The 55428-nt window shown below is 65.9% G+C and carries 56 protein-coding genes (2 of these 56 cut by a window edge); 37 read left to right on the top strand and 19 right to left on the bottom strand.

Translation table 11 applies throughout. The features are described from left to right. A protein-coding gene (locus tag PSm6_RS30185; protein WP_265169173.1) for an NnrS family protein crosses the window boundary here: on the top strand, positions 1-827 show its 3' portion. 364 nt of this gene lie to the left of the window's left edge; the window shows 827 of its 1191 coding nt (coding positions 365-1191); the start codon falls outside the window, past its left edge; it ends in the stop codon at positions 825-827. Between the two features lie 3 nt (positions 828-830). On the opposite strand, the gene PSm6_RS30180 is transcribed toward PSm6_RS30185, so the two are convergent. The 3 genes from PSm6_RS30180 to PSm6_RS30170 form a co-directional block, all read right to left on the bottom strand. Further along, positions 831-1088, bottom strand: a complete 258-nt coding sequence (locus tag PSm6_RS30180) for a DUF5329 family protein (protein WP_021216812.1) — start codon at positions 1086-1088, stop codon at positions 831-833. Further along, entirely contained in the window at positions 1048-1974 is a 927-nt protein-coding gene (locus PSm6_RS30175; RefSeq protein WP_021216813.1) for a hypothetical protein, read from the bottom strand. The genes PSm6_RS30180 and PSm6_RS30175 overlap by 41 nt, the downstream gene beginning before the upstream one ends. A gap of 66 nt (positions 1975-2040) precedes the next feature. After that, a complete protein-coding gene (locus PSm6_RS30170; protein ID WP_021216814.1) occupies positions 2041-3120 on the bottom strand; it encodes a patatin-like phospholipase domain-containing protein in 1080 nt (359 codons plus the stop codon). A gap of 224 nt (positions 3121-3344) precedes the next feature. Between PSm6_RS30170 and PSm6_RS30165 the strand changes: the two genes are divergently transcribed. From PSm6_RS30165 to PSm6_RS30150, 4 genes are read left to right on the top strand one after another with little or no spacing between them, the layout of a single operon-like run. Further along, positions 3345-3653 carry a PepSY domain-containing protein gene (locus PSm6_RS30165; protein ID WP_021216815.1) on the top strand — a complete coding sequence of 103 codons (309 nt, stop codon included), beginning with the start codon at positions 3345-3347 and terminating at the stop codon, positions 3651-3653. Continuing rightward, entirely contained in the window at positions 3653-3967 is a 315-nt protein-coding gene (locus PSm6_RS30160; RefSeq protein ID WP_021216816.1) for a PepSY domain-containing protein, read from the top strand. Before PSm6_RS30165 ends, PSm6_RS30160 begins: the two co-directional genes overlap by 1 nt. Next, positions 3967-4635: a response regulator transcription factor gene (locus PSm6_RS30155; protein WP_021216817.1), complete on the top strand. Its 669-nt coding sequence runs from the start codon at positions 3967-3969 to the stop codon at positions 4633-4635. The genes PSm6_RS30160 and PSm6_RS30155 overlap by 1 nt, the downstream gene beginning before the upstream one ends. Further along, the gene (locus tag PSm6_RS30150; RefSeq protein WP_184492280.1) at positions 4632-5957 is read left to right on the top strand and encodes a sensor histidine kinase; all 1326 of its coding nucleotides are present in this window, start codon (positions 4632-4634) and stop codon (positions 5955-5957) included. The genes PSm6_RS30155 and PSm6_RS30150 overlap by 4 nt, the downstream gene beginning before the upstream one ends. On the opposite strand, the gene PSm6_RS30145 is transcribed toward PSm6_RS30150, so the two are convergent. The 5 genes from PSm6_RS30145 to PSm6_RS30125 all read right to left on the bottom strand — a co-directional run bounded on the left by PSm6_RS30145 (position 5954) and on the right by PSm6_RS30125 (position 9973). After that, positions 5954-6478 (bottom strand): AAA family ATPase, encoded by a 525-nt coding sequence (locus PSm6_RS30145; protein ID WP_265170591.1) that lies wholly within the window; start codon positions 6476-6478, stop codon positions 5954-5956. The two genes, PSm6_RS30150 and PSm6_RS30145, sit on opposite strands and share 4 nt — an antisense overlap. Then, positions 6475-7038, bottom strand: coding sequence for a nicotinamide riboside transporter PnuC (gene pnuC / locus PSm6_RS30140; RefSeq protein ID WP_265169172.1), 564 nt, complete (start codon positions 7036-7038; stop codon positions 6475-6477). The genes PSm6_RS30145 and pnuC overlap by 4 nt, the downstream gene beginning before the upstream one ends. 39 nt (positions 7039-7077) lie before the next feature. Further along, positions 7078-7617 carry a hypothetical protein gene (locus PSm6_RS30135; RefSeq protein WP_265169171.1) on the bottom strand — a complete coding sequence of 180 codons (540 nt, stop codon included), beginning with the start codon at positions 7615-7617 and terminating at the stop codon, positions 7078-7080. 101 nt (positions 7618-7718) lie between these two features. After that, on the bottom strand, positions 7719-8324 hold the full coding sequence (locus PSm6_RS30130) for a hypothetical protein (RefSeq protein ID WP_169708313.1): 606 nt from the start codon (positions 8322-8324) through the stop codon (positions 7719-7721). Between the two features lie 17 nt (positions 8325-8341). Next, positions 8342-9973 (bottom strand): methyl-accepting chemotaxis protein, encoded by a 1632-nt coding sequence (locus tag PSm6_RS30125; protein ID WP_265169170.1) that lies wholly within the window; start codon positions 9971-9973, stop codon positions 8342-8344. A gap of 249 nt (positions 9974-10222) precedes the next feature. On the opposite strand from PSm6_RS30125, the gene PSm6_RS30120 reads away from it, so the two are divergent. Both PSm6_RS30120 and PSm6_RS30115 read left to right on the top strand, forming a co-directional pair. Further along, positions 10223-11053, top strand: coding sequence for an undecaprenyl-diphosphate phosphatase (locus tag PSm6_RS30120; RefSeq protein WP_265169169.1), 831 nt, complete (start codon positions 10223-10225; stop codon positions 11051-11053). Between the two features lie 92 nt (positions 11054-11145). Further along, positions 11146-12120 (top strand): alpha/beta fold hydrolase, encoded by a 975-nt coding sequence (locus PSm6_RS30115; protein WP_265169168.1) that lies wholly within the window; start codon positions 11146-11148, stop codon positions 12118-12120. A gap of 148 nt (positions 12121-12268) precedes the next feature. On the opposite strand, the gene acnA is transcribed toward PSm6_RS30115, so the two are convergent. Then, a complete protein-coding gene (gene acnA / locus PSm6_RS30110; protein ID WP_265169167.1) occupies positions 12269-15010 on the bottom strand; it encodes an aconitate hydratase AcnA in 2742 nt (913 codons plus the stop codon). Positions 15011-15225: 215 nt separating this feature from the next. Between acnA and rlmM the strand changes: the two genes are divergently transcribed. Together rlmM and tusA are read left to right on the top strand one after the other, a co-directional pair. After that, the gene (rlmM, locus tag PSm6_RS30105; protein WP_265169166.1) at positions 15226-16281 is read left to right on the top strand and encodes a 23S rRNA (cytidine(2498)-2'-O)-methyltransferase RlmM; all 1056 of its coding nucleotides are present in this window, start codon (positions 15226-15228) and stop codon (positions 16279-16281) included. An 89-nt stretch (positions 16282-16370) separates the two neighbouring features. Then, positions 16371-16610, top strand: a complete 240-nt coding sequence (gene tusA, locus PSm6_RS30100) for a sulfurtransferase TusA (protein WP_021216828.1) — start codon at positions 16371-16373, stop codon at positions 16608-16610. 54 nt (positions 16611-16664) lie between these two features. Here tusA and PSm6_RS30095 read toward each other — a convergent pair whose 3' ends face one another. After that, on the bottom strand, positions 16665-18038 hold the full coding sequence (locus PSm6_RS30095) for an MATE family efflux transporter (RefSeq protein WP_051241716.1): 1374 nt from the start codon (positions 18036-18038) through the stop codon (positions 16665-16667). A gap of 305 nt (positions 18039-18343) precedes the next feature. On the opposite strand from PSm6_RS30095, the gene pdxB reads away from it, so the two are divergent. Beyond that, positions 18344-19486, top strand: a complete 1143-nt coding sequence (gene pdxB, locus PSm6_RS30090; RefSeq protein WP_031286823.1) for a 4-phosphoerythronate dehydrogenase PdxB — start codon at positions 18344-18346, stop codon at positions 19484-19486. Between the two features lie 75 nt (positions 19487-19561). Here pdxB and PSm6_RS30085 read toward each other — a convergent pair whose 3' ends face one another. Next, positions 19562-19738, bottom strand: coding sequence for a PA1571 family protein (locus PSm6_RS30085; RefSeq protein WP_021216831.1), 177 nt, complete (start codon positions 19736-19738; stop codon positions 19562-19564). Positions 19739-19932: 194 nt separating this feature from the next. Here PSm6_RS30085 and PSm6_RS30080 point away from each other — a divergent pair, with 194 nt between their 5' ends. The 6 genes from PSm6_RS30080 to PSm6_RS30055 all read left to right on the top strand — a co-directional run bounded on the left by PSm6_RS30080 (position 19933) and on the right by PSm6_RS30055 (position 25850). Then, positions 19933-21072 carry an ATP-NAD kinase family protein gene (locus PSm6_RS30080; RefSeq protein ID WP_031286824.1) on the top strand — a complete coding sequence of 380 codons (1140 nt, stop codon included), beginning with the start codon at positions 19933-19935 and terminating at the stop codon, positions 21070-21072. A gap of 291 nt (positions 21073-21363) precedes the next feature. Further along, positions 21364-21762: a GFA family protein gene (locus tag PSm6_RS30075; RefSeq protein WP_021216833.1), complete on the top strand. Its 399-nt coding sequence runs from the start codon at positions 21364-21366 to the stop codon at positions 21760-21762. Between the two features lie 2 nt (positions 21763-21764). Continuing rightward, a complete protein-coding gene (locus PSm6_RS30070) occupies positions 21765-22343 on the top strand; it encodes a DUF1287 domain-containing protein (protein ID WP_021216834.1) in 579 nt (192 codons plus the stop codon). Between the two features lie 90 nt (positions 22344-22433). After that, positions 22434-22874, top strand: a complete 441-nt coding sequence (locus PSm6_RS30065; RefSeq protein WP_021216835.1) for a thiol-disulfide oxidoreductase DCC family protein — start codon at positions 22434-22436, stop codon at positions 22872-22874. 71 nt (positions 22875-22945) lie between these two features. Then, positions 22946-24718 carry an ABC transporter transmembrane domain-containing protein gene (locus tag PSm6_RS30060; RefSeq protein WP_265169165.1) on the top strand — a complete coding sequence of 591 codons (1773 nt, stop codon included), beginning with the start codon at positions 22946-22948 and terminating at the stop codon, positions 24716-24718. A gap of 22 nt (positions 24719-24740) precedes the next feature. Beyond that, positions 24741-25850: a saccharopine dehydrogenase NADP-binding domain-containing protein gene (locus PSm6_RS30055; RefSeq protein ID WP_265169164.1), complete on the top strand. Its 1110-nt coding sequence runs from the start codon at positions 24741-24743 to the stop codon at positions 25848-25850. A 117-nt stretch (positions 25851-25967) separates the two neighbouring features. Here the strand turns inward: PSm6_RS30055 and ppnP are convergent, their stop codons facing one another. Both ppnP and PSm6_RS30045 read right to left on the bottom strand, forming a co-directional pair. After that, the gene (gene ppnP / locus PSm6_RS30050) at positions 25968-26249 is read right to left on the bottom strand and encodes a pyrimidine/purine nucleoside phosphorylase (protein WP_021216838.1); all 282 of its coding nucleotides are present in this window, start codon (positions 26247-26249) and stop codon (positions 25968-25970) included. Between the two features lie 88 nt (positions 26250-26337). Then, positions 26338-26886 carry a 3'-5' exonuclease gene (locus PSm6_RS30045; protein WP_021216839.1) on the bottom strand — a complete coding sequence of 183 codons (549 nt, stop codon included), beginning with the start codon at positions 26884-26886 and terminating at the stop codon, positions 26338-26340. Here PSm6_RS30045 and PSm6_RS30040 point away from each other — a divergent pair. Further along, positions 26810-27880 (top strand): NAD(P)-dependent oxidoreductase, encoded by a 1071-nt coding sequence (locus tag PSm6_RS30040; RefSeq protein WP_371876998.1) that lies wholly within the window; start codon positions 26810-26812, stop codon positions 27878-27880. The genes PSm6_RS30045 and PSm6_RS30040 overlap by 77 nt on opposite strands. Before the next feature lie 49 nt (positions 27881-27929). Here the strand turns inward: PSm6_RS30040 and PSm6_RS30035 are convergent, their stop codons facing one another. Continuing rightward, the gene (locus PSm6_RS30035) at positions 27930-28271 is read right to left on the bottom strand and encodes a DMT family protein (protein WP_021216841.1); all 342 of its coding nucleotides are present in this window, start codon (positions 28269-28271) and stop codon (positions 27930-27932) included. Between the two features lie 101 nt (positions 28272-28372). Between PSm6_RS30035 and PSm6_RS30030 the strand changes: the two genes are divergently transcribed. The 3 genes from PSm6_RS30030 to PSm6_RS30020 all read left to right on the top strand — a co-directional run bounded on the left by PSm6_RS30030 (position 28373) and on the right by PSm6_RS30020 (position 31658). After that, positions 28373-30586, top strand: coding sequence for an alpha-glucosidase (locus tag PSm6_RS30030; protein WP_265169162.1), 2214 nt, complete (start codon positions 28373-28375; stop codon positions 30584-30586). A gap of 135 nt (positions 30587-30721) precedes the next feature. Then, positions 30722-30997 carry a YkgJ family cysteine cluster protein gene (locus tag PSm6_RS30025; RefSeq protein WP_031286828.1) on the top strand — a complete coding sequence of 92 codons (276 nt, stop codon included), beginning with the start codon at positions 30722-30724 and terminating at the stop codon, positions 30995-30997. Between the two features lie 46 nt (positions 30998-31043). Further along, entirely contained in the window at positions 31044-31658 is a 615-nt protein-coding gene (locus PSm6_RS30020) for an START domain-containing protein (protein ID WP_021216844.1), read from the top strand. A gap of 232 nt (positions 31659-31890) precedes the next feature. Here PSm6_RS30020 and gltA read toward each other — a convergent pair whose 3' ends face one another. Continuing rightward, a complete protein-coding gene (gltA, locus tag PSm6_RS30015; RefSeq protein WP_021216845.1) occupies positions 31891-33180 on the bottom strand; it encodes a citrate synthase in 1290 nt (429 codons plus the stop codon). Between the two features lie 362 nt (positions 33181-33542). Between gltA and sdhC the strand changes: the two genes are divergently transcribed. The 12 genes from sdhC to PSm6_RS29955 all read left to right on the top strand — a co-directional run bounded on the left by sdhC (position 33543) and on the right by PSm6_RS29955 (position 47851). Then, on the top strand, positions 33543-33917 hold the full coding sequence (gene sdhC / locus PSm6_RS30010) for a succinate dehydrogenase, cytochrome b556 subunit (RefSeq protein WP_265170590.1): 375 nt from the start codon (positions 33543-33545) through the stop codon (positions 33915-33917). Further along, positions 33911-34279: a succinate dehydrogenase, hydrophobic membrane anchor protein gene (sdhD, locus tag PSm6_RS30005; RefSeq protein WP_021216847.1), complete on the top strand. Its 369-nt coding sequence runs from the start codon at positions 33911-33913 to the stop codon at positions 34277-34279. The genes sdhC and sdhD overlap by 7 nt, the downstream gene beginning before the upstream one ends. Positions 34280-34282: 3 nt before the next feature. Continuing rightward, entirely contained in the window at positions 34283-36055 is a 1773-nt protein-coding gene (gene sdhA / locus PSm6_RS30000) for a succinate dehydrogenase flavoprotein subunit (protein WP_031286831.1), read from the top strand. Between the two features lie 26 nt (positions 36056-36081). Beyond that, on the top strand, positions 36082-36789 hold the full coding sequence (locus PSm6_RS29995) for a succinate dehydrogenase iron-sulfur subunit (RefSeq protein ID WP_031286833.1): 708 nt from the start codon (positions 36082-36084) through the stop codon (positions 36787-36789). Between the two features lie 250 nt (positions 36790-37039). Continuing rightward, positions 37040-39871 (top strand): 2-oxoglutarate dehydrogenase E1 component, encoded by a 2832-nt coding sequence (locus tag PSm6_RS29990; RefSeq protein ID WP_031286835.1) that lies wholly within the window; start codon positions 37040-37042, stop codon positions 39869-39871. A 44-nt stretch (positions 39872-39915) separates the two neighbouring features. Next, positions 39916-41145 (top strand): 2-oxoglutarate dehydrogenase complex dihydrolipoyllysine-residue succinyltransferase, encoded by a 1230-nt coding sequence (gene odhB / locus PSm6_RS29985; protein ID WP_265169161.1) that lies wholly within the window; start codon positions 39916-39918, stop codon positions 41143-41145. 89 nt (positions 41146-41234) lie between these two features. Beyond that, the gene (gene lpdA / locus PSm6_RS29980) at positions 41235-42671 is read left to right on the top strand and encodes a dihydrolipoyl dehydrogenase (RefSeq protein WP_021216852.1); all 1437 of its coding nucleotides are present in this window, start codon (positions 41235-41237) and stop codon (positions 42669-42671) included. A 201-nt stretch (positions 42672-42872) separates the two neighbouring features. After that, positions 42873-44039: an ADP-forming succinate--CoA ligase subunit beta gene (sucC, locus tag PSm6_RS29975; protein ID WP_021216853.1), complete on the top strand. Its 1167-nt coding sequence runs from the start codon at positions 42873-42875 to the stop codon at positions 44037-44039. Further along, positions 44039-44926 (top strand): succinate--CoA ligase subunit alpha, encoded by an 888-nt coding sequence (gene sucD / locus PSm6_RS29970; protein WP_021216854.1) that lies wholly within the window; start codon positions 44039-44041, stop codon positions 44924-44926. The genes sucC and sucD overlap by 1 nt, the downstream gene beginning before the upstream one ends. 278 nt (positions 44927-45204) lie before the next feature. Beyond that, complete coding sequence (gene brnQ, locus PSm6_RS29965; RefSeq protein ID WP_031286838.1) at positions 45205-46518, top strand: branched-chain amino acid transport system II carrier protein; 1314 nt, start codon at positions 45205-45207, stop codon at positions 46516-46518. A 194-nt stretch (positions 46519-46712) separates the two neighbouring features. Further along, positions 46713-47465, top strand: a complete 753-nt coding sequence (locus PSm6_RS29960) for a DUF599 domain-containing protein (RefSeq protein WP_021216856.1) — start codon at positions 46713-46715, stop codon at positions 47463-47465. After that, positions 47462-47851, top strand: a complete 390-nt coding sequence (locus PSm6_RS29955) for an MAPEG family protein (RefSeq protein ID WP_021216857.1) — start codon at positions 47462-47464, stop codon at positions 47849-47851. Before PSm6_RS29960 ends, PSm6_RS29955 begins: the two co-directional genes overlap by 4 nt. Before the next feature lie 91 nt (positions 47852-47942). Here the strand turns inward: PSm6_RS29955 and PSm6_RS29950 are convergent, their stop codons facing one another. Both PSm6_RS29950 and PSm6_RS29945 read right to left on the bottom strand, forming a co-directional pair. Continuing rightward, entirely contained in the window at positions 47943-48233 is a 291-nt protein-coding gene (locus tag PSm6_RS29950; protein WP_021216858.1) for a hypothetical protein, read from the bottom strand. A gap of 133 nt (positions 48234-48366) precedes the next feature. Next, positions 48367-48597, bottom strand: a complete 231-nt coding sequence (locus tag PSm6_RS29945; RefSeq protein WP_184490808.1) for a hypothetical protein — start codon at positions 48595-48597, stop codon at positions 48367-48369. 136 nt (positions 48598-48733) lie between these two features. Here PSm6_RS29945 and PSm6_RS29940 point away from each other — a divergent pair, with 136 nt between their 5' ends. The 4 genes from PSm6_RS29940 to htpG all read left to right on the top strand — a co-directional run bounded on the left by PSm6_RS29940 (position 48734) and on the right by htpG (position 52957). Further along, positions 48734-49189 carry a PaaI family thioesterase gene (locus PSm6_RS29940; RefSeq protein WP_021216860.1) on the top strand — a complete coding sequence of 152 codons (456 nt, stop codon included), beginning with the start codon at positions 48734-48736 and terminating at the stop codon, positions 49187-49189. Beyond that, positions 49186-49629, top strand: a complete 444-nt coding sequence (locus PSm6_RS29935) for a PaaI family thioesterase (protein ID WP_021216861.1) — start codon at positions 49186-49188, stop codon at positions 49627-49629. The genes PSm6_RS29940 and PSm6_RS29935 overlap by 4 nt, the downstream gene beginning before the upstream one ends. A 47-nt stretch (positions 49630-49676) precedes the next feature. After that, positions 49677-50924, top strand: a complete 1248-nt coding sequence (locus tag PSm6_RS29930; RefSeq protein ID WP_265169160.1) for an MFS transporter — start codon at positions 49677-49679, stop codon at positions 50922-50924. 134 nt (positions 50925-51058) lie between these two features. Then, positions 51059-52957, top strand: coding sequence for a molecular chaperone HtpG (htpG, locus tag PSm6_RS29925; protein WP_265169159.1), 1899 nt, complete (start codon positions 51059-51061; stop codon positions 52955-52957). Positions 52958-53284: 327 nt separating this feature from the next. On the opposite strand, the gene PSm6_RS29920 is transcribed toward htpG, so the two are convergent. Together PSm6_RS29920 and PSm6_RS29915 are read right to left on the bottom strand one after the other, a co-directional pair. Continuing rightward, on the bottom strand, positions 53285-53872 hold the full coding sequence (locus PSm6_RS29920; protein WP_021216864.1) for a hypothetical protein: 588 nt from the start codon (positions 53870-53872) through the stop codon (positions 53285-53287). Then, entirely contained in the window at positions 53869-54471 is a 603-nt protein-coding gene (locus PSm6_RS29915) for a hypothetical protein (RefSeq protein WP_021216865.1), read from the bottom strand. The genes PSm6_RS29920 and PSm6_RS29915 overlap by 4 nt, the downstream gene beginning before the upstream one ends. Positions 54472-54735: 264 nt before the next feature. On the opposite strand from PSm6_RS29915, the gene PSm6_RS29910 reads away from it, so the two are divergent. Next, a protein-coding gene (locus tag PSm6_RS29910; RefSeq protein WP_265169158.1) for a dienelactone hydrolase family protein crosses the window boundary here: on the top strand, positions 54736-55428 show its 5' portion. 33 nt of this gene lie beyond the right edge of the window; only the first 693 of its 726 coding nucleotides appear in the window; the start codon lies at positions 54736-54738; its stop codon lies off the right edge, out of view.

Below are 55428 nucleotides of genomic sequence, written 5' to 3'. Positions count from 1 at the left end.
CCGCTTTCTTGCCTCTGCTGGCCTTCGTTATCGGCCGCAGCCTGTGGCAGGTGCGCCAGCGCAACAACTACCCGGTGGTGGCCGTATTGCTCCTGCTCGGCAGCGCCGATGCCCTGGTATTGACCGGCCTGGCGCTGGGCGACGACGGCCTGCAGCGCCAGGGCGTGCTCGCGGCGATGTGGCTGATTGCGGCGCTGATGGGCCTGATCGGCGGGCGGGTGATTCCCTTCTTTACCCAGCGTGGCCTGAGCCTCACCCAGCAGGTGAAAGCGCTGCCATGGCTGGATCGCGCCACCCTCGGGTGCGCCCTGTTGGTGGCGGTGCTGACCGCCTCGGGCCTGGCGCTGAAGGCCAGCCCCTGGGTGGCGCTGCCGTTCGCCTGCCTGGCACTGGGCAATGCCGTGCGCCTGGGGCGCTGGTATGACGCGGGCATCTGGCGCGTACCGCTGCTCTGGTCGCTGCACCTGGCCTTCGCCTGGCTGGTGGTCGCACCGTTCGGGCAGGCGCTGTGGCACCTGGGACTGCTGGGCAACCCGAGCCTGCCGCTGCACGCGCTGGCGGTGGGGGCGATGGGAGGGCTGATTCTGGCGATGCTGGCTCGCGTCAGCCTCGGCCATACCGGTCGGCCGCTGTCCCCGCCGAAGGCGATGGGCGTCGCCTTCGCTTTGGTCAACTGCGGTGCGGTGGCGCGGGTCTTCCTGCCGGGGCTGCTGCCGAACCTGGCATTGCCCCTGGCCGGTATCTGCTGGCTGGCCGCCTTCGCGCTGTTCCTGGCGCACTATGCGCCGATGTTCTGCCGCGCGCGGGTGGACGGCCAGCCGGGTTGAGGCTCAGGGCCGGGCTGCGCGCAGGCGCGCCAGTTCGGCCTTCAGCCATTCGGCGGAGAGCTGCTCCTGGCCGTTGCAGCGCACCTTGTACGGCTTGCCGCTCATGCTGCTCTCGGTGGCGGCGCGGGCGATGAAGTCCTCACTGGAATCCACCAGGCCCTTGTTTTCCAGGTAGTCGAGCTTCTTCTGCAGATGATCGCGGGCTTCGGTCGCCGGGTACTCACTGCCGTTGCGGATGAACAGGCAGCCACTCGACGCCACGAACGTCAGCAGCCCCGCTATTTCCTGCTGGCTCCGGGCGTCCGGCGCCGCCTGGCTGGGGCTCATCGCAAGCAGCAAGCAACTGGCGCAGATGGCCTGCCAGGTAACGGTGAAAACGCGCATCTTCCCAATACTCCATATGGCTCAGGGGGGTGTGCCGCTTGTACCAGGGGCCGACCGGCATGGCGCGGTCCTCCTGCACGACGGCAGCGTAGTTCTGCAGGGGCCGCAGCGGGTAGCCGAGCGCATCTGCCGGGGCATAGACATTCAGCCAGCGCGCCTGTTCGCGCACCCGTTCCTCCAGGCAATGGCCAGGGAAGCGTATGGGTTGCACAGGATCGTAGGCGAAGGTGAACAGGGGGATATTGCAGCCGAAGGTGACCAGCCCGGCCAATGTCTCCAGCGCGATGAACGGGTCGCGCGGGCAGCTTGGCGTGTCATTGAGCTTCTGCTGGTCCCAGACGAAGTTGGAGAAGATGTGCCCGCCCAGCGAATGGGCCAGCACCACCAGCGGTGTGGTTGGGCCGACCCGGGCGCGCAGGGCATTGAGGCCGGCGCGCAGGCACTGGTGCACTTCCTCATAGGTGGTGTCGTAGGCCTGGCTGACCTGGCGGTAACCGCTGGCGTCACCGAGGAACAGCGTCACCGCTTCGCGTAGCCAGCGCCAGGTCACGGGCTCGCGCTCCAGGCGGTCGAGATAGGCCTGCTCACGCTTGTCCAGCACGCTGGCCCAATAGCAGCTCTGGAAGGCGATCTGCTCTGCGTCGCTGCCCAGGCGCTTGCGCAGGCCGCGGATCAGCCCCTGGGCGAAGCTGTGCTGGCCGTCGTCGTCACGCAGGTCCTGCTGGTTGCCAATGCCATGGATGATGGCGACGGCGAGCTTCATCGGTTCTCTCCCTGAATCGTCGCGCGGCAGCCTACCCCGAGGCAGGCCGCGCGGCAATCGGGCCGATCAGAGCGGTTGCAGGCGCTCGGCGAGACGGCCGCTGTCCGCCAGTTCGAGGAACTCGTCGCCCAGGCGCTGGCTCTCGCTCATCGCCTTGCGCCAGTAGCGCTCGCGGCCGGCGTCATCGCCCAGGTAGCGGGTGAAGTCCTTACGGTCCGGCAGCTTGCCGTGGGGCAGGGTGGCCAGGTACGCCCGCGAGGGCGCCAGCAGCAGCACGTCCTGCAGGCGCACCGCGTCGCCACGGCGCCAGGGCAGGCCCTTGTCGAACCAGCCGGGGATCACCTTGTCGGTGAAGTGCGGGTAGAGCACCACGCCGTCACCGCTGTAGGGCAGGTCGAGGTGGTAGTCGAGCAGGCCGCCGTCGCGGTAGGTGCCGGGGCCGGCGCCGGGGATGTCGCGCACACCTTCCATCACCATGGGGATGGAGCCGGACGCGAGCAGGGCGTGGCGCAGGTTGCCGGCGTCCAGGGCCAGGCAGCGCGAGGGGAAGTCTTCCAATGCGGCCAGGGGCGGGGCCAGGCGACCGTCATGCAGGATCACCCGCTCGAAATACCGGGCCAGGCGCGGGCGCCCCAGCAGGTTGGAGCCGATCACCGAACCCAGCCCCAGGCCCAGCGCGCCACGGCGATCATGGGCGAGCAGGCCGTGGCTCTTCACCACGACTACGTTGAGGCGGTAATGCGGGTTGCTCAGCACCTGTTCGTCCTGGCCGTCCAGCAACTGGTCGAGCATTTGCGCGCACAGGCGGCTGACCTCGGCCATGGTCACGCCCTTGGGGAAGCGCTGCGCGGTGTACAGCTCGCCCAGGCGGCTGATGCCCTTGGCGGCGTCAGGCAGGCAGGCGCTGGCGAAGCGCCAGGAGCCGATGGAGGCGCCGATCAGCGAGCGCTCCTGGGGCGCGCGCGGCAGCCAGTCGCCGAACAGCGCCAGGTCCAGGCCCTGGATGCCGAGGGCCTTGGGGCCGCCGGCGGCGCCGGGAAGAATCTTCACGTCGGCCGGCTGCAGGCCGCGCTCGCGGATGCGTGCCAGGGCACGGCTGCCGGCGCGCAGGGTGAGGGCGGGCGACTTGATGTGAATGGCGCTCATGGGGGCCTCCGAAAAAAGCGAGGCAGCGATTATAGTGGCCCGCGCCGCCAGTCCAAGCGCCTTCATCGCGTGAATGATGCGCCCATGCCCGTGCGCAGGGAATGATTGGCGGAAACCGGGATATCGACTGCACTGAGCGAAGCGGCCGTAAATTCAGCTTGAGTTAATTGGCCTTCGCTAAGGTGTACCCATCGAAGACAGATATCCCCCCAAGGAGATGCACCATGAAAAAACTTACTGCCCTGTTCGCCGTCGCCACCCTCGCTGCCACTGCCGGTATCGCCCAGGCCCGTGACCTGGGACCGGACGAAGCCCTGAAGCTGCGCGACGCCGGCACCATCCAGTCGTTCGAGAAGCTCAACGCCGCCGCCATCGCCAAGCACCCCGGCTCCACCGTCAACGAGACCGAGCTGGAAGAGGAATACGGCCGCTACATCTACCAGGTGGAACTGCGTGATCCCCAGGGCGTGCAGTGGGACCTGGAGCTGGACGCCACCAATGGCCAGATCCTCAAGGATCACCAGGACGACTGATGCGACTGATCATGCGCTACAGCGGCATCGTCGCCCTGGTCCTGGCGGTCTTCGCCCTCGAAGCGGTCGCCCGTGACCTGGACCAGGACGAAGCCCTGAAGCTCCGCGAGGAAGGCGTGATCATGCCCCTCGAGCAACTGCTGCACCGAGCCCTGGGGTTGTACCCCGGGGCTCGCTTGTTGGAAGCGGAGCTGGAAGAGGAAGACGATGTCTATGTCTACGAAGTCGAGCTGCTGACCACCGACGGCGTGGTGCGGGAACTGGAACTGGATGCCCGCGACGGTCGCATCCTGAAGGACGAGGAAGATGACTGATGCGCCTGCTGCTGGTTGAGGATCACGTACCCCTGGCGGACGAACTGCTGGCCGGGCTCGGCCGCCAGGGCTACGCGGTGGATTGGCTGGCCGACGGCCGCGACGCCGCCCACCAGGGCGCCAGCGAGCCCTATGACCTGATCGTGCTGGACCTCGGGCTGCCCGGGCGCCCCGGCCTCGACGTGCTGCGCGAGTGGCGTGCCGGCGGCCTGGCCACGCCGGTGCTGATCCTCACCGCGCGGGACTCCTGGGCCGAGCGTATCGAAGGCCTCAAGGCCGGTGCCGACGACTACCTGACCAAGCCCTTCCACCCGGAGGAACTGGCCCTGCGCATCCAGTCGCTGTTGCGCCGCGCCCGCGGCCTGGCCAACCAGCCGCACCTGGAAGCGGCCGGCCTGCAGCTGGACGAGGGGCGCCAATGCGTCACCCGGGGCGGCGAAGAGGTGGACCTGACCGCCGCCGAGTTCCGCCTGCTGCGCTACTTCATGCTCCACCCCGGCCAGTTGCTGTCCAAGAGCCACCTGGCTGAGCACCTCTACGACGGCGAGACCGAGCGTGATTCCAACGTCATCGAGGTCCACGTCAACCACCTGCGGCGCAAGCTCGGCCGCACCGTGATCGAAACCCGCCGAGGCCAGGGGTACCGCTTTACTGGTGCCACCGAGTGAGGTCCATCCAGCGCCAGCTCAGCATCGGTCTGGTGACCCTGCTGCTGGTGGTCGGGCTGCTGCTGGCCCAGGTCAGCCTGTGGCTGTTCGACGACGGCCTGCGCCGCCACCTGGAAGGCAACCTGCGCAGCGAGGCGGAAAGCCTGCTGGCCGCCCTGGTGCGCGGGCCCAACGGCATCCAGCTGGACGAACAGAAGCTCAACCCGGTGCACCAGCAGCCCTATTCGGGGCGCTACTTCCTGATCCGCATCGATGACAAACCCTGGCGCTCGCGCTCCCTCTGGGATGCTGAGCTCGCCATGCCCGAGCGGCCCGGCCTCACCGCCGAGCTGCTGCCCGGCCCCAACGACCAGCAGTTGCTGACCTATCGTGGTGACTACCGCCGCTTCGGCCGCCAGGTGAGCATCGCCGTGGCTCAGGACTACACGCCCATCCTCGACAGCTTCCGTCGCGTGCAGTGGACGGGCGTCGCCCTGGGCGCTGCCGCCTTGCTGCTGGTGCTCGCCCTGCAGCGCTATACCGTGCGCCGCGCCCTGCGCCCGCTGGAGCGGGTGCGCCGGCAGATCGCCCAGCTGCAACAGGGCCAGCGCAGCGAGCTGGATGCCCGCGTGCCCCTGGAGCTGGAGCCGCTGGTGGGCCAGGTCAACCACCTGCTGGCCCACACCGAAGACACCCTGCGCCGCTCGCGCAACGCCCTGGGCAACCTGGGCCACGCGTTGAAGACACCCCTGGCGGTGCTGGTCAGCCTGGAGTCCCGCGACGAGCTGCGCGCGCACCCGGAGCTGCGCGCCACCCTGGCCGAGCAGCTGGAGCAGATCCAGCAACGCCTGGCCCGTGAGCTAGGCCGCGCGCGCCTGGCCGGGGAAGCGCTGCCGGGTGCGCATTTCGATTGCGATGCGGAGTTGCCGGGGCTGTTCAACACCCTGTCGATGATCCATGACAGCCAGCTCGACCTGGACTGGGACGCCGCCGCCGGGCTGCGCCTGCCCTGGGACCGCGAAGACCTGCTGGAGCTGCTGGGCAACCTGCTGGACAACGCCTGCAAATGGGCTGAGACCCAGGTGCTGCTGTCCATCTCCGTGCAGGCCGGCGGCTACCGCCTGAGCGTGGACGACGACGGTCCCGGCATCGCCGAGGAGCAGCGCGAATCGGTGCTGGACAGGGGCTCGCGGCTGGACGAGCAGGTCGCCGGCCACGGGTTGGGGCTGGGTATCGTGCGGGACATCGTCGACGCCTGGGGCGGCAGCATCCGTTTGCTGGAAAGCCCCCTCGGTGGGCTGCGTGTGCTGGTGGAACTGCCGGCGCCGGCTGCTCGCGCCTAGCCCGCCAGCAATCGCTCCACCGCCGCCAGGGCCAGGCGCTGGCGCTCCTGCCAGTCACCGCCCAACACCTCGAAGCGCTGCCCGTTGGCCACCAGCCAGTCCTGGCTGGCGCTGAAGAAGGCCTGGCGTTCGCTCAGCTCCGGCTGGCAGCGCTGGCCATCGCCCAGCCACTCCACCCCTTCAGGGCGCAGCAGCAGGTGCAGGTCGTAGTGCCGTGCCAGCAACTCAGTCTCCAGCCAGGCGGGGCAGTCGCCGAACAGGGTGCGGCTCCAGAGCATGTTGCTCAGCAGGTGGGTGTCGAGGATCAGCAGGGCAGGACGCCGGGCGCGGGCCGCGTCCTCGCGCTGCAACTGGCCCCGGGCAATGGTGGGGATGTCGGCGTAGCAGGTGTCGCGGCGCTGCTCATCGATGAAATCACGCACGTACTCACTGACCACCTCGCCGCCGAAGCGTGCTTGTAACTCACTCGCCAGCCAGCTCTTGCCGCTGGATTCCGGCCCTGCCAGCACCACCACCTTCATGCCGGGCTCGCCTGCGGCTGTCGCCATTGGCGCCAGCCGTGCACGGCCAGCAGGGTGAACAGCACATAGAGCGCGGCGGTCAGGTACAGCGCCTTGCTGATGAACAGGCCGACGAAGATCACGTCCACCACTATCCACAGCGCCCAGCACTCCAGGCGCTTCTGTGCCATCCAGACCTGGGCCACCAGGCTGAAGGCGGTGAGGGCGGCGTCCAGCCAGGGCGCGGCGGCGTCGGTGTGGGTGGCCATCAGGTAGCCCAGGCTCAAGGCGCCGGCGGTGCCAAGGGCCAGGCCCAGCAGCAGGCCGTTGCGTGCCAGGCGCGTCACCTCGCGGCCCTCGTGGCGATCTCCGCCTCGGGTCCACTGCCACCAGCCATACAGCTGCAGCACGGCGTAGATCATCTGCAACAGCATGTCGGAGTAGAGCTTCACCTCGAAGAAGATCCAGGCATAGATCAGCACCATGACCAGGCCGATGGGCCAGCACCAGCGGTTCTGCCGGGTGGTGAGCCAGACGGCCAGCACGCCGATCGCGGCGGCGAAGAGTTCAAGTGGCGACACGGGCGGCCCTCGTGAAATAAGCCGCCGATTGTAGCGGCTTCAGCCGGCGGCGGGCGCCCTGGTTGCGAGGCGTTGCTGGTCCTGGCGCTCGCGCTCGGTGCCCAGGTAGGGCTCGCGGGTGCCCAGCAGGTGGTCGAACCAGGGCCGGGTCACGCACCAGTTGGCATGGGGGTTGGGGCCCATGTGGTGGTCGTAGTGCCAGGGCAGGTGGCTGCGGGCCCAGTCCGGGTCCTCGTGGGAGCGACGGTGCACGCGGTAGTAGTTCGCCGCGCAGTACCAGAGCGTCGCAGTGAACCAGGGCGCCACCAGCCATAGCGGGCTCGCGGCCAGGCTTGCCAGCAGCAGCGCCCAGGCTTCCTTGCCCTGGGCGTGCAGGCCCAGCGGGAAGCGTTCGTAGCAGGGGTCGCGGAACCCATGGCGGCGGGCGTTGCCATGGTGTTCGTGGAAATGGAAGCTCCAGAAGCGCCCGCGCACCCGGCCCAGGCCGTGGAGCACATGCTTATGGAAGAACCATTCGATGAAGTTGGCCAGCAGCAGGCCGGCGATGACGCTTAGCGGGGCTTCGAGGTACCAGGGCATGGCGGTGGGTTTCCGTGGCGGGTCGTGGGTCGACTCTAGCCAGGAGGGGGGCGCCCGGTCTTGCCCCTGCTGCCCGGTTTACCGGGCGCCCGGGGCAAGCCTCAGCACACCAGGCTGTCGGCCTGGCGGTAGAGCATCAGCAGCTTGCGAGTGATGCTCTGCTGGATGTCGTCGCGCTCGAAGGTGGAGAGGTGCGGCAGCTTGTGCACCTGCAGGCGGTGCAGGTGGATGTAGGGCATCTGCTGGTCGAACTCGCGCAGGTCGCCCTTCATCAGGATCGGCAGGAACACGTCGCCGCGCTTGCGCTGGTTGCTGATGATCTGCGCCAGCGCCGGCTTGAAAGGCATGGTCTTGGGCTTCGGCCCGCCTTCCTCGATGCGTGTGCTGAGCAGCAGGCCCGGCTTGCCGAGCACCACGCCGGGCAGCACGCAGAGGCCGGTCTTGAGCACCGCGCTGGCCTCGATCCCATGCAGGGTGTCGTGGAACGCATAGGGGTTGGGCAGCACCACCATCTTGCGCCCGAGGTCGGCGGGGAAGTGCAGGCCGTAGTTGGTGTACAGCTGGCGCGTGGACTCGGAGTACACGCACAGGCGGTTCTCGAACAGGCGGATGAACCGCTCGGCCAGCTCGCGACGGGCGATGCTGTCCAGGTCCCAGATCAGGTCTTGGTTCTGCTGTTGGCCGAGGTCGACCTCTTGGTGTTCCATGTTGCCCATGCCGGTCCTCAAACGCGGAATTGTCTCAACAAGCGGTTCAATTGTTCGGCCAACTGGCTGAGCTGCTGGCTGGCGGCGCTAGTCTGCTCTGAAGCCATCGCGTTGTCATGGGCCAGGCTGGCTGCCTGAGTCACATTCTGGTTGATGTCTTCCACCACGTGGGATTGTTGCAGGGTGGCGCTGGCGATGGAGGCATTGAGCCCGGTGAGGTTGCGCAGCGACTGGGCGATCTGCCCCAGGCTCTCGCCGGCCTGGCTGGCCTGCTCCACCGTCAGTTGCGAGGCGCGGCTGCTTTCGTTGATCACCTTCACCGCCGCCTCGGAGTTGCCCTGCAGGCGCTCGATCATGCCGTGGATCTCGGCAGTGGATTTCTGCGTGCGCTGGGCCAGCAGGCGTACTTCGTCGGCGACCACGGCGAAGCCGCGGCCCTGTTCGCCGGCGCGGGCGGCTTCGATGGCGGCGTTCAGCGCCAGCAGGTTGGTCTGTTCGGCGATGGAGCGGATCACCTCCAGCACGGAGCCGATCTGTGAGCTTTCCTCGGCCAGCGAGCGGATCACCTCCACCGCCTGGGCGATGGTGTCGGAAAGCTGGCCGATCTGCCGCAGGCTGCTGTCGATGTTGCTCTGGCCGAGGCGCGCCTGGTCTTCGGCGGTGCGCACTTCACTGGCGGCGTGCTCGGCGTTCTTCGCCACGTCCTGCACGCCATAGGTGACCTCGTTGATGGCCGTGGCCACCAGCTCCATCTGCTGGGATTGCTGTTCGCTCTGCCGTTGGCCGTTGCTGGCGATGCTGCCGAGGGAACCGGCGGCCTGGTCCAGTGCGCCGGCGGCGTCCAGCGATTGGCGGATGACCCCGCGCAGCTTGCTGGTGAAGGCGTTGAAGTGGCCGGACAGCGCGGTGATCTCGTCGCGCCCCTGGTTGTCCAGGGCGCTGGTGAGGTCGCCCTCACCGCTGGCGATGGCGGCCATGGCGGTGACCACTTCCTCGAGCGGGCGGGTGATGCTGCGGGCGATCACCACCACCAGCACCGCCATGATCAGGGCGATCACCAGGCCGATGGCCGAGGCGTGCAGGGCCTGGGACCAGAACTCGTCCTGCATGTCGTCGATATAGATGCCTGAGCCGATCACCCAGCCCCAGGGCTCGAACAATTGCACGTAGGACACCTTGGGCACCGGATCAATGGCGCCCGGCTTGGGCCAGCGGTAGTCGACGAAGCCGGCACCCTTGCTGCGGGCCACGGCCACCATGTCGTTGAACAGCGGCTTGCCGTCCGGGTCCTTGTAGCCGGAGAGGTCTTGCCCCTCCAGCTTCGGGTTGGTCGGGTGCATGACCATGCGCGGGGTCAGGTCGTTGATCCAGAAGTAGTCGTTCTTGTCGTAGCGCAGGGCGCGGATGGCCTGCATGGCCTGCTTCTGCGCCTCCTCGCGGGGCAGGGTGCCGGCGGCTTCCTGGGCCTGGAAGTGCTGCAACACGCCCGCGGCGGTCTGCACCACGTGCTGGGTCTTGAGTTCCTTGCCGTGCAGCAGGTCGGTGTGGATCTGCTGGAGCATCACCACCTCGAGGATCACCAGCATCGACACCGAGACGATGAGGATCAGCCACAGGCGGCGGCTGATGGGCAGACTGCGAAGGTTCATGGTCCGGTGCTCCTGGCTTGTTATTGTTCGGCAGCGGATTGCGCGTTCCGGAGCGGTCTTTGCCGCGCGCGAATCCATAGCATGTCTGATAGCATTTCGGCCCTTGGCCGGCAAACCTGATAACGGATCGTCGGCCGGGAACCCGCGTCCTCGTGGCTGGTCTCAGCCGCGCGCGGTACCCGCCTGGGGCCATATCACTTACACATTCGCAAGAGCAGGCCGCCGCTTGGCGCGCCTTGGGGAGTTCCGATGGATTTTTGGACGGCCTTTCAGGCCCTGATACTGGGCGTTGTCGAAGGCATCACGGAGTTCCTGCCGATCTCCAGCACCGGCCACCAGATCATAGTCGCTGACCTGATCGGCTTCGGTGGCGAGCGCTTCCAGGCCTTCAACATCATCATCCAGCTCGGCGCCATCCTCGCCGTGGTCTGGGAATACCGGCGCAAGATCTTCGACGTGGTGGTCGGCCTGCCTCGTGAGCGCAGTGCTCAGCGTTTCACCGGCAACCTGCTGGTGGCGTTCTTCCCGGCCGTGGTGCTGGGCGTGGCCTTCGCCGACCTGATCCACCACTACCTGTTCAACCCCATAACCGTGGCCACCGCCCTGGTGATCGGCGGGGTGATCATGCTGTGGGCCGAGCGTCGCGAGCATGCGATCCAGGCCGAGACGGTGGATGACATGAACTGGAAGCAGGCACTCAAGGTGGGCCTGGCCCAGTGCCTGGCGCTGGTGCCCGGCACCTCGCGCTCCGGCGCCACCATCATCGGCGGGCTGCTGTTCGGCTTGTCGCGCAAGGCAGCCACCGAGTTCTCCTTCTTCCTCGCCATGCCCACCATGGTCGGCGCGGCGGTCTACTCGGGCTACAAGTACCGCCACCTGTTCCAGCCGGCGGACCTGCCGGTATTCGCCCTGGGCTTCGTGGTTTCGTTCATCTTCGCGATGATCGCCGTGCGCGCCCTGCTCAAGTTCATCGGCAACCACAGCTACGCGGCCTTCGCCTGGTACCGAATCGGCTTCGGCTTGCTGATCCTCGGCACCTGGCAGTTCGGCCTGATCGACTGGGCCACCGCGCAAGGCTGAGTCCCGAGCATTCGCGATATCGATAAAGGCGTGCCCCCGGGCGCGCCTTTGTCATAGTGGGCGCCTGCACCGCTACGGATGAAGGAAAGCCCATGAGCGCGCTCGAACATCGCCTGCTGGAGGTCAACGGCATCCACCTCGGCCTGCATTGCGCCGGCCCCGAGGATGGGCGGCCGCTGTGGCTGCTGCACGGCTTCCCGGAATGCTGGCATTCCTGGCGCAACCAGATCGAGCCGCTGCTGGCCGCCGGCTACCGGGTGCTGGTGCCGGAGATGCGCGGCTACGGCAGCAGCAGCGCCCCGGTCGACCCCGCCGCCTATGACCTGATCACCCTCTGCGGCGATATCCAGGCCGCCATGGATGCCCTTGGCCAGCACGAGGCCTGCGTCATCGGCCACGACTGGGGTGCCCCGGTGGCCTGGCACCTGGCCCTGCTGGAGCCGCAGCGGGTCAAGGCGGTGGTGGGCATGGCGGTGCCCTTCGGTGGCCGCCCGAAGCAACCGGCTACCGAGGCGATGCGTCAGCACTTCGCCGACCGCTTCAACTACATCCTCTATTTCCAGGCGCCGGGCGTCGCCGAGCGTGAGCTGGATGTCGACATCCCGCGCACCCTGCGGATGATGATGCACAACAGCTCCGCCGCTGTGCCCCGGGACTTCTTCCTCCAGGACAAACCCGCCGGCGCGACCCTGTTCGATGGCATGCAGGACCCCGGCCGGCTGCCGGACTGGTGCGACGAGGCCGCCTTCGCCGAGTACCTGAAGACCTTCGAGGGGCGCGGCTTCCATGGTGCGCTCAACTGGTACCGCAACTTCGAGCGCAGCTGGCAGCGTACCGAGCCGCTGCAAGGCTGCCAGGTGCTGCAGCCGGCGCTGTTCCTCATCGGCGACAAGGACCCGGTCGGCACCCTCGAAGCCCACAGCATCAAGGTCATGCCGCGCAGCGTGCCCGCGCTGGAGCAGCATGTGATCGCCGAGTGCGGGCACTGGCTGCAGAACGAAAAGCCGCGCGAGGTGAACGCCCATCTGCTGGGCTTCCTGGCGCGGCATTATCCGAACGGCAACTGATCTGCCGGGGTGATGGGGGGGAGCGAATTCATTCGCGATTGTTAGGCACCGAGCTCATCGCGGTTGAAACCGCTCCCACGGGAGGTGCGATCCTGTAGGGGCGAATTCATTCGCCCGCTTCTGAATGCGCCCCTACAGGCCTCCCGGGTCAACTGGCCAGCAACTGGCGCAGCACGTAGTGGAGGATGCCGCCGGCCTTGAAGTACTCCACCTCGTTGAGGGTGTCGATGCGGCACAGCACCTCGACCTTCTCCGTGGTGCCGTCTTCGCGGGTGATCTCCAGGGTCAGCGGTATGTGCGGGCGCAGCTTGACGCCACTGAGGCCCTTGATGCTGATGGTTTCCTTGCCGGTCAGGCCCAGGCTCTTGCGGTCGGTACCGTCCTTGAACTGCAGCGGCAGCACGCCCATGCCCACCAGGTTGGAGCGGTGGATGCGCTCGAAGCTCTCGGCGATCACCGCCTTGACCCCCAGCAGGTTGGTGCCTTTGGCCGCCCAGTCGCGGGAGGAGCCGGTGCCGTATTCCTTGCCGGCGAAGATCACCAGCGGCGTGCCTTCCTCCTGGTAGCGCATGGCCGCGTCGTAGATGGCCAGCTTCTCGCCGCTGGGTACGTGCAGGGTGTTGCCGCCTTCCTCGCCACCGAGCATCTCGTTGCGGATGCGGATGTTGGCGAAGGTGCCGCGCATCATCACTTCGTGGTTGCCGCGTCGCGAGCCGTAGGAGTTGAAGTCCCGCGGTTCCACGCCGTTCTCCCGCAGGTAGCGCCCGGCGGGGCTGTCGGCCTTGATGTTGCCGGCGGGGGAGATGTGGTCGGTGGTCACCGAATCCCCCAGCAGGGCGAGGACCCGGGCCTGCTGCACGTCTTCCACCTTGGGCGGCGCACCGGCGATATCGGCGAAGAAGGGCGGGTGCTGGATGTAGGTGGAGTCGGCCTGCCAGGCATAGGTGTCCGATTCGGGCACCTGGATGGCGCGCCATTTCTCGTCGCCGGCGAAGACCTCGGCGTATTCCTTGCGGAACATGGCGGTGTCCACTTTGGCGATGGCGTCGGCGATCTCCTTCTGGCTGGGCCAGATGTCCTTCAGGTACACCGGCTTGCCGTCCTTGCCTTCGCCCAGCGGTTCGCGGCTGATGTCCAGGCGCACGCTGCCGGCCAGGGCATAGGCCACCACCAGCGGTGGGGAGGCCAGCCAGTTGGTCTTCACCAGCGGGTGCACGCGGCCTTCGAAGTTGCGGTTGCCCGAGAGCACCGAGGCCACGGTAAGGTCGCCCTGCTGGATGGCTTTCTCGATGGGGTCCAGCAGCGGGCCGGAGTTGCCGATGCAGGTGGTGCAGCCGTAGCCCACCAGGTCGAAGCCCAGCTCGTCGAGGTACTTCGTCAGCCCGGCGGCGGCGAAGTACTCGGTCACCACCTTGGAGCCGGGCGCCAGGGAGCTCTTCACCCAAGGTTTGCGCGTCAGGCCCTTTTCCACGGCCTTCTTCGCCACCAGGCCGGCGGCCATCATCACGCTGGGGTTGGAGGTGTTGGTGCAGGAGGTGATGGCGGCGATCACCACGGCGCCGTCGCTCAGGCGGTGGGTGCGACCTTCGTACTCGTAGTCCATCACGCCGCTCTGCACATTGCCGCCGACGGCGGTACCGCCGCCGCCCTCGCTGAGCAGGCGGCCGTCCTCCTTGGCGCTGGGCTTGAGCTGCAGGGCGATGAGGTCGTCGAAGGTGCTGGCCACCTGGGTCAGCGGCACCCGGTCCTGCGGGCGCTTGGGCCCGGCCAGGCTGGCTTCCACCGTGCCCATGTCCAGGGCCAGGCTGTCGGTGAACACCGGTTCGTCACCGGCGTTGCGCCACAGGCCTTGGGCCTTGCAGTAGGCCTCCACCAGCTTGACCGTGGACTCCGGGCGGCCGGAGAGGCGCAGGTAGCCCAGGGTGATCTCGTCCACCGGGAAGAAGCCGCAGGTGGCGCCGTATTCCGGGGCCATGTTGGCGATGGTGGCGCGGTCGGCCAGGGGCAGGTCGGCGAGGCCGTCGCCGTAGAACTCGACGAATTTCCCCACCACGCCTTTCTTGCGCAGCATCTGGGTGACGGTGAGCACCAGGTCGGTGGCGGTGATGCCTTCCTTCAGCTTGCCGCTGAGCTTGAAGCCGATCACCTCGGGGATCAGCATCGACACCGGCTGGCCGAGCATGGCCGCCTCCGCCTCGATGCCGCCCACGCCCCAGCCGAGCACGCCGAGGCCGTTGATCATGGTGGTGTGGGAGTCGGTGCCCACCAGGGTGTCGGGGAAGGCGTAGGTCTTGCCGTCCTCGTCGCGGGTCCAGACGGTGCGGCCCAGGTACTCGAGGTTGACCTGGTGGCAGATGCCGGTACCCGGCGGAACCACGCTGAAGTTGTCGAAGGCGTTCTGGCCCCAGCGCAGGAAGGCATAGCGTTCGCCGTTGCGCTCCATCTCGATCTCGACGTTCTGTTCGAAGGCCTCGGGGCTGGCGAAGCGGTCCACCATCACCGAGTGGTCGATCACCAGGTCCACCGGGGACAGCGGGTTGATCTTCTGCGGGTCGCCACCGGCCTTGGCCACGGCGTCACGCATGGCGGCCAGGTCGACCACGGCGGGTACGCCGGTGAAGTCCTGCATCAATACCCGCGCCGGGCGGTACTGGATCTCGCGCTCGGAGCTGCGGGTCTTCTGCCAGGCCACCAGGGCTTCGAGGTCCTCGGGGCCGACGGTTTCGTTGTCTTCCCAGCGCAGCAGGTTTTCCAGCAGTACTTTCAGGGACAGGGGCAGCTTGTCGATGCTGCCGAGGCGCTTGGCGGCCTCTGGCAGGCTGAAGAAATGGTAGGTCTTGCCGTCCACCTCGAGGGTGCGGCGGCTGTTCAGGCTATCCAGGGAAGGCATGTGACATCTCCTTTTGGCCCACACGGCATGGGCCGATACAGGGGGCGGAACCCTGCAAAGCTAGCTCTGCTTGGCGGGGCACGCCATGTTCTGGACTCCCGTTCCGCCAGCATGGTTCCTCTTGTCGCATCACTGTGGGCGTAGGAATTTTCCGTCAGTTACTGTGTGAAATCGGGCGCTTCGGCTCTATAGTGCGCGGCCAAGGAGACACCCCGATGAATAGCCTGTTCCTGCACTGCCGCCCCGGTTTCGAGGGTGAGGTGTGCGCCGAGATATCCGACCTGGCCGCCCGACTGGACGTGCCCGGCTACGCCAAGGGCAAGGCCAGCAGCGCCTATGCCGAGTTCATCTGCCAGGACGCCGACGGCGCCGAACGGTTGATGCGCGGCCAGCGTTTCGCGCGCCTGATCTTCCCCCGCCAATGGGCCCGTGGCGCCTTCGTTGCGCTGCCCGAGACCGACCGCATCAGCGTGCTGCTGGCGCACCTGGCCGACTACCCGGTCTGCGGCAGCCTGTGGCTGGAGGTGCTGGATACCAACGAAGGCAAGGAGCTGTCGAATTTCTGCAAGAAGTTCGAGGCGCCCCTGCGCAAGGCCCTGGAGAAGGCCGGCCGCCTGGTGGATGACCCGGGCAAGCCGCGCCTGCTGCTGACCTTCCGCAGTGGCCGCGAGGTATTCGCCGGCCTCGCCGAGGCGGACAACTCCGCGCTCTGGCCCATGGGCATCCCGCGCCTGAAGTTCCCCCGCGAGGCGCCGAGCCGCTCCACGCTGAAGCTTGAGGAGGCGTGGCACACCTTCATCCCCCGCGAGCAGTGGGAAACACGTCTCTCCGAGGACATGACCGGCGTCGACCTGGGCGCTTCCCCCGGCGGCTGGACCTACCAGCTGGTGCGCCGCGGCATGCTGGTCACCGCCATCGACAACGGCCCCATGGCCGAGAGCCTGATGGACACCGGGCTGGTGCAGCACCTGATGGTCGACGGCTTCACCTTCAAGCCCAAGCAGCCGGTGGACTGGATGGTCTGCGACATCGTCGAGAAGCCGGCGCGCAATGCCGCACTGCTGGATACCTGGATAGGCGAGGGGCTGTGTCGCGAGGCGGTGGTCAACCTCAAGCTGCCGATGAAGCAGCGCTACGCCGAGGTGCAGCGCTTGCTGCAGCGCCTGGAAGACAGCTTCCGCGAGCGCAAGATCAAGGTTTCCATCGCCTGCAAGCAGCTCTATCACGACCGCGAGGAAGTGACCTGCCACCTGCGTCGCCTGGACCGCTGAGGCCGCGCGCCCAGCCGTGCCGGGCATCGGCCGGGCTGGGCGTGCTTGGCGCTTTACGCCACAATGGCGACCTGTTCCTGGAGTACCCCATGTCCGATCAGCCTGATGCCATTCTCGATGCAACCGGCCTCAACTGCCCCGAGCCGGTGATGATGCTGCACAACAAGGTGCGTGACCTGCCGTCCGGCGGCCTGCTCAAGGTCATCGCCACCGACCCGTCGACCCGGCGGGATATCCCCAAGTTCTGCATGTTCCTCGGCCACGAGCTGGTGGAGCAGGGCGAGGAGGCCGGTACCTACCTGTACTGGATCCGCAAGAAGGCCGAATGAGGCCGCCTCGGATAAAAAGAAGCCCGCATTGCGCGGGCTTCTTGCTGTGTGGCGTCAGGCCGGTTCGGCCAGGGCCGTCACGCGGTCGCTGCTGCGGATGCGCGAGCGCGCGCTACGGGCCACACGGAAGGTCAGCATCACCGCCGCCACCGTCAGGCCGGCGATCAGCCCCTGCCATAGGCCGCGTGGGCCAGTGGGTTCGCCCAGCCAGTCGGTAAGCCCCAGCAGGTAGCCGATGGGCAGGCCGATGCCCCAATAGGAAAACAGGGTGAGGATCATCGTCACCCGCGTGTCCTGATAACCACGCAGGGCACCGGCGGCGGTGACCTGGATGGCGTCGGAGAACTGGAACAGCGCAGCGAACACGATCAGCGATGCAGCCACCGCGATGACCTGGGCATCGGGGGTGTAGATGGCGGCGATCTGCTCACGGAACAGCAGCATCAGGCTGGCCGACAGGCAGGCATAGGCCAGCGCCGTGGCCATGCCTACACCCGCGGAGAAGCGCGCATCACGCGGCGTGCCACGCCCCAGGGAGTGGCCGACACGCACGGTCACCGCCATGGCCAGGGAGTACGGGATCATGAACACCAGCGAGCTGAAGTTCAGCGCGATCTGGTGCCCGGCCACCACGTTGGCGCCCAGCCCGCCGATCAGCAGGGCGATCACCGCGAAGATGCTCGACTCGGCGAAGATCGCGATGCCGATGGGCAGGCCCACGCTCAGCAGGCGCTTGATCACCGCCCAGCGCGGCGTCTCGAAGTGATTGAACAGGCCGCTCGGCTTGTACACCTTGGCGATGTTCACCCAGCCCAGCATGCCGAAGAACATCAGCCACATGGCGATGCCGCTGGCCCAGCCGCAGCCCACGCCGCCCATGGCCGGGAAGCCCAGGTGGCCGTAGATCAGCACGTAGTTGAGCGGGATGTTCAGCAGCAGCCCGCAGATGCCCAGCACCATGCTCGGACGGGTGCGGCCCAGGCCGTCGCTGTAGCAGCGCAGCACCTGGTAGAGCGCCACCGCCGGCAGGCCGAAGGCGATGCCGTGGAGGTAGCCCATGCTCGGAGCCACCAGGTCTTCCTCCACGCCCATCATGCGCAGCACGGGTTCGGCGCAGAGCAGCAGGCCGGCGCCGGCGAGGCCGACGACCACCGCCAGCCACAGGGCCTGGCGCACCAGCGGGCCGATCTCGGCATCCTGATTGGCACCGTGGCGCTGGGCGACCTTGGCCGTGGTGGCGAGGAGGGTGCCGGTCATCAGCAGGAACACCGGTACCCAGATGGAGTTGCCCAGGGCCACGGCGGCCAGGTCGCGCGCGCTGACACGGCCGGCCATCACGGCGTCGACGAAACCCATGGCCGAGTGGGAGAGCTGGGCGATCATGATGGGCAGGGCAAGAGTGAATAGAGCACGCAATTCGCGACGCATACGGTCGAGGCGAGTTTGGTTTGTCACGGGGGTCTTTCCATGGCTGTGAAGCGTTCACCGGTACGGCGGTGGCGTCCGTATTGCTCGTGGCCCACGGGGTGGGCAAGCCTGGCTGCGATGGGCTCGCAACGGGCGCTGGCCTGGCCGTGGCAAGGGGATTGCCGGCGATAGGGGGACAGCGGAGGCGGAAGACGGCCTAGTCTACGCGCTGACGGCACGGTCAGGAAAGAGGGGGATGCACCTGGTTGGGGCGACGCCGGGCCGGGGGATTCCGTAGAATGGCCGCCTTGCCCCTGGAGAGCACCATGCGCATCCTCGCCGACGAAAACATCCCCCTGGTCGACGCCTTCTTCGGCGGTTTCGGCCCCATCCGCCGCATGCCGGGACGTGCCATCGACCGTGCCGCCCTGGGCGACGCCGAGGTGCTGCTGGTGCGCTCGGTGACCCGCGTCGACCGCGCCCTGCTGGAAGGCAGCGCGGTGCGCTTCGTCGGCACCTGCACCATCGGTACCGATCATCTCGACCTGGGCTGGTTCGCCGAGGCCGGCATCGCCTGGTCCAGCGCGCCCGGCTGCAATGCCCGTGGCGTGGTGGATTTCGTCCTGGGCAGCCTGCTGACCCTGGCCGAGGACGAGGGCGTAGCGCCCTCGACCCGCACCTATGGCGTTGTCGGCGCCGGCCAGGTGGGCGGGCGCCTGGTGGAGGTGCTGCGTGGCCTGGGCTGGCGGGTGCTGGTCTGCGACCCACCACGCCGGGCGGCCGAGGGAGGCGACTACGTCGACCTGGCCACCGTGCTGGAGCAGTGCGATGCCATCAGCCTGCACACGCCATTGGACAAGGGCGGCGCCCATCCCACCCACCACCTGCTGGGGGCCGCCGAGCTGGCGCGGCTCAAGCCCGGCTGCTGGCTGATCAACGCCAGCCGGGGGGCGGTGGTGGACAACCGGGCGCTGCGTGATGCGCTGCGGGCCCGTTCGGACCTGCGCGCGGTGCTGGACGTCTGGGAAGGCGAGCCGGAGGCTGATCCTGAACTGGCCGCGCTGTGCCGCATCGCCACGCCGCACATCGCCGGCTATAGCCTGGACGGCAAGCTGCGCGGCACCGCGCAGATCTACCAGGCCTTCTGCCGCGCCGAAGGCATCGAGGAAGCGGTGCGGCTGGACGAACTGCTGCCCGCGCCCTGGTTGCCGGAACTGACCCTGGATGCCAGCGCCGACACGGTCTGGGCGTTGGCCATGCTCTGCCGCGCGGTGTATGACCCGCGCCGCGACGATGCCGATTTCCGCCGCAGCCTGGTGGGGGATTCCGCCCAGCGCCGCGCGGCCTTCGACGCCTTGCGCAAGCACTACCCGGTGCGCCGGGAAATCGACGGCCTGCGGGTGCGCCTGCAGGGCGAGGCGCCGCAACTGGCGCAGTGGGTGCGGGCGCTTGGGGCGGAGCTGGCCTGAGGCCGCGGCCCGCCAATGACCCACCAATGAAAAGGCCCGGGCAGATGCCCGGGCCTTCGAGTGAAGCGCTGGGGGTCAGGCCTGTTTGCGGGCGCCTTCCCAGTGCTTGTCCAGCTCTTTGCAGGCGCGCTGGATCATGCCTTCGGTAATGGGGATTTCCCGACCCTGGGCGTCGATGATCGAGCCGCCAACGGGTTGTTGGGGTTGAAGCGGAACGACCCGGCGGGTGGAAGTGCTGTTTTGCAAGCTCATGGCCTGTCTCCTCATCAGGTGGTGCGCGCAGTCTAGGTCCCATAGATGAACGCGCAGTGACAGTCAGGCGCCAGTATTACGCCGTAAAAGCAAAGGACCGGGGGATATTTGCAGCGATTGTGCCAATCGCGCTTTCCGGCCGGTCCATGGGGTTGACCCGCAACGCGGGCCGAGAGTTCAGCGAAGAGGTTGGCATGTCGATATTCCGAATGGGCCTGATCATCAATCCCCTGGCCGGGCTGGGCGGCGCGGCTGCCCTCAAGGGCAGCGACGGTGTCGCCGAGGAGGCCCTGGCGCGCGGCGCCGTGCCCCGCGCCGAGGAGCGCACCCAACTGGCGCTGGAGTCCCTGCTGCCCCTGGCCGGGCGCCTGGAGTTCCTCACCTTTCCCGGCGCCATGGGCGCCGACCTGCTGGCACGCATGGGCTTCCGCCATCGGCTCATCGGTGCTCTGGAGGCGGCGACCAGCAGCGCCGCCGACACCCGCCACGCCGTGGAGGCGCTGCAGGAGACGGGGGTGTCGTTGATCCTCTTCGCCGGCGGTGACGGCACCGCCCGCGACGTCAGCGCCGTGGCCCGTGAAGGCCAGCCGGTGCTGGGTATTCCGGCGGGGGTGAAGATCCATTCCGGCGTCTACGCCATCAGCCCGCGTGCGGCGGGGGAGGTGGCGCGGCGCCTGGTGGAGGGCGGCCTTGTACGTCTGGCCAGCGGCGAGGTGCGCGATCTCGACGAAGCGGCGCTGCGCGAGGGCAAGGTGGTGGCCCGCTGGTACGGCGAGCTGACGGTGCCGGTGGAGGGGCAGTTCATGCAGCACGTGAAGCAGGCGGGCATGGAGTCCGAGGAGTTGGTGCTGGTGGACCTCGCCGACTGGCTGGCGGAAAGCTGGGAGGAGGGCGTGCGCTACGTCCTCGGCCCTGGTTCGACCCTGCACGGGTTGGCCGCCAACCTCGGCCTGGAGGCCACGCTGCTGGGCGTGGACGTGATCGAGAACGGCCAACTGATCGCTCGCGATGTCACCGAGGCCCAGCTGTTCGAACTGGTGGACGGCCATCCGGCCTTCCTCCTGGTCACCGCCATCGGTGGCCAGGGGCACATCATCGGCCGTGGCAACCAGCAGATCAGCCCGCGCGTGCTGCGCGCCATCGGCCTCGATCGGCTACGGGTAGTCGCCACCAAGCGCAAGCTCGGCACCCTCGACGGCCGGCCCCTGCTGGTGGACAGCGGCGACCCGCAGCTGGACGACGCCTTCCCCGATGCGGTGCGGGTCTGGGCCGGCTACAAGGAGGAGCTGTTGTACCCGCTGGGCTGGGCCGCCGACGCAGGCGCCGAGTGCTGACTGGCAAATGACTACAACGCCCTGGGAACCGACGCAAACCACCCAAGGCGGGCGCCCCTGGCGCTGCTGCTGACCGATCCTTAAGGTTGGCCGGGCCTGCCGATCCGGTGCTTGCGCACCTGGCGCATTCTCCTCAGGGCTTATGGTTGGGGCGTCAGGGGCGCAATCCCGGATCGGCAGGCTCCTTTGCACAGTTGAATACCCTTGGCCCGATGGCTCCCACCATCGGGCATTTTCCGTTGCCTCCCGCTCCGTTACTCTTGCCGCTGCACATCTGCAAGGAGAGAGAAGATGGTCCAGGGTGGTTGCCTGTGCGGCGGAGTTCGTTTCGAGATCGAGGGTGAGCTGGCGCCGATCCAGATTTGTCATTGCAGCCAGTGCCGCAAGGCGCAGGGCACGCCTTTCGTCACCAATATCCCGGTGGACGAGACGCGCTTCCGCCTGCTGGCGGGGAATGAGCTGCTGCGTGCCTTCAGCTCCTCGCCGGGCAAGCAGCGGGTGTTCTGCGAGCGTTGCGGCTCGCCCCTCTACAGCAAGAGCGAGAAAGCCCCCGGCGTGCTGCGCATCCGTGCCGGCCTGCTGGAAGGCGAGCTGGAGACGCGCCCCGCCAACCACGCCTACGTGGCGTCCAGGGCCAACTGGTGGGACATCCAGGATTCCCTGCCGCAATTCCCTGCAGGGCGGGGCTGACCATGCTCAAGCGACTGTTTTGCCTGTTCCTGCTGCTGGCCAGCCTGGGCGCCCAGGCGGCGGTGGATGCCGTGCGCCTGGTGGATTCGGCGCGCGGCCAGATCGGCGTGACCCTGAGCTACGACCCGGTGTACCGGCGCATCGCCTACCCCGGCGGCGACGTGCCCCTGGCCACCGGCGTGTGCACCGACGTGGTGATCCGCGCGCTGCGCGAACAGGGCCTGGACCTGCAGAAGGTGGTGCACGAGGACATGCGCAGCCACTTCTCCGCCTACCCGCGCAACTGGGGCCTGAAGCGCCCCGATCCGAACATCGACCACCGCCGCGTGCCCAACCTGATGACCTGGTTCAAGCGCCAGGGCATGGCGCTGCGCCCCAGCGACCAGGCCGCCAACTACCGCCCCGGCGACATCGTCACCTGGGACCTCGGGCGCGGCCTGCAGCACATCGGCATCCTCTCCGACCGCACCGGTGCCGACGGCGTGCCGCTGGCCCTGCACAACATCGGCCGCGGTACCCAGGAAGAGGACATCCTGTTCCGCTACAAGATCATCGGCCACTACCGCTTCGCCGAGCGTTGACGGGCCACGAGCACGGGCTGTGCCTGTGCTCGACGGCTTTTCGCGCAAGGCCTAGTATCGACGGCATCCTTTCCTGACCGGGAGCGCGTGATGAACGCCGATTCCTTTCCTCCCCACATCCAGCCCGGCGAGCGCGTGGTGCTCTTCGATGGCGTCTGCAAGCTGTGCAACGGCTGGGCGCGTTTCCTGATCCGCCACGACCGCGAGCGGCTGTTCAAGCTGGCTTCGGTGCAATCCCCGGAGGGGCAGGCCATTCTGCGCTGGTATGGCCTGCCCACCGACCACTTCGACACCATGGCCTACATCGAGGGCCGCGAGCTGTTCGTGCGTTCCGACGCGGTGCTGCGCATCGCCCGCCTGCTGCCCTGGCCCTGGCGCCTGGGTGGGGTGCTGCGGGTGATCCCGGCGGCGTTGCGCGATTGGCTCTACGACCGCATCGCGCTGAACCGCTACCGGCTGTTCGGTCGCCACGAGGTGTGCCTGCTGCCGAGCCCCGACCACGAGCAGCGCTTCCTCCAGGCGGGCAACTGAGGCAATAGAGCGGCTGGCGCAGCGGCGGGAAAACCCGCAGAGTGGCGCCTCCTCCCGATCGAGTCCTCGCAATGGGTCTGCTTTCCTCCCGCCAGCGCAATGCGCTGCGCATGGCCGCGCGCTTCGTCGCTCCCTATCGCTGGCGGGTGATCGGCGCGCTGCTGGCGCTACTGTTCACCGCCGCCATCACCCTGTCCATGGGGCAGGGCATCCGCCTGCTGGTGGACCAGGGCCTGGCGACCCAGTCACCGGAAGCCCTCAACCATTCGATCATCCTGTTCTTCGCCCTGGTGGTGGCGCTGGCGGTGGGCACCTTCAGCCGCTTCTACCTGGTGTCCTGGGTGGGCGAGCGCTTCGTCGCGGATATCCGCAAGCGCGTGTTCAACCACCTGATCGAGCTGCACCCCGGCTTCTTCGAAACCACCCGTGCCTCGGAAATCCAGTCGCGCCTCACGGCCGATACCACGCTGCTGCAATCGGTTATCGGCTCGTCGCTGTCCCTGGCGCTGCGCAACGGCATCATGATGATCGGCGGCATCGGCCTGCTGTTCGTCACCAACCCCAAGCTGACCGGCATCGTGGTCGTCGCCCTGCCGCTGGTGGTGGCGCCGATCCTGCTCTTCGGCCGGCGGGTGCGGGCGCTGTCGCGGCAGAGCCAGGACCGCATCGCCGATGTCGGCAGCTACGTCGGCGAGACCCTGGGGCAGATCAAGACCGTCCAGGCCTACAACCACCAGGCCCAGGACCGGGCGCGCTTCGGGCGTACCGTGGAAGGCGCCTTCGACACCGCGCGCAAGCGCATCACCCAGCGGGCCTGGCTGATCACCGTGGTCATCGTGCTGGTGCTCGGCGCGGTGGGGGTGATGCTCTGGGTCGGCGGCATGGACGTGATCGCCGGGCGCATTTCCGGCGGTGACCTGGCCGCCTTCGTCTTCTACAGCCTGATCGTCGGTTCCGCCTTCGGTGCCATCAGCGAGGTGATCGGCGAGCTGCAAAGCGCCGCCGGTGCCGCCGAGCGCATCGCCGAGCTGCTGCAGACCCGCAGCACCATCAAGGCCCCGGAAAGCGACCTGCTGCGCCTGCCCGAGCGGGTGGAAGGCGAGCTGGAGCTGCGCGGCCTGCGCTTCGCCTACCCGACCCGGCCGCAGAGCCTGGCCCTCGATGGCATCGACCTGCACGTGCGCCCCGGCGAGACCCTGGCCCTGGTCGGCCCTTCCGGTGCGGGCAAGTCGACGCTCTTCGACCTGCTGCTGCGCTTCTTCGACCCCACCGAGGGTGAAGTGCGGGTGGATGGCCTGCCCATCCAGCGCCTGGAGCCGGCCGACCTGCGCCGCTGCTTCGCCCTGGTATCGCAGAGCCCGGCGCTGTTCTTCGGCAGCGTCGAGGACAACATCCGCTACGGTCGCCCCGACGCCAGCCAGGCCGAGGTGGAGGCTGCGGCGCGGGCCGCCCATGCCCACGAATTCATCCAGCGCATGCCCGAGGGCTACCAGACGCACCTGGGCGACGGCGGCATCGGCCTTTCCGGCGGGCAGCGCCAGCGCCTGGCCATCGCCCGGGCCTTGCTCACCGATGCACCCATCCTGCTGCTGGACGAAGCCACCAGCGCGCTGGATGCCGAAAGCGAGCACCTGATCCAGCAGGCCCTGCCCGAGGTCATGAGCGGGCGCACCACCCTGGTGATCGCCCACCGCCTGGCCACGGTGAAGAGCGCGGACCGCATCGCCGTCATCGACAAGGGCAAGCTGGTCGCCATCGGCAGCCACCAGGAGCTGGTGCTCAGCAGCCCGCTCTATGCGCGCCTGGCGGAACTGCAATTTTCCACATCGAACGAGCCGGCCTGAACGGCCTTACAGGGAGTCAGGGGTGACACAGGGATTGAAGGTTCTGGTGCTGGGCGGCTACGGCAATTTCGGCCGGCTGATCGTGCGTCGTCTGCGCAGCATCGAGGGCATCGAGGTGATCGCCGCGGGGCGTGACCTGGCCAAGGCCCAGGCCCTGGCGGCGGAAACCGGTTGCCAGGCGGCGCGCCTGGATATCGACCAGCCCGGGCTGGCCCAGGCCTTCAGCGAGCTGGGTGCCCAGGTGGTGATTTCCACGGTCGGGCCCTTCCAGGGGCAGGACTACCGGGTCGCCGAGGCAGCGATCGAGGCTGGTTGCCACTACATCGACCTGGCCGATGCGCGCGCCTTCGTCTGCGGCATCGGCCGGCTGGATGACCGGGCCCGCGAGCGCGGCCTGCTGATTTGTGCCGGCGCCAGTTCGGTGCCCGGCCTCAGCGCCGCCGTGGTGGACGAACAACTGCCGCGCTTCAGCCGTCTGGACAGCATCGAGCATGGCATCAGCTCCTCGGAGAAGACGCCGGGCCTGTCGACCCTGGAGGCGGTGCTCGGCTACTGCGGCCGGCCCGTACGGCTCTGGCGCGATGGTGCCTGGGGCTCGATCCATGGCTGGCAGGGTCTGCGCCGCCACGCCTTCCGTGCCCCGATGGGCGCGCGCTGGGTGGGTATCTGCGACATTCCCGACCTGGAACTCTTCCCCGCGCGCTACCCGGGCGTGCGCGATGTCAGCTTCCGCGCCGGCGTTGGCCTGCGCCTCACCCAGTTCGGCACCTGGGCGCTGTCCTGGCTGGTGCGCGGCGGGCTGGTGCGCAATGCCGTCGGCCTGGCGTCGTTGCTGCGCCGTGGCGCGGTGCTGGTGGAGCCCCTGGGCGACGGCCTCAGCGGCATGTTCGTGACATTGCGTGGGCTGGACCACCAGGGCCGGCCACTGGTGCTCACCTGGGAACTGGTCGCCCACGACAACGACGGCCCCAACATTCCCTGCATGGCCGCCGTGGCCCTGGTGCGCAAGCTCGCCGCCGGCACTTTGGCCGAACGCGGCGCCATGCCCTGCATCGGCCTGTTCAGCAGCGCCGAATACCTGGCGGAACTGGAAGGGATGCGCATCGAGGTAGAGATCAGGGAAGGCGAATAGCCTCCCGTAGGATGGCGTAGAGCGCAGCGAAACCCATCATCGCGGAGCTTTCAGGGCTCCCAGCATCCAGGCAATAAAAAACCGGCCACTCGGGCCGGTTCTTCAACGCGTTGCGACTCAGCGGTATTCGCAGAGGTAGGCGGTGTCTTGGGCGACTTTCAACTGGAACTTGCTGTTCGCCGGTACGGTGAACTTGCTGCCGGCTTCGAAGGTTTCCCAGCTGTCGCTGCCCGGCAGCTTGACGGTCAGGGCGCCGGCGACGACGTGCATCACTTCCAGCTGGCTGGTGCCGAATTCGTATTCGCCCGGGGCCATCACGCCGATGGTGGCGGGGCCTTCGCTCATGCCGAAGGCGATGGATTTGACGGTGCCGTCGAAGTACTCGTTGACCTTGAACATGGCGGGATCCTTGAAAAGGGTTGGAAAAAGGGCCCGCCAGTATGCCCAAGCCGCTTTGCAGCGTCACTAGGCAATGCGGCGGGGCGTTTCAGGAACTGGCAGGCAGCACCAGCGGCAGCAGGCGGGCGGTGTTGCGGGCATCTTCCAGGGCTCGGTGCTGTTGACCCTGGAAGCTGAGCCCGGCCAGTTGCAGCGCGGTGTGCAGGCCCACGGGCTGCTTGAGCTGGCGGACGCGGGCGAAATGCTGCTTGAGGTTGACGTGGGGAATGGTGGCGAGGCGGCTGACCAGTTGCTGCTGGCGCCATTCCTGCTCCAGCTGGCGGCGGTCGTACTCGCCCCAACTGACCCAGCTGACCAGGCGCGGCTGGTAGTTCTGCAGCCAGCGCTCGAACGCCGGCCAGACCTGCGCCAGGGGCGCGGCGCTGTCGACATTGGCCTGGCTGATGTGGGTCAGCTGGCGGCAGAAGGTGGTCAGGCAGGGCCGGCGCAGCGGGCGCACGAAACGCTGGAAATGGTCCACTTCGCGGCCGTCGGCAGCCACGATCGATGCGCCGATCTCGATGATCTCCATATCTTCCAGGGGCCAACCGCCTTCCTCGGTCGTGGCTTCCAGGTCTATCACCAGCCAGTGCGGCATGGGGCTCTCCTTGGCGCTTGTGGGGTGTCCCGGCAACTTCCGGGCGAGTATGGAGGGCCTTTCGCGGCTCGGCAAACCGCGTGTTAGGCTTCCTGGGACATGCACATGTGGAGGGTTTGAGATGGCGAAGGTGACCTTTATCGGGCTCGGCGTAATGGGCTTTCACATGGCCGGCCACCTCGCATGCGAGGGGCACGAGGTGCGCGTCTACAACCGCTCGCCGGAGAAGGCCTCGCTCTGGTGCGACGAGTTCGGCGGCGACAGCTTCGCCACGCCACGGGAAGCGGCGCAGGGTTACGACCTGGTGATGACCTGTGTCGGCAACGACGACGACCTGCGCGCCGTGGTACTGGGCGAGGAGGGCGCCTTCGCCGGCATGCAGCCCGGCAGCGTGCTGGTGGACCACACCACCGCCTCCGCCGAGGTGGCCCGCGAACTGGCGGCGCTGGCTGCCGAGCGCGGGCTGGGCTTTCTCGATGCGCCGGTCTCCGGCGGCCAGGCCGGGGCCGAGAGCGGCATGTTGACGGTGATGATCGGCGGCGAGCGCGAACTCTACGAGCGGGCGGCACCGGTGATCGACAGCTACGCGCGGATGACCCGGCTGATGGGCCCGGTGGGTAGTGGCCAGTTGACCAAGATGGTCAACCAGATCTGCGTCGGCGGGCTGCTCCAAGGGCTCTCCGAGGCACTGCATTTCGCCCGGCGTTCCGGGCTCGACGCCACGGCGGCCATGGAGGTGATCGGCAAGGGGGCGGCGCAGTCCTGGCAACTGGAGCACCGTCACCAGAGCATGCTCGACGGCAAGTTCGACTTCGGCTTCGCCGTTGACCTGATGCGCAAGGACTTCGCCATCGTCTTCGCCGAGGCCCAGCGCAACGGCGCGCAATTGCCGGTCACCGAACTGGTGGATCGTTTCTACGGCGAGATCCAGGCCGAAGGCGGTGGCCGCTGGGACACCTCCAGCCTGATCACCCGCCTCGAGCCCCCGAAGTGAACCCTGGCACGATCGGTCGCCATGACCGGCGCGCCACGCATCCCCGGCCTCAGGCGCGGAAGATAAAGTACACCGCGCCGAGCAGGCACAGACCGGCCCAGAGATAATCGAGCTTCAGCTGTTGCTGCATGAAGTAGACGCTGAAGGGCACGAACACCGCGAGGGTGATCACCTCCTGCATGATCTTCAGCTGGCCCACCGAGAGCGCCGTGTAGCCGATGCGGTTGGCCGGCACCTGCAGCAGGTACTCGAACAGCGCGATCCCCCAGCTGATCAGGGCGGCGATGATCCACGGCTTGGTGTTCAGGGTCTTGAGGTGGCCGTACCAGGCGAACGTCATGAAGACGTTGGACAGCGTGAGCAGCAGGGCGGTCTGCAGCCAAACCGGCATGACGGTGACTCCACGATGTATGAGTGCGCGCCAGCCTAAAGGGCGGTGCAGAACAAGAAAAGGGGCGAGCGATGCGCAGGTGGGTAAAAGGGGCGGCAGCCGTGTTGCTGGTGACGGCGGCAGGCGTGGCGGGATGGCAGGGGCTGCATGTGTGGAAACAGCGTGCCGTGCTGGCCGAGCTGGTGGTGCCACCGGCCTTTGCCGTACCCCGTGATTTCGATTTCGGCGATTACCGCCTGGCCTGGAACGGCCATGGCCTGGCGCTGAGCCCCAAGGGCAACCCCACCAAGCGACTGTGGGCCACCGAGGGTGGCTTCCTCGCCGCCGGTATCGGCGCTGCCGAGGTCGAAGAGCACCGGGGCGCGCTGTTCGTCGACGAGCACCGCGAGCTGCTGTGCCGCGAGCAAAGCCTGGACAGCTTCCAGGGCACCGGCCCGCGCCTGGTGCTGCGTGGCCACCTGCGTTGCGCCGATGGCTCCGTCAGTGGCTACGCGCTGGTGCTGGAGGCCGATGGCGGGCGCGGTGTGCGCCTGGCCGTGGCGCTGGATGACCCGCGCCTCAACCGCCTCTATCTCAACTGGCAACGGGACGCCGATGAGCGCTTCTTCGGCTTCGGTGAGCAGTTCAGCGCTTTCGACCTGGCCGGGCGCCGCGTGCCCATCCTGGTGCAGGAACAGGGCGTCGGCCGTGGCCTGCAGCCCATCACCCTGGCGGCGGACCTCAGTGCCCGTGCGGGCGGCGACTGGTGGACCAGCTACGCGCCGGTGCCCTATTACCTGACGTCGAAGCTGCGTGCCTTCTTCAGCGAATCCAGCGCCTATCAGGTGTTCGACCTGCGTGATCCGGCGCGGGTGGGCCTGGAGGTGCACCAGGGCAGCCTCACCGCGCGTCTCTACAACGGCGACAGCCCCGCCGCGTTGCTGCAGGCGCACACCTCGGTGGTGGGGCGCATGGCGCCGCTGCCGGACTGGACCCAGCACGGCGCCATCCTCGGCCTGCAGGGCGGTACCGAGCGGGTGCGCGAGCTGCTGGGGCGCATCGATGCCGCCGGGGTGCCCGTCGCCGGCCTCTGGCTGCAGGACTGGGTGGGCCAGCGCAGCACCAGTTTCGGCAAGCAGCTGTGGTGGAACTGGACCCTCGATCCGCGCCACTATCCGCAATGGCAGACCCTGAGCGCCGACCTCAAGGCGCGCGGCATCCGTACCCTGGCCTATGCCAACCCCTTCCTGGCGGACATCACCGAGAAGGACGGCGAGCAGCGCAACCTGTTCCGTGAGGCCCGCGAACGCGGCTTCCTCATGCAGGGCGCCGACGGCAAGCCGCTGGACCTGCTCAACACCAGCTTCAGCGCCGGTTTGGTGGACCTGAGCAACCCCGAGGCGCGCCGCTGGCTGAAGGTCGTGTTGCGCGAAGAGATGCTCGGCCAGGGCTTCTCCGGCTGGATGGCCGATTTCGGCGAGGCGCTGCCCTTCGAGGCGCACCCGGCCTCGGGTGAAGACGCGGCGCTGCTGCACAACCGCTTCCCCGAAGAATGGGCGCGGCTCAACCGCGAGCTGCTGGAGGAGGCAGGCGGGGAAGGGGAGCTGCTGTTCTTCACCCGCTCCGGCTACAGCCGCAGCCCGGGGCTGACCACCAGCATGTGGCTGGGCGACCAGCTAGTGACCTGGGATGCCCAGGACGGCCTGCACAGCGCATTGCTGGGGCTGCTCTCCGGTGGGCTCTCGGGCTTCACCCTCAATCACGCCGACACTGGCGGCTACACCACCATCAGCAACCCGCTGAAGGACTACCACCGCAGCGAGGAGCTGTTGCAGCGCTGGGCGGAGTTTTCCGCCTTCACCAGCCTGCTGCGCACCCACGAGGGCAATCGTCCGGCGGACAACCACCAGGTCTACGATTCGCCGGCCAGCCTGGCGCACTTCGCCCGTTGCGCCCAGCTGTTCGCCGCGCTGGCACCTTATCGCCGCACGCTGATGGACGAGGCGGCGCGTACCGGGCTGCCACTGGTGCGCCCGCTCTGGCTGCAATACCCCGAGGACCCCGCGAGCCTGGAGGCCGTGCCGCGCAGCTTCCTGCTGGGTGACCAACTGCTGGTGGCACCGGTGCTGGAGCCGGGTGTCGACAGCCTGGAGGTGGCGCTGCCGGCGGGGGAGTGGGTGCACCTCTGGTCGCAGGAGCACTACCAGGCAGCCCCCGGCACCCGCGTGCGCGTGGCGGCGCCCATCGGCCAGCCGGCGGTGTTCTACCCGCAGGGCTCGGCGGTGGGTGAGGCCCTGCACAAGGCGCTGGCGCAGCGAGGCGTCAGCGGCTCCTGAAGGCCAAAAGGGGGGCGGTGACCTGGGGTGCATGGCGCGGCTGATCGGCTGACTGGGGGATATCCCATTTCCCCGGGGCCGCGAGTAGAATCCGCGCCCTACGTCGGCCACAGCGTTGCAGAGGGGCCCCTGATCATGATTTGTCGTGCAGGTTGTGGCGCCTGTTGCATCGCGCCATCCATCAGTTCACCCATCCCCGGCATGCCCAAGGGCAAGGCGGCGGGGGAGCGTTGCATCCATCTCTCCGTCGAGCATCTCTGCTCGATATTCGGCCAACCGGAGCGGCCGAAGGTCTGTGTCGACTTCGATGCCGATCTTTTTGTCTGTGGCGACAGCCGGGAAGAGGCGATACGTTTGCTGGGCTGGTTGGAACAAGAGACGGCCGTGGCGGTCAGTCAATCTATCCAGTAGCTGTCCTGATGGACGACGGCTGGTCATCATAAGAAGGAGAACAAAGATGGTTTCGCTGCAACGAATGGCTGTGATCTGCGGCTTTAGCGCCACTGCGCTGCTGGCCTCGACTGCCCATGCCGAGGACTGGAAGCTGGCCAAGGACGAGGACGGCATCAAGGTATACCTGAGCGAGGTTGCCGGCTCCAAGTACAAGGCCTATCGCGGGGTTGCCACCCTGAAAACCGACGTCACCACCCTGCGCAAGCTGCAGGAGGACGTTTCCGGCTCCTGCGCCTGGATTCACGAGTGCGAGCAGCAGAAGCTGCTGAAGTCGGAAGGCTCCGACAGCTGGACCTACACCCGCTTCAATACCCCCTGGCCCGTTACCCCGCGTGACTCGGTCATCCATGCCACCACCACCGAAGGCGCCGACGGCAGCCTGACCCGCACCCTCAAGGGCGAGCCCAAGTACGTGCCGGAAGAGAAAGGCTTCGTGCGTGTGGCCGCCGTGGATGGTGTATGGAAGTTCGTGCCCAAGGGTCCGGGCGAAGTCGAGGTGACCTACCAGGTGCACACCGAGCCGGGCGGCAGCGTGCCCTCCTGGCTGGCCAACAGCTTCGTGGTCGACGCGCCGTTCAATACGCTCAGCCACCTGCGCGAGCGCGCCGAGAAGAAGTGATCGGCCGCTGACACGACAAGGCCCCGCGATGCGGGGCCTTTTCATTGGTGCAACCTGCCCGGATTGCCGGGCGGAGCGCGTGGTTTTCGTAGGTTGGCGCCGAGCACCGCGAGGCCAACGCATCCTGGGTTGTAGCCCTCAAGATCCCCGTGTCCGCCGTCAGTGCTGCCGACGTACCCTTCGCCCATGAAAAAGCCCCGCAGATGCGGGGCTTCTCCTGGAGCGGGACGTCTTACTTGCGCTTGTCGAGCGAGACGTAGTCGCGCTGCTCGTAGCCGGTGTACAGCTGGCGCGGACGGCCGATCTTGTACGGGCTGGAGAGCATTTCCTTCCAGTGGGAGATCCAGCCGACGGTGCGCGCAAGGGCGAAGATCACGGTGAACATGCTGGTCGGAATGCCGATCGCCTTGAGGATGATCCCCGAGTAGAAGTCGACGTTCGGGTACAGGTTGCGTTCCTTGAAGTACGGATCGGTCAGGGCGATCTCTTCGAGACGCATGGCCAGCTCCAGCTGCGGATCGTTCTTGATCCCCAGTTCCTTCAGGACTTCGTCGCAGGTCTGCTTCATCACGGTGGCGCGCGGGTCGCGGTTCTTGTACACGCGATGGCCGAAGCCCATGAGCTTGAACGGGTCGTTCTTGTCCTTGGCCTTGGCGATGAACTTGTCGATGTTCGAGACATCGCCGATTTCATCGAGCATGGTCAGTACCGCTTCGTTGGCGCCGCCGTGTGCCGGGCCCCACAGGGCGGCGATGCCGGCTGCGATGCAGGCGAACGGGTTGGCACCGGACGAACCGGCCAGGCGAACGGTGGAGGTGGAGGCGTTCTGCTCGTGGTCCGCATGCAGGATGAAGATGCGATCCATGGCCTTGGCCAGTACCGGGCTGATCGGTTTGATCTCGCACGGGGTGTTGAACATCATGTGCAGGAAGTTTTCCGCGTAGTTCAGGTCGTTACGCGGATACATCATCGGCTGACCCATGGAGTACTTGTAGACCATGGCGGCGATGGTGGGCATCTTGGCGACCAGGCGGATCGCGGAGATTTCGCGATGGTGCGGGTCGTTGATGTCCAGGGAGTCGTGGTAGAAGGCGGAGAGGGCGCCGACTACGCCGCACATGATCGCCATCGGATGGGCGTCGCGGCGGAAGCCGTTGAAGAAGCTCTTCAACTGTTCATGAACCATGGTGTGGTTCTTGACGGTGCCAACGAACTTGGCCTTTTCCTCTGCGCTGGGCAGTTCGCCGTTCAGCAGCAGATAGCAGGTTTCCAGGTAGTCGGATTCTTCTGCCAGTTGCTCGATGGGGTAGCCGCGGTGAAGCAGTACACCCTTGTCGCCGTCGATGTAGGTGATCTTCGACTCGCAAGAGGCGGTAGACATAAAGCCAGGATCAAAGGTGAAGCGACCCGTGGAGGTCAGGCCCCGCACATCGATTACATCGGGACCTACGGTACCGGACAGAACGGGCAGCTCGACGGGGGCAATGCCCTCGATGATCAACTGCGCTTTTTTGTCAGCCATAGCGGCCTCCTATTTATGCTTGAAATCATCAGACAGCCCCCCACGCAGGGCCCGCACCACTATAGTGAGATAAATGCGAATGTCAATTTGAAGAAACCCATATGGCAGAGGGGTTTGCGGGGTGTTTTTCGCGGAAAAAGGGCGCTATTTACGCCTTTTATATAAGGAGCGCAATCCGCTCTTAGGGGGAGGCCTTTCCGTTGTCATTAGTCAGCTAACTGTCTATACTCAGCGCCCGACTGCCAGGGGCCTTGAAGCCCGTATTCTGGTGGTCGGCACTCCTTTGGTGAGGGGTACCTGACCAGTGCACTTCCCGACAACTTGCCCTGATTGTTAGGGGCCTCAGTGTGAAAAAAACAGCCGTGAATAGCCAACGACCTGTAAACCTAGATCTCAGGACCATCAAACTCCCAATCACTGCTTACACGTCCATTCTCCACCGTATCTCCGGTGTCATCCTTTTCGTCGGTATTGCTGTGCTGCTTTATGCGCTCGGCAAGTCGCTGGCATCCGAGGAAGGCTTCGGTGAGGTGAAGGCGTGCCTGACCAGTCCGCTGGCCAAGTTTGTGATTTGGGGCCTGCTGTCCGCATTGCTTTACCACCTGGTTGCCGGTGTGCGCCACCTGGTAATGGATGTGGGTGTCGGCGAGACGCTCGAGGGCGGCAAGCTGGGCTCGAAAATCGTCATCGCGGTTTCCGCGGTGCTGATCGTGCTGGCGGGGGTGTGGGTATGGTAACCAATGTCACGAACTTCTCGCGTTCGGGCCTCTATGACTGGATGGCTCAGCGCGTTTCTGCAGTCGTTCTCGCGGCTTATTTCCTTTTCCTGCTGGGCTACCTCGTAGCGAATCCCGGCCTGACCTATGCTGACTGGCATGGTCTGTTCTCCCAGAACTGGATGCGCATCTTCAGCCTCCTCGGGCTGGTTGCACTCGGTGTACATGCCTGGGTTGGCATGTGGACCATCTCCACTGACTACCTGACGCCGATGGCGCTGGGCAAGTGGGCAACCGTTGTGCGTTTCCTGTTCCAGGCGGTCTGCGGCATCACCATGTTCGCGTACTTCGTCTGGGGCGTGCAGATTCTGTGGGGTATCTGATCCATGTCTAGCATTCGTACTCTTTCCTACGACGCCATCATCGTTGGTGGCGGCGGCGCCGGCATGCGTGCTGCGCTGCAACTGGCTCAAGGCGGCCACAAGACTGCCGTGGTCACCAAGGTCTTCCCGACCCGCTCGCACACCGTTTCCGCTCAGGGCGGCATCACCTGCGCCATCGCTTCGGCCGACCCGAACGACGATTGGCGCTGGCACATGTACGACACCGTCAAGGGCTCCGACTACATCGGTGACCAGGACGCGATCGAATACATGTGCTCCGTCGGCCCGGAAGCCGTGTTCGAGCTGGAGCACATGGGCCTGCCGTTCTCCCGTACCGAGCAAGGCCGCATCTACCAGCGTCCGTTCGGTGGCCAGTCCAAGGACTTCGGCAAGGGTGGCCAGGCTGCGCGTACCTGCGCTGCCGCCGACCGTACCGGTCATGCCCTGCTGCACACCCTGTACCAGGCCAACCTGAAGAACGGCACCTCGTTCCTCAACGAGTGGTACGCCGTCGACCTGGTGAAGAACCAGGATGGCGCCGTGGTCGGCATCATCGCCATCTGCATCGAGACCGGCGAGACCGTCTACATCCGCTCCAAGGCCGTGGTCCTGGCCACCGGTGGCGCTGGCCGCATCTATGCGTCCACCACCAACGCCCTGATCAACACCGGTGACGGTATCGGCATGGCACTGCGTGCCGGTGTGCCGGTGCAGGACATCGAGATGTGGCAGTTCCACCCGACCGGTATCGCCGGCGCCGGCGTCCTCGTGACCGAAGGCTGCCGTGGTGAGGGTGGCTACCTGATCAACGCCCATGGCGAGCGCTTCATGGAGCGTTACGCTCCGAACGCCAAGGACCTGGCCGGCCGCGACGTGGTCGCCCGCTCCATGGTCAAGGAAGTACTGGCCGGCAACGGCTGTGGCCCGGACAAGGACCACGTACTGCTGAAGCTCGACCACCTGGGCGAGGAAGTGCTGCACAGCCGCCTGCCGGGTATCTGCGAACTGTCGAAGACCTTCGCTCACGTCGACCCCGTCGTCGCTCCGGTACCGGTGATCCCGACCTGTCACTACATGATGGGCGGCGTTGCCACCAACATTCATGGCCAGGCCATCACCCAGGATGCCAGCGGCAAGGACATCATCATCGATGGCCTGTTCGCGGTCGGCGAAGTCGCCTGCGTGTCGGTACACGGTGCCAACCGCCTGGGCGGCAACTCGCTGCTCGACCTGGTGGTATTCGGTCGCGCCGCCGGTCTGCACCTGGAAAAAGCCCTCAAGGAAGGTATCGAGCACCGTGGTGCTTCGGAAACCGACCTGGAGCTGTCGCTCAAGCGCCTGTCCGGCGTCAACGAGCGCAGCAGCGGCGAAGACGTGGCTCCGCTGCGTAAAGAACTGCAGAACTGCATGCAGAACTACTTCGGTGTATTCCGCACCGGCGAGTACATGCAGAAGGGCATCGCCCAGTTGGCCGACCTGCGCGAGCGTATCGCCAACGTCAAGATCGCCGACAAGAGCCAGGCCTTCAACACCGCACGTATCGAAGCACTGGAACTGCAGAACCTTCTCGAAGTGGCCGAAGCAACTGCGATCGCAGCGGAGGTCCGCAAGGAATCCCGTGGCGCGCATGCCCGCGAAGACTTCGAAGAGCGTGATGACGAGAACTGGCTGTGCCACACCCTGTACTACCCGGGTGAGAAGCGCGTCACCAAGCGCGACGTCAACTTCGCGCCGAAGACCGTTCCTGCGTTTGAACCCAAAGTACGTACTTATTAAGGGTGGCTGATATGTCGCAAGCCAACATTCTGAAAGTCAGCGTTTATCGCTACAACCCGGACCAGGACGCTGCACCCTTCATGCAGGACTTCCAGGTCGACACCGGCGGCAAGGACATCATGGTCCTGGACGTGCTGGCCCTGATCAAGGAACAGGACGAAGGTTTCTCCTACCGTCGTTCCTGCCGTGAAGGCGTCTGCGGTTCCGACGGTATGAACATCAACGGCAAGAACGGCCTGGCCTGCATCACGCCGATCTCCGCTGCCGGCCTCAAGGGCGGCAAGCTGGTGATCCGCCCGCTGCCCGGCCTGCCGGTCATCCGTGACCTCGTCGTTGATATGAGCATCTTCTACAAGCAATACGAGAAGGTTAAACCCTTCCTGCAGAACGACACGCCCGCCCCGGCGATCGAGCGTCTGCAGTCGCCGGAAGAGCGCGAGAAGCTGGACGGTCTGTACGAGTGCATCCTGTGCGCCTGCTGCTCGACCTCCTGCCCGTCCTTCTGGTGGAACCCGGACAAGTTCCTCGGTCCCGCTGCGCTTCTGCAGGCCTATCGTTTCCTGGCCGACAGCCGCGACAACAAGACCGAAGAGCGTCTGGCCGCGCTGGACGATCCGTTCAGCGTGTTCCGCTGCCGCGGCATCATGAACTGCGTGAGCGTTTGCCCCAAGGGTCTGAACCCGACCAAGGCGATCGGTCACGTACGTCACATGCTGCTGCAAAGCGGTACTTGATGCGCTTCATGCTTTACCCGTAATACCTGCGGCGCCGGTTTGCTACCGGCGCAGCAGTAAACCAGGACAGCAGCTCACAAAGCGGCGGTCCTTACTTGAAAATATATAGATGACCAGCAGGGGCAACCGGGCTGGTGCCCGGACTATCTGCGGGATCCTTGGTGGCTTTACCGAGTCGCTGTGCCAGGACTATTGAAGCCACGATGCTGATTCCACGCCGGTGGTGTCCCCTTACCGAGGGTGACCAAGCATGCAAGAAAGCGTAATGCAGCGCATGTGGAACAGCGCCCACCTATCCGGTGGCAACGCTGCATATGTGGAAGAGCTCTATGAGCTTTACCTGCACGATCCCAACGCTGTGCCCGAAGAGTGGCGCACCTACTTCCAGAAGTTGCCGGCCGACGGTAACACCGCCACCGACGTATCGCATTCTACTGTTCGCGACCACTTCGTCCTGCTCGCCAAGAACCAGCGCCGCGCGCAGCCCGTATCGGCTGGCAGCGTAAGCAGCGAGCACGAGAAGAAGCAGGTCGAAGTCCTGCGTCTGATCCAGGCCTACCGCATGCGCGGCCATCAGGCGGCGACGCTCGACCCCCTCGGCCTCTGGCAGCGCAAGGTGCCGGCCGATCTGTCGATCAACCATTACGGCCTGACCGATGCCGACCTCGACACCACCTTCCGTACCGGTGAGCTTTACATCGGCAAGGAAGAGGCGACCCTGCGCGAGATCCATCAGTCGCTGCAGCAGACCTACTGCCGCACCATCGGTGCCGAGTTCACCCACATCGTCGATTCCGACCAGCGCAAGTGGTTCCAGCAGCGCCTGGAAAGCGTGCGTGGCCGCCCGGCGTTCTCCGCCGAAGTGCAGAGCCACCTGCTCGAGCGCCTGACTGCGGCCGAAGGCCTGGAAAAGTACCTGGGCACCAAGTACCCGGGCACCAAGCGTTTCGGCCTGGAAGGCGGCGAAAGCCTGATTCCGATGCTGGACGAGATCATCCAGCGTTCCGGCTCCTACGGCACCAAGGAAATCGTCATCGGCATGGCCCACCGCGGTCGCCTCAACGTACTGGTCAACACCTTCGGCAAGAACCCGCGCGACCTGTTCGACGAGTTCGAAGGCAAGAAGGTCGAAGGCCTGTCCTCCGGTGACGTGAAGTACCACCAGGGTTTCTCCTCCAACGTCATGACCGCGGGTGGTGAAGTCCACCTGGCGCTCGCGTTCAACCCGTCCCACCTGGAGATCGTCTCCCCGGTAGTCGAGGGGTCCGTTCGTGCCCGTCAGGATCGCCGCCAGGACAAGGCCGGCGACAAGGTACTGCCGATCTCTATCCACGGCGACGCCGCCTTCGCGGGCCAGGGCGTGGTCATGGAAACCTTCCAGATGTCGCAGACCCGCGGCTACCGCACCGGCGGTACCGTGCACATCGTCATCAACAACCAGGTCGGTTTCACCACCAGCCGTCAGGACGACTCGCGCTCCACCGAGTACGCCACCGACGTCGCGAAGATGATCCAGGCGCCGATCTTCCACGTGAACGGCGACGACCCGGAAGCCGTGCTCTTCGTGACCCAGTTGGCCGTCGACTACCGCATGCAGTTCAAGCGTGACGTGGTCATCGACCTGGTCTGTTACCGCCGTCGCGGTCACAACGAGGCCGACGAGCCGAGCGGCACCCAGCCGCTGATGTACCAGCAGATCGCCAAGCAGCGCACCACTCGCGAGCTCTATGCCGATGCCCTGATCCAATCCAGCGTGCTGGACGACGATCGCGTGCAGGCCAAGATCGACGAGTACCGCACCGCCCTGGACAACGGTCAGCACGTGGTCAAGAGCCTGGTCAAAGAGCCCAACAAGGAGCTCTTCGTCGACTGGCGTCCCTACCTGGGTCACACCTGGACCGCTCGCCACGACACCCGTTTCGAGCTCAAGACCCTGCAGGAGCTCTCCGCCAAGCTGCTGGAGATCCCGGAAGGCTTCGTCGTCCAGCGTCAGGTCTCGAAGATCCTCGAAGACCGCCAGAAGATGGGCGCCGGCGGCCTGCCGATCAACTGGGGCTACGCCGAAACCATGGCCTACGCCACTCTGCTGTTCGAAGGCCACCCGGTTCGCATCACCGGCCAGGACGTGGGTCGCGGCACCTTCTCGCACCGCCATGCGGCGCTGCACAACCAGAAGGATGCCGGTACCTACCTGCCCCTGCAGAACCTGTTCGACAAACAGCCGAGCTTCGAGCTGTACGACTCCTACCTCTCCGAGGAAGCCGTACTGGCATTCGAGTATGGCTACTCCACCACCACGCCCAACGCGCTGGTGATCTGGGAAGCCCAGTTCGGTGACTTCGCCAACGGCGCCCAGGTGGTGATCGACCAGTTCATCACCAGTGGCGAGCACAAGTGGGGTCGTCTCTGCGGCCTGACCATGCTGCTGCCGCACGGCTACGAAGGGCAGGGGCCGGAGCACTCCTCCGCGCGCCTGGAGCGTTACCTGCAGCTGTGCGCCGAGCACAACATCCAGGTGTGCATGCCGACCACCCCGGCGCAGATCTACCATCTGCTGCGTCGCCAGGTGATCCGCCCGCTGCGCAAGCCGTTGGTCGTATTGACGCCCAAGTCCCTGCTGCGCCACAAGCTCGCCATCTCGACCCTGGAAGATCTGGCCGAAGGCTCGTTCCAGACCGTGATCAACGAGATCGACTCGATCGATCCGAAGAAAGTCGAGCGTCTGGTGCTGTGCAGCGGCAAGGTCTACTACGACCTGCTGGAAAAGCGTCGTGCCGAAGGCCGTGAAGACATCGCCATCGTGCGTATCGAGCAGCTGTACCCGTTCCCGGAAGACGACCTGGCCGAAGTTCTTGCTCAGTACAAGAACCTCAAGCACATCGTCTGGTGCCAGGAAGAGCCGATGAACCAGGGCGCCTGGTACTGCAGCCAGCATCACATGCGTCGTGTCGCGGCAGCCCACAACAAAGGCCTTTTCCTCGAGTACGCCGGGCGTGACGCCTCGGCCTCTCCGGCCTGCGGCTATGCCTCGATGCACGCCGAGCAGCAGGAAAAACTGCTGCAAGATGCCTTTACTGTTTAACGCCTTCGTGCAGAAGAAACCGAATTAGATAGGAACCCATACAAATGGCTATCGAGATCAAAGCCCCTACATTCCCGGAATCGGTTGCCGACGGCACCGTGGCCACCTGGCACAAGAAGCCGGGCGAGGCCGTCAAGCGTGACGAGCTGATCGTCGACATCGAGACCGACAAGGTAGTGCTTGAAGTACTGGCCGAAGCCGACGGCGTGCTGGCTGAAATCGTCAAGAACGAGGGCGACACCGTCCTCAGCGGCGAACTGCTGGGCAAACTGACCGAAGGTGGCGCCGCCAGCGCTGCTCCTGCCGCCGCTGCAGCCCCGGCTGCCGCTGCCCAGGCCGCCGCTCCGGCTGCTGCTGGTGGTGACGACGCCATCCTCTCCCCGGCCGCTCGTAAGCTGGCCGAAGAGAACGGCATCGACCCGAACAGCATCGCCGGCACCGGCAAAGGCGGTCGCGTGACCAAGGAAGACGTGGTAGCTGCCGTTGAAGCGAAGAAATCCGCTCCGGCCGCCGCCCCGGCTGCCAAGGCTGCCGCTCCGGCCGCCGAGGCCCCGGTCTTCGCCGCGGGTGACCGCGTCGAGAAGCGCGTCCCGATGACCCGCCTGCGTGCCAAGGTCGCCGAGCGCCTGGTCGAAGCACAGTCCACCATGGCCATGCTGACCACCTTCAACGAAGTCGACATGACCGAAGTCATGGCCCTGCGTTCGAAGTACAAGGACCTGTTCGAGAAGACCCACAACGGCGTGCGCCTGGGCTTCATGTCCTTCTTCGTCAAGGCTTCCGTCGAGGCGCTGAAGCGCTTCCCGGCCGTCAACGCCTCGATCGACGGCAACGACATCGTCTACCACGGCTACCAGGACATCGGCGTAGCCGTTTCCAGCGACCGTGGCCTGGTGGTTCCGGTCCTGCGCAACGCCGAGCTGATGAGCCTGGCCGAAGTCGAGAACGGCATCGCCACCTTCGGCAAGAAGGCGCGCGAGGGCAAACTGTCCATCGACGAGATGACCGGTGGCACCTTCACCATCACCAACGGCGGCACCTTCGGTTCGATGATGTCGACCCCGATCGTCAACCCGCCGCAGGCCGCCATCCTCGGCATGCACAACATCATCCAGCGTCCCATGGCCATCAACGGCCAAGTGGTCATCCGCCCGATGATGTACCTGGCTGTGTCCTACGATCACCGTCTGATCGATGGCAAGGAAGCCGTCAGCTTCCTGGTGACCATCAAGAACCTGCTGGAAGATCCGGCTCGTCTGCTGCTGGACATCTAAATCAGTTGCAAGCCACACGCCGCAAGCTGCAGAACATCGCAGCCCGGCCTGTGGCTTGCCGCTTGAAGCTCGAGGCTTAGGAGAACGTTATGACCCAGAAATTCGACGTGGTAGTGATTGGTGCGGGCCCCGGCGGTTACGTTGCGGCCATCAAGGCGGCCCAGCTCGGCCTGAAAACCGCCTGCATCGAGAAATACCAGGACAAGGACGGCAAGATCGCCCTGGGCGGTACCTGCCTGAACGTCGGCTGCATTCCGTCGAAGGCGCTGCTGGACAGCTCCTACAAGTACCACGAGGCCGTTGATGGCTTCAAAATCCACGGCATCGAAGCCAAGGGCGTCAGCATCGACGTACCGGCCATGGTCGCCCGCAAGAACGGCATCGTTAAGAACCTGACCGGCGGCGTAAGCACCCTGTTCAAGGCCAACGGCGTCACCCTGCTGGAAGGCCACGGCAAGCTGCTGGCCAACAAGCAGGTCGAAGTCACCGGTTCCGATGGCAAGACCCAGATCGTCCAGGCCGAGAACGTGATCCTCGCGTCCGGCTCGCGTCCGGTCGACATCCCGCCGGCTCCGGTCGACCAGGACGTCATCGTCGACTCCACCGGTGCCCTGGACTTCCAGGCCGTACCGAAGAAGCTGGGCGTTATCGGCGCTGGCGTGATCGGCCTCGAACTGGGTTCCGTCTGGGCCCGCCTGGGCGCCGAAGTCACCGTGCTCGAAGCCCTGGACAAGTTCCTGCCGGCCGCTGACGAGCAGATCGCCAAGGAAGCCCTGAAGGTCCTCACCAAGCAAGGCCTGAAGATCCGCCTGGGCGCTCGCGTCACCGGTTCCGAAGTGAAGAAGAAGCAGGTCACCGTCAGCTTCACCGACGCCGAAGGCGAGCAGAAGCAGGTGTTCGACAAGCTGATCGTTGCCGTTGGCCGTCGTCCGGTTACCACCGAGCTGCTGGCTGCCGACAGCGGTGTCACCCTCGACGAGCGTGGCTACATCTATGTCGACGACCACTGCAAGACCAGCGTTCCGGGCGTCTTCGCCATCGGTGACGTGGTCCGTGGCGCCATGCTGGCTCACAAGGCGTCGGAAGAGGGCATCATGGTCGCCGAGCGTATCGCCGGCCACAAAGCCCAGATGAACTACGACCTGATCCCGTCGGTGATCTACACCCACCCGGAAATCGCGTGGGTCGGCAAGACCGAGCAGTCCCTGAAGGCCGAAGGCGTCGAAATCAACGTCGGTACCTTCCCCTTCGCGGCCAGCGGCCGTGCCATGGCTGCCAACGACACCACCGGCCTGGTCAAGGTCATCGCCGATGCCAAGACCGACCGCGTCCTGGGCGTCCACGTGATCGGCCCAAGCGCTGCGGAACTGGTCCAGCAGGGCGCCATCGGCATGGAATTCGGCACCAGCGCCGAAGACCTGGGCATGATGGTCTTCTCGCACCCGACCCTGTCCGAAGCGCTGCACGAAGCGGCCCTGGCCGTCAACGGCCACGCGATCCATATCGCCAACCGCAAGAAGCGTTGAGAAATCAGCCGGTGATGCCGCGCCTGCGCGTGGCATCTCCAGCGGATTCCTGAAAGAAGAACCACGGCGGGCTACCCGTCGTGAGTCCCCAGGGGCTCACCGCGGAAAGCCCGCCGGACTGCCTTTAAGCAGTCACAGGTGGCGCGGCACCACGAATGCAGCGCCGAATGGGCAATACCCAAACGAAGACGGTAGACAAGCATGAATCTCCACGAATATCAGGGTAAGCAGCTGTTCGCTGAATACGGCCTGCCCGTATCCAAGGGCTTCGCCGTGGACACCCCGGAAGAAGCCGCAGAAGCCTGCGAAAAAATCGGTGGCAGCGAGTGGGTCGTCAAGGCCCAGGTCCACGCCGGCGGCCGCGGTAAAGCGGGTGGCGTAAAGCTGGTCAAGAGCAAGGACGACGCCAAGGCGTTCGCCGCCAACTGGCTCGGCAAGCGCCTGGTGACCTACCAGACCGACGCCAATGGCCAGCCGGTCACCAAGATCCTGGTTGAGTCCTGCACCGATATCGCCAAGGAACTGTACCTGGGCGCCGTGGTAGACCGTTCCAGCCGCCGTATCGTGTTCATGGCGTCCACCGAAGGTGGCGTGGACATCGAGAAAGTCGCTCACGAGACCCCCGAGAAGATCCTCAAGGCCACCGTTGACCCGCTGGTCGGCGCTCAGCCTTACCAGGGTCGTGAACTGGCCTTCCAACTGGGCCTGCAAGGCGACCAGATCAAGCAGTTCACCCACATCTTCGTGAACCTGGCCAAGCTGTTCCAGGACTACGACCTGGCCCTGCTGGAAGTGAACCCGCTGGTGATCAAGGCCGACGGCAACCTGCACTGCCTGGACGCCAAGATCAACATCGACAGCAACGCCATGTACCGCCAGCCCAAGCTGCGTGCCATGCACGACCCGTCCCAGGACGACGCTCGTGAAGCCCATGCGCAGAAGTGGGAACTGAACTACGTCGCGCTGGAAGGCAACATCGGCTGCATGGTCAACGGCGCTGGCCTGGCCATGGGCACCATGGACATCGTCAACCTGCACGGTGGCAAGCCTGCCAACTTCCTCGACGTCGGCGGCGGTGCTACCAAAGAGCGCGTGACCGAAGCCTTCAAGATCATCCTGTCCGACAGCAACGTCGCTGCCGTTCTGGTGAACATCTTCGGCGGTATCGTTCGTTGCGACATGATTGCCGAAGGCATCATCGGTGCAGTGAAAGAAGTCGGCGTGAAGATCCCGGTGGTCGTCCGCCTGGAAGGCAACAACGCCGAGCTCGGCGCCAAGGTCCTGGCCGAAAGCGGTCTGAACATCATCGCTGCGACCAGCCTGACCGACGCTGCCCAGCAGGTCGTCAAGGCCGCGGAGGGTAAGTAATGAGCGTCCTGATCAATAAAGACACCAAAGTAATCTGCCAGGGCTTCACCGGCTCGCAGGGTACCTTCCACTCCGAACAAGCCATCGCCTACGGCACCAAGATGGTCGGCGGCGTGACCCCCGGCAAGGGCGGCACCACCCACCTCGGCCTGCCGGTGTTCAACACCGTCAAGGAAGCCGTGGAAGCCACCGGCGCTGACGCTTCGGTGATCTACGTTCCGGCTCCGTTCTGCAAGGATTCCATCCTCGAAGCGGCTTTCGGCGGCATCAAGCTGATCGTCTGCATCACCGAAGGCATCCCGACCATCGACATGCTGGAAGCCAAGGTCAAGTGCGACGAGCTGGGCGTACGCCTGATCGGCCCGAACTGCCCGGGCGTGATCACTCCCGGCGAGTGCAAGATCGGCATCATGCCGGGTCACATCCACCTGCCGGGCAAAGTAGGCATCGTGTCGCGTTCCGGCACCCTGACCTATGAAGCCGTGAAGCAGACCACCGACGCCGGCTTCGGCCAGTCCACCTGCGTGGGCATCGGTGGCGACCCGATCCCGGGCTCCAACTTCATCGACATCCTGAAGCTGTTCCAGGAAGACCCGAAGACCGAAGCGATCGTCATGATCGGTGAGATCGGCGGTTCCGCTGAAGAAGAAGCCGCTGCCTTCATCAAGGCCAACGTGACCAAGCCGGTGGTGTCCTACATCGCGGGTGTCACCGCTCCGGCCGGCAAGCGCATGGGCCACGCTGGCGCCATCATCTCCGGCGGCAAGGGCACTGCGGACGAGAAGTTCGCCGCCCTGCAGGACGCGGGTGTGAAGACCGTGCGTTCCCTGGCCGACATCGGCAAGGCCCTGGCCGAGCTGACCGGTTGGGAAGTGAAGAAGGCCTAAGGCTTTCCGAACTGAGCAAAGGCCACCTTCGGGTGGCCTTTGTGTTTGTCCTGCGCCTGTCCTCCAGGCGACAGATAGTTAATTCCAGTCGACAGGCTGATGCATGTCAGTGCCGGTCCGCTGCACAAATCGCTAGTCTTGCACCCCTCAAGCTCGCCAGGCTCCACAAGGGCAGGTAACGGGCACCCATGGTCGATCCCAAAACGGATGGATGACGTTTCCCATACCCCGGGGAAACCCTCTGAAACTATGAAATTCTGCCTGTGGTATTCCCCCCTATGACTCGTTTGAAAGGCTCGGACCTCCTGGCCCTCGGCTTCATGACATTCGCGCTGTTCCTCGGCGCCGGCAACATCATCTTCCCGCCCAGCGCCGGCATGGCCGCAGGCGACAACGTCTGGCGCGCCGCGCTGGGCTTCCTGCTCACCGGTGTCGGGCTGCCGCTGCTCACCGTGGTCGCCCTGGCGCGCGTCGGTGGCGGCATGGACCGCCTGACCGCGCCACTCGGCAAGACCGCCGGCCTGGCCTTCGCGGTAGCCGTGTACCTGGCCATAGGGCCCCTGTTCGCCACTCCGCGCACTGCCGTGGTCTCCTTCGAGATGGGCGTGGCACCTTTCACCGGTGAAAGCGGTATCGCTCTGTTCACCTACAGCGCGCTGTATTTCGTAGCTGTGCTGTTCCTGGCCCTCAACCCCGGCAAGCTGGTCGACAGCATCGGCAAGTTCATCACCCCCGTGCTGCTGGCGGCACTCCTGGTACTCGGCGGCGCCGCCCTGAGCATGCCGGCGGGCCCCATCGGCAGCACCTCGCAGGCCTACCAGACCGCGCCGCTGGTCGAAGGCTTCCTGCAGGGCTACCTGACCATGGACACCCTGGGCGCCCTGGTATTCGGCATCGTCATCGCCACCGCCATCCGCGACCACGGCGTCGAGGACGCAGGCCTGGTCACCCGCTATTCGGTCATCGCCGGCATCATCGCCGCCTCTGGCTTGGCCATTGTCTACCTCGCGCTCTTCTACCTCGGTGCCACCAGCCAGGGCATCGCCGGTGAGGCCCAGAACGGCGTGCAGATCCTCACCGCCTACGTGCAGCACACCTTCGGCACCATCGGCAGCCTGCTGCTGGCCGTGGTCATCACCCTGGCGTGCCTGACCACCGCCGTGGGCCTGCTCACCGCCTGCGGCGAGTTCTTCAGCCGCATCCTGCCGGTCTCCTACCGCACCGTGGTGCTCGGGCTCGCCGCGTTCAGCCTGCTGGTGGCCAACCAGGGGCTGACCCAGCTGATCGCCTTCTCGGTGCCCGTGCTGGTCGGTTTGTACCCTCTGGCTATCGTCCTGGTGGCGCTGAGCCTGTGCGACCGCCTGTGGCTGTCGTCGCGCCGCGTTTTCGTGCCCACCATGCTGGTCGCGCTGCTCTTCGGCCTCATCGATGGCCTGGGCGCCGCCGGCTTCAAGTCGCTGGTGCCGTCCTTCATCGAGCACCTGCCGCTCTCCAGCCAGAGCCTGGCCTGGCTGCTGCCGGTGCTGGTGGTACTGGTACTGGCCGTCATCGTCGACCGTCTGGCCGGCCGTCCCGCCGTCGCGCCGGCCTGAGCCAGCGTACGCTGCATCAGAGGCCGCCTTCGGGCGGCCTTTTTCATGGTCGCCATGGCACCGCGTCCATAGGAAAATGGGCTCGCGGCGCGCAATCGTCGCCATGGGGTGTCTTCCACGGGGCCTGGTGGCGTCTACCTGCCGTTTTCCATTTCCCCGGACCCCAGCCGGCCACGAACCGGCGCAGGACACCCATGAACGACATCTCCGAGCTGATCGACTTCCACGCCCTGTGGAACCTGCTGGCCATCCTCTGGTTCACCCTCTGCTGGGGCGGCTACACCCGCTACGCCACCTGGAAGGGCAGGGACACCCCTTGCCTCGCCTCCGTCATGCACCTCTACCGCGAAGACTGGATGCGCCGCCTGCTGCTGCGCGACAACCGCATCGCCGACGCCAGCGTGATCGGCAACCTCGAGCGCAACGCCTCGTTCTTCGCCTCCAGCACCCTGATCATCCTCGCCGGCGTGCTCACCGTGCTCGGCTCTACCGACCGCGCCGTCTCGATCCTCGCCGACCTGCCCTATGTCGAGCCGGCCAGCCGTGGCATGTCCGAACTCAAGCTGCTGGCCATCGCCGTGGTGTTCGTCTACTCGTTCTTCACCTTCAGCTGGTGCATGCGCCAGTACAACTTCGCCGCCGTGCTGGTGGGCTCGGCGCCGATGATCGGCGAGCGCAACGTCGGCGAGCAGGAGCGCAAGGACTTCGCCACGCGCACCGCGCGGGTCATCTCCCTCGCCGCCAACCAGTTCAACCTGGGCTTGCGCAGCTACTACTTCGGCCTGGCCATGCTCGCCTGGTTCATCAATCCCTGGTTCTTCATGCTGATCACCGCGGGTGTGGTTTTCGTGCTGTACCGACGCGAGTTCCACTCCGCTGTGCTAGAGGTGATGGTGTACACCCCGACGACACAGGCGGTGGAACCGCCGAAGGAGAAAAACGAATGAGTATTCCGTTCTGGTGCGTATTCTTCGCTGCCCTGCTGATCTACATCGCCAAGATTCCCGTGGCCAGGGCCATGAAGGAGGAGGGTGGCGGCTATGACAATCACCATCCCCGGGCTCAGCAATCCCGTCTGACCGGCTTCGGCGGTCGCGCGCTGGGGGCGCACCTCAACAGCCTAGAAATCTTCCCGCTGTTCGCCGCCGGTGTACTGATGGCCCATACCACAGACACCCGTGGCTGGCTGATCGACCTGCTGGCGTTGGTGTTCATCGTCTCCAGGGTGATCTACCTGTTCCTCTACTGGAACGACATCCACCTGCTGCGCAGCCTGGTATGGGTCGTCGGGCTGGTCTGCTGCCTGCTGTTGATGCTCAGCCCGGTGCTTTGATCACGCTGTTCATCGGCCACTGAAGGCACCTCGCAGATACAAGAAGGCCCGCATCATGCGGGCCTTTGCGTTATGGCGATTGCTGCGCGGCTCACTTGCCGTCGATGGCGTCCTTGGCTTCGTCGCCGGCACCTTCCACGGCATCGCCGATATCGTCGGCGGCATCTTCTGCCTTCTCGCCCGCGGTAGGTTCGTGGCCGGTGAGCTGATCGGCCTTCTGCTCGGCCGCCTCGCCACTTTCCTTGGCGGCATCCCCCAGGGACTCCATCGCTTCGGACGCCGACTCCTTGGCCGACTCCATCTTGTCTTCCGGGGTTTTTTCGCAGGCTGCCAGGCCCAGGGTAAAGGCCAGCATCAGGGCATAGGAAAGGGTCTTGCGCACGGTGTTTCTCCTGGTTCGACATGGATCGGGTGAGTGGCTTCACCTCGTGCCGTTTTGGAGCCCAGGCGTTTCGCTTTAGTTCCTCGGTATGCCGCCAGCCCCCGGGGTAGCAGGGGCTGGCGGAGAGCGGGGGTTACTGCTGGCCGCTGGGCTGGCCGCCTTGGGGAGCGGGCTCGGGAGCGGTGGTGGGGGCGGCCGGGGTCGGTGCCGGTGCCGGGGTCTGCGGTGCACCGCTGGGGGCCGGCTGGGTGGCGGCGGGCGGGGTTTCGCTCGGCTGCGCAGCCTTGTCGTCGGCCGGCTTGTCGCAGGCGGCGAGGCCCAGGCTGGTGGCGATCAGAAGCGCATAGGCATAGGACTTGTGCATGGGAATTCTCCTAGGTCTTGGTGGTTGCACGACGACCTTTCGAGCCTCCCTGGCCCTCGAAGTTCAGCCGGATCGCCCCAGCGGCGGGCCGCGCGGTATCATGCGCGCCTTCACGCCAACGCCATGGAACCACCGGATGAGCGACAACCCCATTCTCGACAACGCCCAGCGCTTCCTCTCGGTGCTGCGCCATTGCCAGGTGCTCGGCCTGCGGGTACAGAGCGCCGACAGCAAGGGCCTGACCCTGTGCCTGCCCTACAGCGAGCAGATCATCGGCAACCCGGAAACCGGCGTCATCCATGGCGGCGCCATAACCACCCTGATGGACACCACCTGCGGCATCTCCACCGTCTGTGTGCTGCCCGAGTTCGAGATCTGCCCGACCCTCGACCTGCGCATCGACTACATGCACCCGGCCGAACCGAACAAGGACGTCTACGGCTTTGCCGAGTGCTACCGCGTCACGCCGAACGTCATCTTCACCCGTGGCTACGCCTACCAGGACGACCCCGAACAGCCCATCGCCCACGTGGTCGGCGCCTTCATGCGCATGGGCAAGCCCAGCCAGCTGAAGAAGGGAGGTGCGGCATGAAGCTCGACCTCGACGCCCTGGTGCGCGAAGCCCACGACAAGAACGACTACGACTCGCTGGTGTGCCTGATCCCCTACGCCAAGCTGCTGGGCATCGAATGCCTGCGCCTGGGAGAGGACATGGTGTTCCGCCTGCCGGCCAACAAGGACAACATCGGCAACCCGACCCTGCCGGCCATCCATGGCGGCGTCATCGCCGGCTTCATGGAGCATGCCGCGATGCTCCACCTGCTGATGTTCATGGGCATCCCACATTTGCCCAAAATCATCGACTTCTCGATAGATTACCTACGCGCCGGGCACTATCGTGACACCTTCGCCACCTGCCAGGTCTGGCGACAGGGGCGCCGCGTCGCCAACGTCGCCATCACCGCCTGGCAGACCAACCAGACCGAGCCCATCGCCACCGCCCGTGCCCACTTCAAGGTCGACGAACCCTGACCCGTGGCCGGGCACCATGCGCCCGGTCCTGCATCAAGGAATCCTGGATGGATGCACTACTGATCCTCGGCGGGCTGTTGCTGATCCTCGCCGGTCTCGTCTGGCTGGTCATGCTCGCCTTCGGTACCAGCCTGCTGTGGGGAATCGGCAGCCTGCTGCCGCCAATCACCCTCGGCTATATCGCCGCGCACTGGCGCACCGCGCGCAAGGCGGTGATGCTCGTTGCCCTCGGCTTCATCCCGCTGATCGTCGGGCTGACCCTGCTGGCCTACAGCGACCCCGAGCGCCTGCACGCCATCGTCAACCTCGAGTGGCTCAAAGGCGAGCGCCGGGAGCCCAGCGAACTGGCCATCCACCTGCGTGGCGAACTCAACGGCCAGCCGTTCCAGCCGCAACAGGCGGAACTCATCGACGGCGTGTTGAGCCTGCGTGAAGGCCAGGACTTCTTCGCACGGCGCGAGGTGAGCATCCGCCTGGCGCAGCAACCCGAAGGCGAGCTGCGCCTGGACGTGCTGCCCGAAGACCCCGGCAGCAAGCCGGAAGTGGAAATCAGCTGGCTGCTGCCGGAGCAGGAACTGCCCGAAGCGCGGCGCCTGGCCAAGGGCTACACCCTGCACCTGGACCTCAAGCGCCAGGGCCCGAATGTGCTCGCCGGCGCCTTCCACCTGGTGCTGCCGCCGCAGTTCAAGACCACCCTCAGCGGCGAGGTCGAACTGTTCACCGATCGCCTGCGCTACCAGGACGGCCAGGTCGACCTGCGCCACGATTCCGTGGACACCCTGCAGCATGTCGCCCGTGACTACCTGCAGCGCCGTTTCGCCACCCGCAACGTCGAACTTGCGCGGCTGCCCGCCGTGAGCCTGCCGGCGCGGGAACTGGAGCTGGAAGTGGACGCGCGCATCGACGGCAACGCCCAGCACCTGCCGTTGCAGTTCACCCGCAGCGACCTGCGTGGCTGGGCCATCAAGGGCGACCGCTTCCCGCCGCTGCCCAGCGTGCAGGCCAAGGCCGAAACCGCTGGCGCCGAGCCCGAGGTCGCCCCTGCCGAGCGCCCCTCGCGCCCGGCCGATCGCCGCCTGCGCTTCTCCCTGGAGCGCCTGTTGAACAACCCCAACCACTACCAGAACCTCACCATGCGCGTGCAGACCCAGCGTGGCAGCCTGGCGGAAGGGCGCTTCAACGGCATCAACGCCGATGGCCAGATCATCATCCGCCGCAACATCTCCGGGCAGGGCGAGGCCAGCTTCGTGCTGCGCCCCGAAGAAGTCGCCCGCATCGAACTGCTCGAGCCCTGAGCCATCCCGCCACGACCGCCTGCCCAGGCGGTCGTCGGCCGTCTCCGTGCAAGCCCTTGAAATTGAACAGCTAGCCCCCATCTGGGTGACATCCGCCGCAGTAGCGGCCTAATCATCCGTGGAGTTAGATGACCATGAGTGTGGAGACTCAAAAAGAAACCCTGGGCTTCCAGACCGAAGTGAAGCAACTGCTTCACCTGATGATCCATTCCCTGTACTCGAACAAGGAAATCTTCCTGCGCGAGCTGATCTCCAACGCCTCCGACGCCGCCGACAAGCTGCGTTTCGAAGCGCTGGCCAAGCCCGAGCTGCTCGAAGGCGGCGCCGAGCTGAAGATCCGCGTGAGCTTCGACAAGGACGCCAAGACCGTCACCCTCGAAGACAACGGCATCGGCATGAGCCGCGATGAAGTCATCGCCCACCTCGGCACCATCGCCAAGTCCGGTACCGCCGATTTCCTCAAGAACCTCTCCGGCGACCAGAAGAAGGACTCGCACCTCATCGGTCAGTTCGGCGTGGGCTTCTACTCCGCGTTCATCGTCGCCGACAAGGTCGATGTCTACAGCCGCCGTGCCGGCCTCGCCGCCAGCGAAGGCGTGCACTGGTCGTCGAAAGGCGAGGGCGAGTTCGACATCGCCAGCGCCGAGAAGGCCGAGCGCGGCACCCGCATCGTCCTGCACCTGAAGAGCGGCGAAGAAGAGTTCGCCGATGGCTGGCGCCTGCGCAATGTCATCAAGAAATACTCCGACCACATCGCCCTGCCCATCGAGCTGCCGAAGGAACACCACGGTGAAGACGCTCCGGCCGAGGTCGAGTGGGAAACCGTCAACCGCGCCAGTGCCCTGTGGACCCGTCCGCGCACCGAGGTGAAGGACGAGGAATACCAGGAGTTCTACAAGCACGTCGCCCACGACTTCGAAAACCCGCTGTCCTGGAGCCACAACAAGGTCGAAGGCAAGCTGGAATACACCTCGCTGCTGTACGTCCCGGCCCGTGCGCCGTTCGACCTGTACCAGCGTGAAGCGCCGCGCGGCCTCAAGCTCTACGTGCAGCGCGTGTTCATCATGGACCAGGCCGAGCAGTTCCTGCCGCTGTACCTGCGCTTCATCAAGGGCGTGGTCGACTCCAACGACCTGTCGCTGAACGTCTCCCGCGAAATCCTCCAGACCGGCCCGGTGGTCGATTCCATGAAGTCCGCGCTGACCAAGCGCGTGCTGGACATGCTGGAGAAGCTGGCCAAGAACGAACCCGAGCAATACAAGGGCTTCTGGAAGAACTTCGGCCAGGTCCTCAAGGAAGGCCCGGCGGAAGACTTCGCCAACAAGGAGAAGATCGCCGGCCTGCTGCGCTTCGCCTCCACCAGCGACGAAAGCGGCGAGCAGAGCGTCTCCCTGGCCGACTACATCGGCCGCATGAAGGAAGGCCAGGACAAGGTCTACTTCCTCACCGGCGAATCCTACGCCCAGGTGAAGAACAGCCCGCACCTGGAAGTCTTCCGCAAGAAAGGCATCGAAGTGCTGCTGCTCACCGACCGCATCGACGAGTGGCTGATGAGCTACCTCACCGAGTTCGACGGCAAGCACTTCGCCGACGTGGCACGCGGTGACCTCGACCTCGGCAAGCTGGACTCGGAAGAGGACAAGAAGGCCCAGGAAGAAGTCGCCAAGGCCAAGGAAGGGCTGGTCGAGCGCCTCAAGACCGCCCTCGGCGAGGAAGTCTCGGAAGTGCGCGTCTCGCACCGCCTGACCGACTCCCCGGCGATCCTCGCCATCGGCGAACAGGACCTCGGCCTGCAGATGCGCCAGATCCTCGAGGCCAGCGGCCAGAAGGTCCCGGATTCCAAGCCGATCTTCGAGTTCAACCCGGCCCACCCGCTGATCGAGAAACTCGATGGCGAGCAGGACGAAGACCGCTTCGGCGAGCTCTCGCACATCCTCTTCGACCAGGCTGCCCTGGCCGCTGGCGACAGCCTCAAGGACCCGGCCGCCTATGTGCGCCGCCTCAACAAGCTGCTGGTGGAACTCTCCGCCTGAAGCCTGTAACGCACCCCGGAAAAGGCCCGCGCAAGCGGGCCTTTTCATTCCGCCCACCATCACCTGGTCACTCGGTTGGTGGAGGTCTATTGGAGCGTGGCTTTGCTTTTTGGCTCTCCGGACGGAGATGCAATCAGAGCTCGGAGCCTGCAGCCGCCGCTCACTCTGGACGTAGGGTGTGCTGCGCGCACCTGGATCTCGCCAGAAGCACCGTGCGGCGGTGCGCACACGGCACACCCTACGGCACGTGCTCATCCTGTCGAGTCCTCATCCGCTCAAATGAAGAAGGCCCGCAAGTGCGGGCCTTCTTCATGGCATGGCGGGCGTTCAGAACACGCCGTTCTTGCTGGCGTCGAGGATGGTTGCCTTGTTGTTGTCGTAGTGGATCTCGTTGATCTTGCTGAAGGGGTTGGCGACCACGACGCCGGGGAACAGCAGGATCTGCATCCAGGTGCGCACGCTGTCCTGCTTGGTCACCTCGGCCAGCACCTTGCCGTCGCGGTTGCGGTAGGTGGTCTGGGTGATCACGCGATCTTCGGCGGTGGACGGTATCACCATCAGGGTCAGGCCACTGATGAAGGCCAGCGCCATGCTGCCGTGGCCGTCGTTGGTCACCTTCACTTCGGCGGTGATGTCGGCGTCGCCGAAGCCTTCGTTGACCGAGGAGAACAGGTTGGATTCCTTGTACGCCTTGCCGGTGATGTCGGACCAGGCCTTCACGGTGGCCGGCTGCACGGCGCCATCGACGTCGTTCATCTTGACCTTGCCTTCCACCACGTAGCGCAGCGAGGGCTTCTGTTCCTTGGCTTGCGGCCAGGTGCCGAGGTCAGCGGTTTCGCCCGAGCGGAAGCCGGCGCAGCCGGTGAGCAGGGCCAGGCCCAGGAAGAGGGTGGTGATGCGCAGGAAGTGGGTCATTTGGTTGGTTTTCCAAGATCGGATTGGTATTGGTCGAGCAGGTCGGCAACGGCGCTTTGGCGCTCAGGGCTGCCGTTCACCGGGCCCATGGAATAAAGCGAGATGCTGCGCTCGCCGTATTGGCGGGTCTGGTAGCTGTGCAGCAGCTTGCCCTGGGCATCGCTCACCTGGAGGCGGCCACTGACGTTGGATTCGTCGATGTGGGAGGTGCCGCCGAACCAGATGTAGCCGGTGAGGGTGACGAGGGCGAAGGGGAAGTAACCGCCATAGGGGCGACGGTGGACGTTGTAGGTGTCGAAGCTGAACGACAGCACCTGGTCATCGGCTGCGAGGGTCTGACCGGGCATGCGCACGTTGCTGAAGCGGTTGCTGGCCTTCAGGTAGTTGCCCAGGCTCAGGGTCATGCCGCTGGACTGAGTCTGCCCGGCATTCCATTTGACGAAGGTCTTGTCGGTCACTTCGACCGGAGCCAGGGCGACGCTCTGCTGGGCAGGGCTGGCGGCTTTGTCGGGGGCAGGGAAGTCGGTGCCCTGGGGCACGGTCACGCAGCCACCCAGCAGGGACAGGGAAAGAAGGACAGCGGCGAAAGGCCCCTTCATATCACGCTCCTTGTGAGAAGAATTCGGTTGGAAATCATCGGTGCCGGAAAACCGGCGGCGGGATGATGCCGTTCTGATGGCGCTATCGCAAGTCGCCGTTCCGTTCTTGCCCCCGCAACGCGATCGGTCCCGCAGTTCCCGGGCCGAGCAATCGTCAGCCAATCCGTGCGTTCGCCGCCAAGCACGGCTAAGCTCCTGCGCTTGGGCCAGAAGCCCCAGGCCAGAGCGGACGGCCGATCCCATCCACGGTAAACGAGGTGATCCATGAGTCAGATCCGCGCCCACGCCATCAGTTATGAAGTCGACGGCCAGGTCTTCGAGGGGCAACTGGTCTATGACCCCAATGTCGAAGACCCGCGGCCGGCCCTGCTGATGGTGCCCAACTGGTTCGGCATCACCGACAGCGCCATCGACACCGCGCGCCAGGTGGCCGAGGAGAGGAGGGTGGTGCTGGTGGTCGACCTCTACGGTGCCGGGGTGCGGCCTGCCGATGCCAACGAAGCGGGGGCCGCGATGGCGCCGCTCAAGGCAGACCGCCAACTGCTGCGCCGGCGCATGGTCGCCGCGCTGCAGGCCCTGCGCGAACAGCACGCGGTGAATATCGACCCTGCCCGCCAGGCCGCCTTCGGCTTCTGCTTCGGTGGCACCTGTGCCCTGGAGCTGGCCCGCGCGGGGGCCGACCTCAAGGCCTTCGTCTCCTTCCACGGCGCGCTGGATACGCCCGACCCCGCTGCCGCCAGGCGCATCAAGGGCGCGGTGCTGGTGCTCGACGGCGCCGCCGACCCACTGGTGCCCCGTGAGCAGCTGCCGGCCTTCGCCGCCGAGATGAGTGCCGCCGGGGTGGACTGGCAACTGCTCAGCTACGGTGGCGCCGTGCACTCCTTCACCGACCCCGACGCCAAGCGCCCCGGCGTCGCCGAATACAACCCGCGGGTCGCCCGGCGGGCCTTCGCGGCC

It is taken from the genome of Pseudomonas solani (assembly GCF_026072635.1).
GTDB lineage: Bacteria > Pseudomonadota > Gammaproteobacteria > Pseudomonadales > Pseudomonadaceae > Metapseudomonas > Metapseudomonas solani.
This window is presented reverse-complemented; position numbering and strand designations above follow the sequence as displayed.

Coding starts and splice junctions, on each gene's coding strand:
- PSm6_RS30175 (WP_021216813.1), bottom strand. CDS start 1,974: ATGAAGCTCGCCGTCGCCATCATCCATGGCATTGGCAACCAGCAGGAC.
- PSm6_RS30170 (WP_021216814.1), bottom strand. CDS start 3,120: ATGAGCGCCATTCACATCAAGTCGCCCGCCCTCACCCTGCGCGCCGGC.
- PSm6_RS30165 (WP_021216815.1), top strand. CDS start 3,345: ATGAAAAAACTTACTGCCCTGTTCGCCGTCGCCACCCTCGCTGCCACT.
- PSm6_RS30160 (WP_021216816.1), top strand. CDS start 3,653: ATGCGACTGATCATGCGCTACAGCGGCATCGTCGCCCTGGTCCTGGCG.
- PSm6_RS30155 (WP_021216817.1), top strand. CDS start 3,967: ATGCGCCTGCTGCTGGTTGAGGATCACGTACCCCTGGCGGACGAACTG.
- PSm6_RS30145 (WP_265170591.1), bottom strand. CDS start 6,478: ATGAAGGTGGTGGTGCTGGCAGGGCCGGAATCCAGCGGCAAGAGCTGG.
- PSm6_RS30135 (WP_265169171.1), bottom strand. CDS start 7,617: ATGCCCTGGTACCTCGAAGCCCCGCTAAGCGTCATCGCCGGCCTGCTG.
- PSm6_RS30130 (WP_169708313.1), bottom strand. CDS start 8,324: ATGGAACACCAAGAGGTCGACCTCGGCCAACAGCAGAACCAAGACCTG.
- PSm6_RS30125 (WP_265169170.1), bottom strand. CDS start 9,973: ATGAACCTTCGCAGTCTGCCCATCAGCCGCCGCCTGTGGCTGATCCTC.
- PSm6_RS30120 (WP_265169169.1), top strand. CDS start 10,223: ATGGATTTTTGGACGGCCTTTCAGGCCCTGATACTGGGCGTTGTCGAA.
- PSm6_RS30115 (WP_265169168.1), top strand. CDS start 11,146: ATGAGCGCGCTCGAACATCGCCTGCTGGAGGTCAACGGCATCCACCTC.
- acnA (WP_265169167.1), bottom strand. CDS start 15,010: ATGCCTTCCCTGGATAGCCTGAACAGCCGCCGCACCCTCGAGGTGGAC.
- rlmM (WP_265169166.1), top strand. CDS start 15,226: ATGAATAGCCTGTTCCTGCACTGCCGCCCCGGTTTCGAGGGTGAGGTG.
- tusA (WP_021216828.1), top strand. CDS start 16,371: ATGTCCGATCAGCCTGATGCCATTCTCGATGCAACCGGCCTCAACTGC.
- PSm6_RS30095 (WP_051241716.1), bottom strand. CDS start 18,038: ATGCGTCGCGAATTGCGTGCTCTATTCACTCTTGCCCTGCCCATCATG.
- pdxB (WP_031286823.1), top strand. CDS start 18,344: ATGCGCATCCTCGCCGACGAAAACATCCCCCTGGTCGACGCCTTCTTC.
- PSm6_RS30085 (WP_021216831.1), bottom strand. CDS start 19,738: ATGAGCTTGCAAAACAGCACTTCCACCCGCCGGGTCGTTCCGCTTCAA.
- PSm6_RS30080 (WP_031286824.1), top strand. CDS start 19,933: ATGTCGATATTCCGAATGGGCCTGATCATCAATCCCCTGGCCGGGCTG.
- PSm6_RS30075 (WP_021216833.1), top strand. CDS start 21,364: ATGGTCCAGGGTGGTTGCCTGTGCGGCGGAGTTCGTTTCGAGATCGAG.
- PSm6_RS30070 (WP_021216834.1), top strand. CDS start 21,765: ATGCTCAAGCGACTGTTTTGCCTGTTCCTGCTGCTGGCCAGCCTGGGC.
- PSm6_RS30065 (WP_021216835.1), top strand. CDS start 22,434: ATGAACGCCGATTCCTTTCCTCCCCACATCCAGCCCGGCGAGCGCGTG.
- PSm6_RS30060 (WP_265169165.1), top strand. CDS start 22,946: ATGGGTCTGCTTTCCTCCCGCCAGCGCAATGCGCTGCGCATGGCCGCG.
- ppnP (WP_021216838.1), bottom strand. CDS start 26,249: ATGTTCAAGGTCAACGAGTACTTCGACGGCACCGTCAAATCCATCGCC.
- PSm6_RS30040 (WP_371876998.1), top strand. CDS start 26,810: ATGATCTCCATATCTTCCAGGGGCCAACCGCCTTCCTCGGTCGTGGCT.
- PSm6_RS30045 (WP_021216839.1), bottom strand. CDS start 26,886: ATGCCGCACTGGCTGGTGATAGACCTGGAAGCCACGACCGAGGAAGGC.
- PSm6_RS30035 (WP_021216841.1), bottom strand. CDS start 28,271: ATGCCGGTTTGGCTGCAGACCGCCCTGCTGCTCACGCTGTCCAACGTC.
- PSm6_RS30025 (WP_031286828.1), top strand. CDS start 30,722: ATGATTTGTCGTGCAGGTTGTGGCGCCTGTTGCATCGCGCCATCCATC.
- PSm6_RS30020 (WP_021216844.1), top strand. CDS start 31,044: ATGGTTTCGCTGCAACGAATGGCTGTGATCTGCGGCTTTAGCGCCACT.
- gltA (WP_021216845.1), bottom strand. CDS start 33,180: ATGGCTGACAAAAAAGCGCAGTTGATCATCGAGGGCATTGCCCCCGTC.
- sdhD (WP_021216847.1), top strand. CDS start 33,911: ATGGTAACCAATGTCACGAACTTCTCGCGTTCGGGCCTCTATGACTGG.
- sdhA (WP_031286831.1), top strand. CDS start 34,283: ATGTCTAGCATTCGTACTCTTTCCTACGACGCCATCATCGTTGGTGGC.
- PSm6_RS29990 (WP_031286835.1), top strand. CDS start 37,040: ATGCAAGAAAGCGTAATGCAGCGCATGTGGAACAGCGCCCACCTATCC.
- odhB (WP_265169161.1), top strand. CDS start 39,916: ATGGCTATCGAGATCAAAGCCCCTACATTCCCGGAATCGGTTGCCGAC.
- lpdA (WP_021216852.1), top strand. CDS start 41,235: ATGACCCAGAAATTCGACGTGGTAGTGATTGGTGCGGGCCCCGGCGGT.
- sucC (WP_021216853.1), top strand. CDS start 42,873: ATGAATCTCCACGAATATCAGGGTAAGCAGCTGTTCGCTGAATACGGC.
- sucD (WP_021216854.1), top strand. CDS start 44,039: ATGAGCGTCCTGATCAATAAAGACACCAAAGTAATCTGCCAGGGCTTC.
- brnQ (WP_031286838.1), top strand. CDS start 45,205: ATGACTCGTTTGAAAGGCTCGGACCTCCTGGCCCTCGGCTTCATGACA.
- PSm6_RS29960 (WP_021216856.1), top strand. CDS start 46,713: ATGAACGACATCTCCGAGCTGATCGACTTCCACGCCCTGTGGAACCTG.
- PSm6_RS29955 (WP_021216857.1), top strand. CDS start 47,462: ATGAGTATTCCGTTCTGGTGCGTATTCTTCGCTGCCCTGCTGATCTAC.
- PSm6_RS29945 (WP_184490808.1), bottom strand. CDS start 48,597: ATGCACAAGTCCTATGCCTATGCGCTTCTGATCGCCACCAGCCTGGGC.
- PSm6_RS29940 (WP_021216860.1), top strand. CDS start 48,734: ATGAGCGACAACCCCATTCTCGACAACGCCCAGCGCTTCCTCTCGGTG.
- PSm6_RS29935 (WP_021216861.1), top strand. CDS start 49,186: ATGAAGCTCGACCTCGACGCCCTGGTGCGCGAAGCCCACGACAAGAAC.
- PSm6_RS29930 (WP_265169160.1), top strand. CDS start 49,677: ATGGATGCACTACTGATCCTCGGCGGGCTGTTGCTGATCCTCGCCGGT.
- htpG (WP_265169159.1), top strand. CDS start 51,059: ATGAGTGTGGAGACTCAAAAAGAAACCCTGGGCTTCCAGACCGAAGTG.
- PSm6_RS29920 (WP_021216864.1), bottom strand. CDS start 53,872: ATGACCCACTTCCTGCGCATCACCACCCTCTTCCTGGGCCTGGCCCTG.
- PSm6_RS29915 (WP_021216865.1), bottom strand. CDS start 54,471: ATGAAGGGGCCTTTCGCCGCTGTCCTTCTTTCCCTGTCCCTGCTGGGT.